This window comes from Rhodococcus sp. LB1, assembly GCF_001583455.1.
GTDB lineage: Bacteria > Actinomycetota > Actinomycetes > Mycobacteriales > Mycobacteriaceae > Rhodococcus_F > Rhodococcus_F opacus.
Window position 1 is genome coordinate 1 of the sequence record NZ_LTCZ01000436.1, and the last position, 57,671, is coordinate 57,671.

General features: G+C 67.1%; 55 protein-coding genes and 3 tRNA genes. 25 read left to right on the forward strand and 33 right to left on the reverse strand.

All coding sequences use genetic code 11. The annotated features are described in order from the left end of the window. Positions 1–3,207, reverse strand: a 3,207-nt coding sequence (gene gltB, locus AZG88_RS46135) for a glutamate synthase large subunit (protein ID WP_061701394.1), incomplete at its 3' end; no start/stop codon positions are given. A gap of 306 nt (positions 3,208–3,513) precedes the next feature. Further along, complete coding sequence (locus AZG88_RS46140; protein ID WP_005249058.1) at positions 3,514–4,062, reverse strand: TetR/AcrR family transcriptional regulator; 549 nt, start codon at positions 4,060–4,062, stop codon at positions 3,514–3,516. Between the two features lie 54 nt (positions 4,063–4,116). Between AZG88_RS46140 and AZG88_RS46145 the strand changes: the two genes are divergently transcribed. From AZG88_RS46145 to AZG88_RS46170, 7 genes are all read left to right on the forward strand, one after another. Beyond that, a complete protein-coding gene (locus AZG88_RS46145) occupies positions 4,117–5,139 on the forward strand; it encodes an FAD-dependent oxidoreductase (RefSeq protein ID WP_061701404.1) in 1,023 nt (340 codons plus the stop codon). Positions 5,140–5,439: 300 nt separating this feature from the next. Next, complete coding sequence (locus AZG88_RS46150; RefSeq protein ID WP_061701395.1) at positions 5,440–6,300, forward strand: hypothetical protein; 861 nt, start codon at positions 5,440–5,442, stop codon at positions 6,298–6,300. A 70-nt stretch (positions 6,301–6,370) separates the two neighbouring features. After that, positions 6,371–7,039, forward strand: coding sequence for a hypothetical protein (locus tag AZG88_RS46155; protein WP_025431553.1), 669 nt, complete (start codon positions 6,371–6,373; stop codon positions 7,037–7,039). Continuing rightward, positions 7,036–7,803 (forward strand): hypothetical protein, encoded by a 768-nt coding sequence (locus AZG88_RS46160; RefSeq protein WP_005249062.1) that lies wholly within the window; start codon positions 7,036–7,038, stop codon positions 7,801–7,803. The genes AZG88_RS46155 and AZG88_RS46160 overlap by 4 nt, the downstream gene beginning before the upstream one ends. Positions 7,804–7,920: 117 nt before the next feature. Further along, complete coding sequence (locus AZG88_RS52355) at positions 7,921–8,082, forward strand: hypothetical protein (protein WP_156517773.1); 162 nt, start codon at positions 7,921–7,923, stop codon at positions 8,080–8,082. A 72-nt stretch (positions 8,083–8,154) separates the two neighbouring features. Continuing rightward, positions 8,155–8,379 (forward strand): hypothetical protein, encoded by a 225-nt coding sequence (locus AZG88_RS46165; protein WP_231914441.1) that lies wholly within the window; start codon positions 8,155–8,157, stop codon positions 8,377–8,379. A 21-nt stretch (positions 8,380–8,400) separates the two neighbouring features. Continuing rightward, positions 8,401–9,210: a DDE-type integrase/transposase/recombinase gene (locus tag AZG88_RS46170; RefSeq protein ID WP_231914442.1), complete on the forward strand. Its 810-nt coding sequence runs from the start codon at positions 8,401–8,403 to the stop codon at positions 9,208–9,210. Between the two features lie 245 nt (positions 9,211–9,455). Here AZG88_RS46170 and AZG88_RS46175 read toward each other — a convergent pair whose 3' ends face one another. After that, positions 9,456–9,851 (reverse strand): SRPBCC family protein, encoded by a 396-nt coding sequence (locus AZG88_RS46175; protein WP_037182051.1) that lies wholly within the window; start codon positions 9,849–9,851, stop codon positions 9,456–9,458. A 111-nt stretch (positions 9,852–9,962) separates the two neighbouring features. Here AZG88_RS46175 and AZG88_RS46180 point away from each other — a divergent pair, with 111 nt between their 5' ends. After that, a complete protein-coding gene (locus tag AZG88_RS46180) occupies positions 9,963–10,358 on the forward strand; it encodes a VOC family protein (protein WP_179443259.1) in 396 nt (131 codons plus the stop codon). On the opposite strand, the gene AZG88_RS46185 is transcribed toward AZG88_RS46180, so the two are convergent. The 5 genes from AZG88_RS46185 to AZG88_RS46210 all read right to left on the reverse strand — a co-directional run bounded on the left by AZG88_RS46185 (position 10,348) and on the right by AZG88_RS46210 (position 12,998). Beyond that, positions 10,348–11,031, reverse strand: coding sequence for a helix-turn-helix domain-containing protein (locus tag AZG88_RS46185; protein WP_061701397.1), 684 nt, complete (start codon positions 11,029–11,031; stop codon positions 10,348–10,350). The two genes, AZG88_RS46180 and AZG88_RS46185, sit on opposite strands and share 11 nt — an antisense overlap. Positions 11,032–11,071: 40 nt before the next feature. Next, positions 11,072–11,533, reverse strand: coding sequence for an RDD family protein (locus AZG88_RS46190; protein WP_005249069.1), 462 nt, complete (start codon positions 11,531–11,533; stop codon positions 11,072–11,074). Then, on the reverse strand, positions 11,530–12,183 hold the full coding sequence (locus AZG88_RS46195; protein ID WP_005249070.1) for a hypothetical protein: 654 nt from the start codon (positions 12,181–12,183) through the stop codon (positions 11,530–11,532). Before AZG88_RS46195 ends, AZG88_RS46190 begins: the two co-directional genes overlap by 4 nt. Before the next feature lie 54 nt (positions 12,184–12,237). Then, positions 12,238–12,633 (reverse strand): DUF6292 family protein, encoded by a 396-nt coding sequence (locus AZG88_RS46200; protein ID WP_005249071.1) that lies wholly within the window; start codon positions 12,631–12,633, stop codon positions 12,238–12,240. A 279-nt stretch (positions 12,634–12,912) separates the two neighbouring features. Next, positions 12,913–12,998 (reverse strand) — tRNA-Leu (locus tag AZG88_RS46210). Between the two features lie 256 nt (positions 12,999–13,254). On the opposite strand from AZG88_RS46210, the gene AZG88_RS46215 reads away from it, so the two are divergent. From AZG88_RS46215 to pknB, 7 genes are all read left to right on the forward strand, one after another. Beyond that, on the forward strand, positions 13,255–14,559 hold the full coding sequence (locus AZG88_RS46215; RefSeq protein WP_005263441.1) for a DUF3662 and FHA domain-containing protein: 1,305 nt from the start codon (positions 13,255–13,257) through the stop codon (positions 14,557–14,559). Positions 14,560–14,815: 256 nt separating this feature from the next. After that, on the forward strand, positions 14,816–15,280 hold the full coding sequence (locus tag AZG88_RS46220) for an FHA domain-containing protein FhaB/FipA (protein WP_005249074.1): 465 nt from the start codon (positions 14,816–14,818) through the stop codon (positions 15,278–15,280). Continuing rightward, positions 15,277–16,749: a PP2C family protein-serine/threonine phosphatase gene (locus tag AZG88_RS46225; RefSeq protein WP_061701399.1), complete on the forward strand. Its 1,473-nt coding sequence runs from the start codon at positions 15,277–15,279 to the stop codon at positions 16,747–16,749. Before AZG88_RS46220 ends, AZG88_RS46225 begins: the two co-directional genes overlap by 4 nt. Then, a complete protein-coding gene (locus AZG88_RS46230; RefSeq protein WP_005249076.1) occupies positions 16,749–18,203 on the forward strand; it encodes an FtsW/RodA/SpoVE family cell cycle protein in 1,455 nt (484 codons plus the stop codon). Before AZG88_RS46225 ends, AZG88_RS46230 begins: the two co-directional genes overlap by 1 nt. Further along, on the forward strand, positions 18,200–19,687 hold the full coding sequence (locus AZG88_RS46235; RefSeq protein ID WP_061044806.1) for a penicillin-binding transpeptidase domain-containing protein: 1,488 nt from the start codon (positions 18,200–18,202) through the stop codon (positions 19,685–19,687). The genes AZG88_RS46230 and AZG88_RS46235 overlap by 4 nt, the downstream gene beginning before the upstream one ends. Before the next feature lie 2 nt (positions 19,688–19,689). Then, positions 19,690–21,075, forward strand: coding sequence for a protein kinase domain-containing protein (locus AZG88_RS46240; RefSeq protein WP_025431551.1), 1,386 nt, complete (start codon positions 19,690–19,692; stop codon positions 21,073–21,075). Further along, positions 21,072–22,991: a Stk1 family PASTA domain-containing Ser/Thr kinase gene (pknB, locus tag AZG88_RS46245; RefSeq protein WP_005249079.1), complete on the forward strand. Its 1,920-nt coding sequence runs from the start codon at positions 21,072–21,074 to the stop codon at positions 22,989–22,991. The genes AZG88_RS46240 and pknB overlap by 4 nt, the downstream gene beginning before the upstream one ends. Positions 22,992–23,051: 60 nt before the next feature. Here pknB and AZG88_RS46250 read toward each other — a convergent pair whose 3' ends face one another. Then, on the reverse strand, positions 23,052–23,705 hold the full coding sequence (locus AZG88_RS46250) for an aminodeoxychorismate/anthranilate synthase component II (RefSeq protein WP_005263451.1): 654 nt from the start codon (positions 23,703–23,705) through the stop codon (positions 23,052–23,054). Positions 23,706–23,759: 54 nt separating this feature from the next. After that, positions 23,760–24,461 (reverse strand): DUF881 domain-containing protein, encoded by a 702-nt coding sequence (locus AZG88_RS46255; RefSeq protein WP_061701400.1) that lies wholly within the window; start codon positions 24,459–24,461, stop codon positions 23,760–23,762. Positions 24,462–24,580: 119 nt separating this feature from the next. On the opposite strand from AZG88_RS46255, the gene crgA reads away from it, so the two are divergent. Both crgA and AZG88_RS46265 read left to right on the forward strand, forming a co-directional pair. Further along, complete coding sequence (crgA, locus tag AZG88_RS46260) at positions 24,581–24,844, forward strand: cell division protein CrgA (RefSeq protein WP_005249082.1); 264 nt, start codon at positions 24,581–24,583, stop codon at positions 24,842–24,844. A 67-nt stretch (positions 24,845–24,911) separates the two neighbouring features. Further along, positions 24,912–25,370: a PH domain-containing protein gene (locus tag AZG88_RS46265; RefSeq protein WP_005249083.1), complete on the forward strand. Its 459-nt coding sequence runs from the start codon at positions 24,912–24,914 to the stop codon at positions 25,368–25,370. On the opposite strand, the gene AZG88_RS46270 is transcribed toward AZG88_RS46265, so the two are convergent. Both AZG88_RS46270 and AZG88_RS46275 read right to left on the reverse strand, forming a co-directional pair. Continuing rightward, a complete protein-coding gene (locus AZG88_RS46270; RefSeq protein ID WP_061701401.1) occupies positions 25,364–26,281 on the reverse strand; it encodes a rhomboid family intramembrane serine protease in 918 nt (305 codons plus the stop codon). The two genes, AZG88_RS46265 and AZG88_RS46270, sit on opposite strands and share 7 nt — an antisense overlap. Before the next feature lie 13 nt (positions 26,282–26,294). Beyond that, a complete protein-coding gene (locus AZG88_RS46275) occupies positions 26,295–26,822 on the reverse strand; it encodes a peptidylprolyl isomerase (RefSeq protein ID WP_025431550.1) in 528 nt (175 codons plus the stop codon). A 100-nt stretch (positions 26,823–26,922) separates the two neighbouring features. On the opposite strand from AZG88_RS46275, the gene AZG88_RS46280 reads away from it, so the two are divergent. Next, entirely contained in the window at positions 26,923–27,483 is a 561-nt protein-coding gene (locus AZG88_RS46280) for a hypothetical protein (protein ID WP_005249086.1), read from the forward strand. A gap of 161 nt (positions 27,484–27,644) precedes the next feature. Then, the gene (locus AZG88_RS46285; RefSeq protein ID WP_005249087.1) at positions 27,645–28,109 is read left to right on the forward strand and encodes a hypothetical protein; all 465 of its coding nucleotides are present in this window, start codon (positions 27,645–27,647) and stop codon (positions 28,107–28,109) included. Here the strand turns inward: AZG88_RS46285 and AZG88_RS46290 are convergent. The 21 genes from AZG88_RS46290 to dnaA all read right to left on the reverse strand — a co-directional run bounded on the left by AZG88_RS46290 (position 28,099) and on the right by dnaA (position 52,159). Next, positions 28,099–29,070, reverse strand: coding sequence for a helix-turn-helix domain-containing protein (locus AZG88_RS46290; protein WP_005249088.1), 972 nt, complete (start codon positions 29,068–29,070; stop codon positions 28,099–28,101). The two genes, AZG88_RS46285 and AZG88_RS46290, sit on opposite strands and share 11 nt — an antisense overlap. 50 nt (positions 29,071–29,120) lie before the next feature. Beyond that, the gene (locus AZG88_RS46295; RefSeq protein WP_061044804.1) at positions 29,121–29,711 is read right to left on the reverse strand and encodes a chorismate mutase; all 591 of its coding nucleotides are present in this window, start codon (positions 29,709–29,711) and stop codon (positions 29,121–29,123) included. 19 nt (positions 29,712–29,730) lie between these two features. Next, on the reverse strand, positions 29,731–30,564 hold the full coding sequence (locus tag AZG88_RS46300; protein WP_061044803.1) for a siderophore-interacting protein: 834 nt from the start codon (positions 30,562–30,564) through the stop codon (positions 29,731–29,733). A 94-nt stretch (positions 30,565–30,658) separates the two neighbouring features. Beyond that, a tRNA-Ala gene (locus tag AZG88_RS46305) sits at positions 30,659–30,731 on the reverse strand. A gap of 120 nt (positions 30,732–30,851) precedes the next feature. Beyond that, positions 30,852–30,925: transfer RNA gene (locus AZG88_RS46310), tRNA-Ile, on the reverse strand. Between the two features lie 131 nt (positions 30,926–31,056). Further along, complete coding sequence (locus AZG88_RS46315) at positions 31,057–32,463, reverse strand: DUF3566 domain-containing protein (RefSeq protein ID WP_231914443.1); 1,407 nt, start codon at positions 32,461–32,463, stop codon at positions 31,057–31,059. Beyond that, positions 32,463–34,985: a DNA gyrase subunit A gene (gene gyrA, locus AZG88_RS46320; RefSeq protein ID WP_061044802.1), complete on the reverse strand. Its 2,523-nt coding sequence runs from the start codon at positions 34,983–34,985 to the stop codon at positions 32,463–32,465. The genes AZG88_RS46315 and gyrA overlap by 1 nt, the downstream gene beginning before the upstream one ends. A 151-nt stretch (positions 34,986–35,136) precedes the next feature. Continuing rightward, positions 35,137–35,979: an MHYT domain-containing protein gene (locus AZG88_RS46325; RefSeq protein ID WP_061044801.1), complete on the reverse strand. Its 843-nt coding sequence runs from the start codon at positions 35,977–35,979 to the stop codon at positions 35,137–35,139. 11 nt (positions 35,980–35,990) lie between these two features. Beyond that, entirely contained in the window at positions 35,991–36,542 is a 552-nt protein-coding gene (locus AZG88_RS46330; protein ID WP_005249094.1) for a GTP-binding protein, read from the reverse strand. A gap of 13 nt (positions 36,543–36,555) precedes the next feature. Continuing rightward, positions 36,556–36,930 (reverse strand): DUF742 domain-containing protein, encoded by a 375-nt coding sequence (locus AZG88_RS46335; RefSeq protein ID WP_005249095.1) that lies wholly within the window; start codon positions 36,928–36,930, stop codon positions 36,556–36,558. A 7-nt stretch (positions 36,931–36,937) separates the two neighbouring features. After that, positions 36,938–37,354 (reverse strand): roadblock/LC7 domain-containing protein, encoded by a 417-nt coding sequence (locus AZG88_RS46340; RefSeq protein ID WP_005249096.1) that lies wholly within the window; start codon positions 37,352–37,354, stop codon positions 36,938–36,940. Further along, on the reverse strand, positions 37,351–40,185 hold the full coding sequence (locus AZG88_RS46345; protein WP_061044800.1) for a sensor histidine kinase: 2,835 nt from the start codon (positions 40,183–40,185) through the stop codon (positions 37,351–37,353). Before AZG88_RS46345 ends, AZG88_RS46340 begins: the two co-directional genes overlap by 4 nt. A gap of 424 nt (positions 40,186–40,609) precedes the next feature. Then, positions 40,610–42,652 carry a DNA topoisomerase (ATP-hydrolyzing) subunit B gene (gyrB, locus tag AZG88_RS46350; protein ID WP_005263473.1) on the reverse strand — a complete coding sequence of 681 codons (2,043 nt, stop codon included), beginning with the start codon at positions 42,650–42,652 and terminating at the stop codon, positions 40,610–40,612. A 197-nt stretch (positions 42,653–42,849) separates the two neighbouring features. Next, on the reverse strand, positions 42,850–43,788 hold the full coding sequence (locus AZG88_RS46355) for an alpha/beta fold hydrolase (protein WP_061044799.1): 939 nt from the start codon (positions 43,786–43,788) through the stop codon (positions 42,850–42,852). Between the two features lie 46 nt (positions 43,789–43,834). Then, entirely contained in the window at positions 43,835–44,953 is a 1,119-nt protein-coding gene (locus AZG88_RS46360) for a PDR/VanB family oxidoreductase (RefSeq protein ID WP_061044798.1), read from the reverse strand. Beyond that, positions 44,950–45,858 carry a metal-dependent hydrolase gene (locus AZG88_RS46365; RefSeq protein ID WP_005249103.1) on the reverse strand — a complete coding sequence of 303 codons (909 nt, stop codon included), beginning with the start codon at positions 45,856–45,858 and terminating at the stop codon, positions 44,950–44,952. Before AZG88_RS46365 ends, AZG88_RS46360 begins: the two co-directional genes overlap by 4 nt. A 124-nt stretch (positions 45,859–45,982) precedes the next feature. Then, positions 45,983–46,546, reverse strand: a complete 564-nt coding sequence (locus AZG88_RS46370) for a DUF721 family protein (RefSeq protein WP_005249104.1) — start codon at positions 46,544–46,546, stop codon at positions 45,983–45,985. Next, positions 46,536–47,765: a DNA replication/repair protein RecF gene (gene recF / locus AZG88_RS46375; RefSeq protein ID WP_061044797.1), complete on the reverse strand. Its 1,230-nt coding sequence runs from the start codon at positions 47,763–47,765 to the stop codon at positions 46,536–46,538. Before recF ends, AZG88_RS46370 begins: the two co-directional genes overlap by 11 nt. Beyond that, on the reverse strand, positions 47,766–48,677 hold the full coding sequence (gene gnd / locus AZG88_RS46380; RefSeq protein ID WP_005249106.1) for a phosphogluconate dehydrogenase (NAD(+)-dependent, decarboxylating): 912 nt from the start codon (positions 48,675–48,677) through the stop codon (positions 47,766–47,768). 62 nt (positions 48,678–48,739) lie between these two features. After that, on the reverse strand, positions 48,740–49,924 hold the full coding sequence (dnaN, locus tag AZG88_RS46385) for a DNA polymerase III subunit beta (protein ID WP_005249107.1): 1,185 nt from the start codon (positions 49,922–49,924) through the stop codon (positions 48,740–48,742). Between the two features lie 648 nt (positions 49,925–50,572). After that, positions 50,573–52,159, reverse strand: a complete 1,587-nt coding sequence (gene dnaA, locus AZG88_RS46390; RefSeq protein WP_005263480.1) for a chromosomal replication initiator protein DnaA — start codon at positions 52,157–52,159, stop codon at positions 50,573–50,575. A gap of 737 nt (positions 52,160–52,896) precedes the next feature. Between dnaA and rpmH the strand changes: the two genes are divergently transcribed. The 6 genes from rpmH (at position 52,897) to AZG88_RS46415 (ending at position 57,329) form a co-directional block, all read left to right on the forward strand. Further along, positions 52,897–53,040 carry a 50S ribosomal protein L34 gene (rpmH, locus tag AZG88_RS51280; RefSeq protein ID WP_005263481.1) on the forward strand — a complete coding sequence of 48 codons (144 nt, stop codon included), beginning with the start codon at positions 52,897–52,899 and terminating at the stop codon, positions 53,038–53,040. 27 nt (positions 53,041–53,067) lie between these two features. After that, positions 53,068–53,445 (forward strand): ribonuclease P protein component, encoded by a 378-nt coding sequence (rnpA, locus tag AZG88_RS51285; RefSeq protein ID WP_005249110.1) that lies wholly within the window; start codon positions 53,068–53,070, stop codon positions 53,443–53,445. Continuing rightward, positions 53,442–53,804: a membrane protein insertion efficiency factor YidD gene (yidD, locus tag AZG88_RS46400; protein ID WP_061044795.1), complete on the forward strand. Its 363-nt coding sequence runs from the start codon at positions 53,442–53,444 to the stop codon at positions 53,802–53,804. The genes rnpA and yidD overlap by 4 nt, the downstream gene beginning before the upstream one ends. 4 nt (positions 53,805–53,808) lie before the next feature. Continuing rightward, entirely contained in the window at positions 53,809–54,921 is a 1,113-nt protein-coding gene (yidC, locus tag AZG88_RS46405; protein ID WP_005249112.1) for a membrane protein insertase YidC, read from the forward strand. A 19-nt stretch (positions 54,922–54,940) separates the two neighbouring features. Continuing rightward, positions 54,941–55,495 (forward strand): Jag family protein, encoded by a 555-nt coding sequence (locus AZG88_RS46410; RefSeq protein WP_005249113.1) that lies wholly within the window; start codon positions 54,941–54,943, stop codon positions 55,493–55,495. Positions 55,496–56,075: 580 nt separating this feature from the next. Further along, on the forward strand, positions 56,076–57,329 hold the full coding sequence (locus tag AZG88_RS46415) for an IS256 family transposase (protein ID WP_061044794.1): 1,254 nt from the start codon (positions 56,076–56,078) through the stop codon (positions 57,327–57,329). The last annotated feature ends 342 nt before the right edge of the window (positions 57,330–57,671 follow it).

A 57,671-nucleotide genomic window follows, 5' to 3' on the forward strand; every position in this document is an offset into this window, starting at 1 on the left:
GGTGGCACCGGTGCCACCGTCGTGACCGGAGATCAGCACGACGTCCGCGTGCGCCTTGGACACACCGGCGGCGACGGTGCCGACACCGACCTCGGACACCAGCTTCACGTGGATCCGGGCCTGCGGGTTGGCGTTCTTCAGGTCGTGGATCAGCTGCGCGAGATCCTCGATCGAGTAGATGTCGTGGTGCGGCGGCGGTGAGATCAGCCCGACGCCGGGCGTGGAGTGCCGGACCTCGGCCACCCACGGGTACACCTTGTGCGCCGGCAGCTGGCCGCCCTCACCGGGCTTCGCTCCCTGCGCCATCTTGATCTGGATGTCGGTGCAGTTGGTCAGGTAGTGCGACGTGACACCGAAGCGTCCCGACGCGACCTGCTTGATCGCGGACCGCCGCCAGTCGCCGTTCTCGTCCGGGGTGAAGCGGGCCGGGCTCTCGCCGCCCTCACCGGAGTTGGACCGGCCGCCGAGGCGGTTCATGGCGATGGCGAGGGTCTCGTGCGCCTCGGCGGAGATGGAGCCGTAGCTCATCGCACCCGTCGAGAAGCGCTTGACGATCTCGGTGGCGGGCTCGACCTCGTCCAGCGGGACGGGCTCGCGGACGCCCTTCTTGAACTCGAAGAGGCCGCGCAACGCTGCGAGGCGCTCGGACTGGTCGTCGACCAGCTTCGTGTACTCCTTGAACACCTCGTACTGCCCGGTGCGCGTGGAGTGCTGCAGCTTGAACACCGTGTCCGGGTTGAACAGGTGGTACTCGCCCTCACGACGCCACTGGTACTCGCCGCCCACCTCGAGCTCGCGGTGCGCGCGCTCCTCGGGACGGTCCAGGTACGCGTTGGAGTGGCGAACCGCGACGTCGGCGGCGATCTCGTCGAGACCGATGCCGCCGAGGCTGGACTGCAAGCCGGTGAAGTACTCGTCGACCAGTTCCTGCGACAGGCCGATGACCTGGAACAGCTGGGCGCCGGTGTAGGACGCCAGGGTGGAGATGCCCATCTTGGACATCACCTTGAGCACACCCTTGCCCGCGGCCTTGATGTAGTTCTGGATGGCCTTGTCGAGGCTGACGCCCTGCAGTTCGTTGTTCTGCACAGCCTCGTCGACGGTCTCGAACGCCATGTACGGGTTGACCGCTGCCGCACCGAAGCCGATGAGGAGCGCCATGTGGTGCACCTCGCGGGCGTCGCCGGCCTCGACGATGAGGCCGACCTTCGTGCGGGTCTTCTCACGCACCAGATGGTGGTGCACGGCCGACGTCAGCAGCAACGACGGGATGGGCGCGTACGTCTCGTTCGACTCACGGTCGGACAGGACGACGAGGCGTGCACCGCCGGCGATGGCCTCCGACACCTGGTAGCGGACGTCGTCGAGGGCCTTGCGCAGACCCGCTCCGCCCTCGGCCACCGGGTACAGACCGCGGACGATGACGCTGCGGAAGTTCGGGAATTCACCGTCGTCGTTGACGTGAATGAGCTTCGACAGGTCGTCGTTGTGCAGGATCGGCTGCGGCAGGAAGATCTGCCGGCAGGACTCCGCGGTGGGGTGCAGCAGATCGTGCTCGGGGCCGATGGTGCCGCCGAGGCTGGTGACGACTTCCTCGCGGATGGCGTCGAGCGGCGGGTTCGTGACCTGCGCGAACAGCTGCGAGAAGTAGTCGAACAGCATCCGCGACCGCGCGGACAGCACGGCGATCGGGGTGTCGGTACCCATGGAGCCGAGAGCCTCGGCGCCGGAGAGCGCCATCGGCTTGACGAGGAGGTTGACCTCTTCGTTGGTGTACCCGAACATCTGCTGACGCAGCACGACGCGCTCGTGCGACATGTAGGTGTACGGGCGGTCCGGCAGGTCGTCCATGTGGGTCAGACCCTGGTCGAGCCACTCCTGGTAGGGGTGCTCGGCGGCCAGTTCCGACTTGATCTCGTCGTCGCTGATGATGCGACCCTCGGCGGTGTCGACGAGGAACATGCGGCCGGGCTGCAGCCGGATCTTCTTCACGACGGTGGCGGGGTCGATCGGCAGGACGCCGACCTCGGAGGCCATGACGACGAGGCCGTCGTCGGTCACCCAGAGACGCGAAGGGCGCAGGCCGTTGCGGTCCAGGACGGCGCCGATGACGGTGCCGTCGGTGAAGCACACCGACGCCGGTCCGTCCCACGGCTCCATGAGCGACGAGTGGTACTGGTAGAACGCCCGGCGTGCGGGGTCCATGCTCTCGTGCCGCTCCCAGGCCTCCGGGATCATCATCAGCACGGCGTGCGGCAGGCTGCGGCCACCGAGGTGCAACATCTCGAGCACCTCGTCGAAGCGCGCGGTGTCGCTGGCGCCCTTCGTGCAGACCGGAAAAATCTTCTCCAACTGTTCGCGGCCACCGAAGATGTCGCTGTCGATGAGCGCCTCACGGGCACGCATCCAGTTCTCGTTGCCGGTGACGGTGTTGATCTCACCGTTGTGGGCCACGCGCCGGAACGGGTGGGCCAGCGGCCACGACGGGAAGGTGTTGGTCGAGAAGCGCGAGTGCACGAGGCCGAGGGCCGACTCGACGCGCTCGTCCTGCAGGTCCAGGTAGAAACCCTTGAGCTGCGGAGTGGTCAGCATGCCCTTGTAGACGAACGTCTGGCTCGACAGGCTCGGGAAGTACACGGTCTCGCGACCGGGGCCGTCCTTGCCTGCGCCTTCACTGCCCAGCTCGTGCTCGGTGCGCTTACGGACCACGTAGGCGCGGCGCTCGAGGTCGAGTCCGGTGAGGGCGTCGTTCTCGCTGCCGATGAAGATCTGCCGGAACGTCGGCATGGCGTCGCGGGCCAGGGCGCCGAGCGACGAGTCGTCGGTCGCGACCTCACGCCAGCCGAGGACCTTCAGGCCCTCGCTCTCGACGATCTTCTCGACGGCGTCGGCTGCGCGCTGCGCGTCGGCCTTGCTCTGCGGCAGGAACGCGATGCCGGTGGCGTACGTGCCTTCCGCGGGCAGCGGGAAGTCGACCACGGCGCGGAAGAACTTGTCCGGGACCTGGAGGAGGATGCCGGCGCCGTCACCCGTGTTGGGTTCGGAGCCCGCGGCACCACGGTGCTCGAGGTTCACCAGCGCGGTGATCGCCTTCTCGACGATGTCCCTGCTGCGGCGGCCCTTCATGTCCACGACGAACGCGACACCACAGGAATCGTGCTCGTTCGACGGGTGATACAGCCCCTGGGGGCCTGGAAGTTGCTTCATACCTAGCCTTCGTATGCCAAAAGATGCACCGACGACCAGCAGCGCTGATGGCCATCAACTTGCAATGCAGGTGCCGTCACGACGTGATCGGCACCACCGATCGGCTATCGCCCTTTTGCAGCACGCTGGGTGTGGTCCTCGCACCGGGCGACGTGGCTTTTCGGTCGGGTCGGACTTTCGTGGGTCCAACGTGTAACGAAAACGATAATTCAGAACCCCCGACGAAACACAACTTAGGTTGGCCTATTTACCCTCTGAACTGGGCATTGTCGAGGGCGGACCTCGTCCGACTGCACTGAGTACATGTTAAGTGAGAGCGCCGAGCACCGCTGTAATTCCCGCAGTCGGATCGAAATCGAGATCCGGGACGGTGAGTTGGTGAAGGATTACACCGTCCAGGTAGTCGGTGACCACCACTGCGTCGGAAGCCGGGTTCCTCGATCCCACGAGTTCCAGCATCTCCGCTCCCCATTCTACGAGTGCGCGGCGTGCAGATCCGATCTTCGCGTCCAGTCCCGGTGTCACGGAGGCCTCGACGAAGAGCGCGTAGCGGGCACTCGTGCGCACGCGGTCCGGACCAGTGGAGAATCTCACGAACGCAACCAGCGCCTCGACCAGCGCATCCGTGCCGGCCGGCCGGAGGTGCGCGAAGTTCTGCCAGTCCTCCCGGTCACGTTCGACGAGCCGTGTGACGATCCCCTCGAGCAGCGCGCCCCGGCTGCGGAAGTAGTTGGACGTGGACCCCTGGGGCATCCCGACCAGCTCGTCGACGCCCCGGTGCGTGAGGGCCCGGACCCCTTTCGTGCCGAGAAGCGTGATGGCGGCGTCGAGCACCTGCTCCCGTTTGTCTGCCATACCCCGACACTACAACGGTAGTAAATTCACTACACCCGTAGTAGCGTGATGGTCATGACGCACTCCGCAGCAGTCCTCGGCGGCGGCATCGGCGGACTCGCCGTCGCCCGCCACCTGTCCCGCGCCGGCTGGCACGTCGAGGTCTTCGAGCGTGCCGACACCCTGCCCACGTCGGGCACCGCGCTCGGCATGTGGCCCCAGGCGCTCGACGCGCTGGACGCGATCGGCGCAGGTGACCGAGTGCGCACGCTGGGATCACCCCAGCACCGCGGTTCGCTCCTGCGCCCCGACGGATCCGTGATCGGCACCATCGACAACCGCGACCGCACCGCCTACCTGCTGTCGCGGCCCGCCCTCCTGGCCACACTGGCCGAGACCCTGCCCGACGGAACGATCTCGTTCGGCACACCCGCCCCCACCCTCGACGCGCTGACGGACCACGACGTGGTGATCGGCGCGGACGGTCTGCGCAGCCCCACCCGCCGACAACTGTTCGGCGAGAAGTTCGAGCCACGGTACGTAGGAGCGACCGCCTGGCGCGGGTGGGTACCCGGACATCGCGACACCGTCAGCGAAACCTGGGACACGGACGCGCTTTTCGGCATCACCCCGCGCGACGGCGATCTCGTCAACTGGTTCGCGTGCGTCCGCACCGACGCCGGACACCCCGGCGGCCTCGACTACCTCCGCTCGCGGTTCGGGAACTGGCACGCCGACGTCCGGGCAGTACTGGATGCCGCCACCCCCGACGCGATGCTCCACCACGACCTGTACGAATCCCCTGCACTGCCGTCGTACGTGTCGGGCAACACGGCCCTGCTCGGCGACGCAGCCCACGCGATGGCGCCGAACCTCGGCCGGGGCGCCTGCGAGGCCCTCGTCGACGCCGTCGCGCTCGGCCGATTCCTCACCGCCGACACCGACATTCACACCGCGCTGCACCGTTACGACCGCACGCGGCGGCCCGCGACGCGGCGGCTCGTGCGTGGATCGCGCGCCATGTCCTCCCTCGCGATGACCGGCCGTCTCCGTCCGCTGCGCGATCTGACGGTGAAGCTGGCCGCGGGCCTGGCCTGACCGGAACGCGGGGGCGCGGGAACGCTTGCCCGTCTGGTACTTTGCCGCGGTAGGGGGACGAGAAAGAACCGGGGGCGGTCATGGGGGCGGTGGACGACGGCTGCGGCAGTGCGCCGGCAGCACGGACGTATCTCATCGGGGAAACAACACATCCACCTCGTCGGTGGAGGCATTCTGCTGTGCTCGCTTCCCTCTTTCGGTGCCTCTGAACTGCACCACTCTTGCGTTTGCTTCGTCAGCACCAGTCCGTTCGATCACCATGTCCGTTCGACTTCAGGAGTCCAAGACTTGAGAATCCGCATGCGCGCTCTGGCAGCCGCGATTTCGGTGTCCGCCGCCGCACTGCTCGGTGCCGCGACGGCACACGCCGCTCCGACCACCCCGCCGTCCACGTCGCAGCCGGGCGTCACCGACCCCCAGGCCGCGCCCACCACGTCGCAGCCCGGCGTGACGGACCCGACGACGCCGCCCACCACGTCGCAGCCGGGCGTCACCGACCCGGCGGCTGCGGCCGCGACGACGCCCGCTCCCCCGCAGGCTCCGCTGGCGGTGCCGGGTGCCGAGACGGTTGCGCCTGCTGCTCCGGACCTGGCAGCGCCCACCGCCGAGGGAGTCGTCGACGAGGCAGTGGTCGACGAGGCACCGGCCGCCCAGCCCGCGACCGTGTGGATCGACCCCGACGACATGCCGAGGGCGCACCAGGCACCCGTCGCCCCCGCCCTGCCCGTGCCGACGCCGGTGGTCGAGGTGAACGCGGCCGCCGACACACTGGTCGGCGCGGTTCCGGTGGCCGTCAACGGTCGCCAGTACGGCAACCCCGAGGGATACGTCGGCACCATCGGCTGGCGCGTCGGTGACGCCACCGGCACCGCGGGCATCGCCGTCGACCCGTCCTCGCCGACCGCGGCCACCGTCTCCGCGTTCTCGGCCGATTCCAATGCCGAGCACCCCACCAACTGGTCTGCACCCGTCGACGTCACACCCGTCGCCGCCGCGATCGCGGATGCGGCCCACCGGTACCCCGCCTTCGGGGAACTGGTCCAGACGATCGCATCCCTGCCCGCACCGCAACTGCCGCAGCTGCAGTCCACCGACAGCGGTCCGGCGACCACCACGATCGGCGGCGTGAACGTGCGCAGCCAGGCGACGCTGCACGTGTGACCGATTCCCTCGCGTGGAGCCCGCCAGGGGTCGGCTCCGCGCGAGGGAATGAGGTGTGGAGGATTCAACTGTGACAGAACCGCCGAACAGGGCACCCCTCGACCGCTTCTCACACTGGTTCCCGCCCTTCGCGTCGGCCCCGGCACCGCGGTCGACGGCTCCTGCCGCGGAAACCGAGCAGCAACCCCCCGCTCCGACGTGGCTGACCCCGGGCGACGAGCCCGATCCCACCCCACCTGTTCGCGGTAATCAGAGGCTAGTTGTCGCCGGCGCCGCCGCCGCGGTGATCGCCGTGCTCGCCGGTGTGGTCGCCGTGATCGCCTCGACGTCCGGTGATGCGAGTGGAACCCCCGTCGCCGCTGCCGATTCGGGCTGGTGCGTCGAATCCCGCGACGGCTCGACGGTGACCGGCAACGGTCCAGGCGGGACGTCCGACGGCGTCGCCGCGATCCTGGGCTTCGACCACGCGTACTACGTCGCACGGAGCGGCGCGAAGGCCCGCGAGGTGGTCGCCCCCGACGCGCCGGTGGGGTCCGCCGAGACCATCCAGGGCGGCATCGATTCGGTGCCCGAGGGCACCGAGCACTGTCTCGCCATCACCGAAACCGAACCCGGCCGCTACGCCGTGACGCTGTCGGAACTGCGACCGGACGGGTCGGCGAAGAAGTACGAGCAGGTCGTGACCACCGCGGACCGCGACGGTCGTACGTACATCACATCCATTGGAGACGCGAAGTGACCGACCAACTGCTGCAGGCACTTCCGGTGTCGACGCTCGTCCTCGGGGCGTGTGGAGGAGCCGGCGCCACCACGACGACGCTCGGGCTCGCCAACACCGCGGCAGCTCGCGGCGGCGCGGTCGTGGCCGTCGACGCGACACCCGCGGGCGGCGATGTCGCCGAACGCGGCGCCGACGCCGTGCTCTCCGTGAGCGGCCTCGAGCAACTGGTGGCCGCCGGCCCCGTCGCGGACGACGTGTTCGACGGGTACTGCTCCCGCACGAGCGTCGGGACCCGCATCCTGAACCGGATCGGGAATCAGACCGCGTCGGAACGTGAATTCCACACTCTCACAGGGTCACTACGCGCTCGCGGAGTAAGTGCCGTCCACGACCTCGGCCACCGGTTGCGTGCCGCGTACCTTGCGCCGCTGCTGGCCACTCCGTCGCCCATCGTCCTCGTCGTGCCGTGCCGGGCGGACGCGTTCAACCGTCTCCGCTCCGCGTTGCAGTCGATCGGTGACACGCTCGGCGAACCCGGGCTCGCCCGCACCGTCGTCACCGTGTCGAATCAGGACGCCACCGGCTGGCAGGTCGACATCGACCTCCTCCGCGAGTACCTGGGCGGACAGGTGTGGGGCATCGAGACCATCCCCTACGACGAACATCTGGGCATGGGGATCGTCATCGATCACAGCAAGCTGGCACCGGACACCCGGGCCGCGTACGAGCGGGTGTCCGCGGCAGCGTCGGCCATAGCCGAAGGTCGTCCGGAACGGGTCTGAGACATCGCGACCTCTACCTACATCCGCACACCTTTTGGCCAGCTTCACACGCAATTCGTTCGTTGCCAGGATGGTCGTGAGACACCGGGCAACGAACGCGGGGAAGTGGAGCCCGACATGATCGAGGCAGAGTTCGGACTAACCCCCACCGGCAGGCGCTCGTACCCGTTGGCCTACCGGATCGAGTTCCTGCGGCGCTGGGACGAGTGCATCGAACGAGGCGCCAAGGCTCGGCTGATGAGGGAGAACAACATGGACCGTGCCACGGTCCAGGCGTAGCTGAAGGCCCGCGATCGGGGAGAATTCACTGCAGCAATGGTGACCGCAGCAGAGAAGTCGAGGAGCCGTCGGATGAACAGTCGTGAACGGGCGGAGGTGGCCAAGCTCCGCGCGGAGAATGAACGACTCAAGGAGAAAGTCGTTCAGGCGGAGGCCGCGCAACAGATCTTGGGAAAAGCATTCGAGCTCTTGCAGGGGATCACCGAGCGCTCGACGGAAGACACGACGGAGATCCCGCCGGCCCTGATGAGCGCGAGCGAGTACGCGCAGTGGCTCGCGCGCAGAAAGCTGTCCTGATCGACGCTGTCACCGCCCTCCATGCAGGCCGGTATCCACGTCGCCCGGGCGAGTGCCCTGCTCGGTCTGGCCCGGTCGAGTTACAACCGGCTGGCCCATAACTACCAGCACTACCAGCCGGTCGAGCGGCCGATCCCGCACACCGATCGCTCTCAACCGGCGGCGTTGTCGGAGACCGAACGGCGGGTGATCATCGACCTGATACTTGCCGAAGAGAATTCGGATCGGTCTGTGGTGCAAACATATTGGCGTTCGTTCGATGAGGGGCTGGTGGCCTGCTCCGAGCGGACGTTCTACCGGGTCGCCCGGTCGCAGAATCTGACCGGGGATCGTCGGCGTACTCGCCGCGGCGGAAGCAACGCGCGACCGAAGCCGGTCGTGGCGACCGCGCAAGTGGGTCAGTTGTGGTCCTGGGACATCACGATGCTCCAGGGGCCGCGCAAGCAGGACCGGTACTTGCTGTATTTGGCGATCGACGTTTTCTCTCGTTACCCGGTGGCCTGGCGAATCGAGTACGCCGAGACGACACAGATGGCGGTGCAGATGTTCCTTGCCGCGTTCGAGAAGTACGGGGTGCCGCTGGTGTTGCATGCCGACAACGGGGCGTCGATGCGCTCGACCGGACTCCTCGATGCCCTGGAGTCGGCGGGGGTATCGGCGTCGTACTCGCGGCCGCGGGTCAGTGACGACAACCCGTTCTCCGAATCGCTGTTCAAAACACTCAAGTACGACTCGAGTTGCCCAGAACGGTTCGACGATATCGGTCACGCGCGGGATGGACCGGGCAGTTCTTGCACCGGTATGCGAACGAGCACCGGCACGGCGGTCTGAGTCGGCACACACCGGCTGCGGTGTTCTTCGGCACCGCCGCCGCGATCCGTCGGTACCGTCAGGACCGGCTCGACCGGATCTGGACCGAACATCCCGAACGGTTCCGTCGCCGCCCCCAAGCACCGGAACTACCCCAATTGACAGGAATCAATATCAAGCACGACCTGTCTCAGGCAGGTTGACAACTTCCGAATTGCATGCGCCTGTGACCAATCGGTGTGCAAACGCGAAGGCCTGCGACCCCTTCACGCCTCCAGCAACCCCTTCAACCTCTGCAGGTCGGCGTTGACGGCCGCTGCGTCCTGCGCGAATTCGTCGGCGGTGACGCCGTCGCGTCGCCGGATGGTGAAGACGACTTCGCTGTGGTCGCCGTCGGGGATGACGCGCACGGGGTTGTAGACGGTGTCGCCGCTGGGGAGGGTGACGTCGTGGTCGAGGACGCCGTAGTCGTTGGCGGGTGCGAAGGTCACGGCGACCTGTCCCATCGGGGAGTCGGCGAGCCAGCGGTCGCCGTCCCGGGTGATATTGGTGCTCAGGCCCGAAGCCCAGGCGGGGAGGTTGGCGGGGTCGCTCGCGTAGGCGTACACGTCGGCGGCGGTCCGAGCGATGAACACACTGACATGGGTTGATTCGGTGGTCATGACACCCAGCATCCCCGCTACACGGCACGGGTGATTGAAGAAATCGGACTCCGGTGCTCGATGTCCGAAACCTTCAATGCGGGTCCGCCTGAGATCGTTAGCGTTCTCGATATGACCGCAACATTCAGTGCCATCGAACTGGTCGTCCACGACCTGCCCACGTCGCTCGCGTTTTATCGGCGGCTCGGACTCGACATCCCCGCCGACGCCGATCAGGCACCGCACGTCGAATTCGAGTTTCCCGGTGGGGTCCGCCTGCTGTGGGACACGGTCGAGACCATCCGCTCGTTCACACCCGACTGGACCGAACCGACCGGCGGGCATCGCATCGGACTCGCCTTCGACTGCGGAACCGCCGCCGACGTCGACACGCTCTTCGACGAGTTCACGGGCGACGGCTACACCGGCCGGAAGAAGCCGTGGGATGCACCGTGGGGCCAGCGTTACGCCACCGTCGACGATCCCGACGGCAACCCCGTCGACCTGTTCGCCGCGCTCACACCGTGACCAGCTGACCGAACGTGCGGCCGGTCAACTCGTGCGCCTCGCGGATCAGGTGGGCCTGATCGGCGAACCCCGCCATGCCGGCGGCCTGAGCTGCGGGAATGGATGAATCCGCCAGCCCCAGTGCCGACTGCAACCGAAGGATCCGGGCCAGCATCTTCGGCCCGTAACCGAATTGCCGTCGGCACAGGCGGTGCAGTTGGCGCTCGCCGACACCGATCCGGTCCGCGACCTCACGGACGGACGTCTGCTGCTCCAGAAGACGCGCGATCGCGGGGATCCTGCTGTCCGGCGGCGGCCCCAGGAGCCGGCGAGATCTCGCGAACTCCTCGAGCGCCCGGCCGGGTTCGGCGTCGTCGGCGATCCTGCCGAGGAACTCCCTGGTGGCGGGGTCTGTCAGCAGTTCGGCGAGTGGCACCCGCAGATTGGTCAGCTCCTCTGCCGGCACCCCCAGGAGATCCGGCAATATTCCTGGGGAACAACGTAATCCGACGTAACGGTCGCCCTCGCGGCTGCGGGTGAGATACGGCCGGGAGTCGGGGCCGGCCACGACGACGTCGCCGTTCATCCAGATGAGGTCCATGCAGCCGTCGGGCAAGATGGCGGCCTCACCCCCGGCCGCGGTCTTCTGCCACACCACAGCGCCGGGAAACACCGACCGCCGCTCCGTGTACATGTCTCCATGCTAGGCAGCTGCTACGACACTCTGCGTGGCGTCAGATCTCCGGCTCGCCGGGATGTAGATCCGGCTCCCAGTCATAGACGACGGCGGTCCGCAGCAGAATGTCCTGCAGCGACCGGCGCCGGCCGTCGACTGCCGCCCACAACAATCCGAAGCCGAACATCACGCACAGCACCGCCCGGACGAAGGCGCGCAGCCAGCCGATCAGTTCGCCGTTGCGACTGACCACCCGCAGCCCCATCGTCACGGCACCGACGGTACGGCCGCTCACCGACCAGCATGCCGTCAGGTACAGCACCGCCACGCCGACGAACAAGGTCGCGGAGAGCACGGCGTTGGCGTCGGGAAACGAGAATTCCTGCGGTGAGAACAACAAGCGCAGGAACAGCGCGCCCACGTAGATGCCGCCCATGACGGCGAGGACGACCCCCAGATCGATGCCGCAGGCCAGCCCCCTGGTGACGATTCCGGCGGAGCGATGGGCCGGCGCGCTCATGCATCGCCCGGTTCGTGCGCGCGCCCGAACAACTTGCCCACGAATCCTGCGACGGCGTCGTCGGCCTGCATGCCCTGGGTCCGCACCCCCCGGACCGCCTCGTTGGACATCGAGTCGGTCGACTCGCGGATGATGCGCGGCAGGTCGACGCCCTCGATCACCGTGTCCGCCAGAACCACCAGGTCGACGCGTCCGATGACGGAATCCACGTCGACGCGGTCGACGATCGCGCCCACGTCCACCCGCGCGGCGACGGCGTCGATGTCGACGCGATCGAGAATCTGCGGGATGTCGATGCGGGCGGCGATGGCGTCCACGTCGACCCGGTCGATGATGCGCTGGATGTCGATGCCCTCGGCGACGACGTCCAGGTCGACGTGATCACGCACGATCGCGGTGAGGTCCACCTCCTGAAGAGCGACCTGCACGATTCTCCGGAGCACCGCGTGCAGCAACCGATCCGCGAGTTCGTCCGCGTTGCGGAGCGTCTGGGTGCCGCGTTCCTCGAGGGCGACCAGCAGCGGGTCGACGCCCGGCAGGACTCGCGCCGTGTCGACGCCGAATCCGATCACACGTTGCAACGCACCGCCGGCAGTCGCGGCTACGCCGGCCGCGAGGCGCAGCGGATCGGGGGCTTTCCTGCCGTCCATACTCGTAATCCAAGCCGGTCCACGCCGAGGATGCAGGGGTTCCCGGAATCTGATTCACCCGCGGGGTGCGCCGGGGCCGTGCACGATACGTGGGGCGGGCTGTCCGGACGCCGGCCGAGGGGCCCAGTCGGCGAGTTCGGCGATCAACTCGGCGACCCGATCCGAGCAGCGCGCGGGATCCGGTGCCGGTCCCAATCCGAGTCCCTCGACCACCAGCACGTTCCCCTGGGTGAGTCCGTGGACCCCGAGCGACCACCCGAAATGGCGGTTCCAGGCCAGAACAGCCTTCCGGCCGCGGTAGTAGGGGATCTCGCAGGACAGGGTCACGACCGCGTCGAAAGCGGGGGTGCACCACCAGTCGACCGACAGGGCGCCCACCGTCGTCGCGACGGAACCGACGTACTCACCGACGTTTGCCGAGCTGGTGGCCCGGACCTGGCTGATGCTCATACACAACCCACTCTCGACGTTCGCAGAAACCCAGCGGAAGGAGCCGGACGGCAGGTTCACACTCGAGTCATTCGTCACGGACCGCCGAGAGGACGGGTTCAGGTCCGGAAGGGCCGGAGGTTCGCGACGAGGCTTCTACTCCATCGTCGGGCTGCGACGGGGCGCCCGGTAGCCACCCTGGGGTGGGGATACACCACCCCCGCTCCGTGCGGGCAAACACAAAGGCCACGAACTCGTGGAGTTCGTGGCCTCGATGTCGCGATTCCGGAGAATCGCTTGTGGTGGGCGAAGGGGGACTTGAACCCCCACGTCCCGAAGGACACTGGCACCTGAAGCCAGCGCGTCTGCCATTCCGCCACTCGCCCGAGCGACCCGGAAACATTAACACGAGGTCGCCAGAAATTACGATTCGTACAGGTCAGGACCCGAAAAGGCCACAAAAACACCCGTCCAGGCAAAGACCGATATCATGCAATGGCGTAGACCCGTGTCGTGGCCCGAGGCAATGACAGTACCGTGGGATACACGCACGGCAGTGGCGCGACACGGACATGTCTCGTCACAGCCACCGCGCACCGAGGACAGTAAGGCCCGACAGCCAGGCACCGTGAGGAGGTTCCGATGGGGATAGTTCAACGTTTCGAGCGGAAGCTCCAGGGAGCCGTGGGTGACGCGTTCGCCCGGGTCTTCGGCGGCGGCGTGGTGCCACAGGAGGTGGAGGCCGCGCTTCAGCAGGAAGCCTCCGACCGAATCCAGCAGTTGGACGGTGGGCACCTGCTCGCGCCGAACAGCTATGTCATCGCCATCAACAATTCGGACCACGAAGAACTTGCCGCCGACAGGGACTTGACGGTCAAGGCCTTCGCCCGACACCTCGAAGACTTCATTCGCGACCAGGGCTGGCAGACGTATGGTCCCATTCATGTCGCGTTCGAACCGTCGCCTTCACTGCACACCGGGCAGTTCCGCACCCGGGGTTCGGTGGATCCGGATGCCGGCCGCCCAGGGGCGGCCACGCCGGGGCGACCCGAACCGCCAGGCGGTCCCGCACCGCGACCACAGGCACCGTTTGTACCCGTCACGTCGAATCCAGGAGCTGGCCCCATGACGCAGAACTCAGGCTACGACCCCAGCCGCGAACCAGCGGGCAACCGCAATCCCGACCCTCAGTACGCGCGCAACGGTCATGCCCATGCAGGTCAGGACCAGCGGTACCCGCAGGGCTACCAGAACGGTTACGACCGCGGCAGCTACCAGCAGGGCGGCTACGACCAGCAGCAGTACCCCGACGACCAGCGCGGCGGGTACCCCCAGGATGCGGCGTACGGCCAGGCGTACGACCAGGGCGCGCAGGCTCCCGGCTACGACCAGCCCGCGGACGCCGGCTACGACTACCAGCAGGGCGGCTACCAGCAGGGCTACGACCCGCAGGCATACGACCAGCAGGCTGCTCCGGCCCGCTACCCGGACGGTTCCTACGCCGACGCCGGCTACCAGCAGCCGCAGGGCTACGACCAGGGTTACGACCGCGGTGGCTACCAGCAGGGCGGTTACGACCAGCAGGCGTACGACCAGCAGGGCTACGCCGACTACGACCAGGGCGGTTACGGCCAGCAGGCCTACGCGACCGACGGCCACACGTTCACGGCAACGCTGCAGCTCGAGGACGGCAGCGGACGCCACTTCCAGCTGCGTGAGGGCAACAACATCATCGGCCGCGGCCAGGAGGCACAGTTCCGCCTGCCCGACACCGGTGTGTCGCGCCGCCACATCGACATTCGCTGGGACGGACAGGTCGCGATGCTGTCCGACCTCGGCTCCACCAACGGAACCACCGTCAACGGTGCCCCCGTGCAGGATTGGCAGCTGGCCGACGGAGACATCATCCGGGCAGGTCATTCGGAGATCCTGGTCCGAATCCTCTGAGGCTCCACCGAATCAGGACCCCCAGTAGGAACCGCCGATACCCGATCCCGAACTCCCTCACCGAGACACAACCGAGACGGCTTCGATACTGGACCGACACCGCGTCGGAGCCCGTGTCGGACGTAACACGGTGGGGACTCCGTATCGTTGTGGGCTGTCCGTATCCTGATCGCAGGGTGCGGGTTGCCCCTATGATGCTGCCAGAAAAAGACGCCGGAACCTCGAACGTTCCGGCCACAGAAGGAGGTGGACTGCCGTGCAAGGTTTGATTCTGCAACTCACACGAGCAGGGTTCCTGCTCCTGCTGTGGCTGTTCGTCTGGACCGTTCTGCGGGCGTTGCGCGGCGACATCTACGCCGGCTCCGGCGTCCGTGTGCCGCCCCGATATTCGCGCAGCGGCAATGTGCTGCCATCGCTGGGGAAGACCAAGACGGCCAAGTATCTGGTGGTGACGCAGGGCGGCCTCGCCGGCACGCGCATCACCCTCGGCACCCAGCCCGTCCTCATCGGCCGGGCCGACGACTCCACCCTCGTTCTCACCGATGACTACGCCTCCACCCGCCACGCTCGGCTCTCCCCGCGAGGCGCCGACTGGTACGTCGAAGACCTCGGCTCGACCAACGGCACGTATCTGGATCGCGCCAAGGTCACCACATCTGTCCGCGTGCCGCTCGGTACCCCCGTACGGGTCGGCAAAACGGTAATCGAGTTGCGCCCGTGACCCTCGTACTCCGCTATGCCGCCCGCAGCGACCGTGGCCTTGTCCGTTCCAACAACGAAGATTCCGTGTACGCCGGGGCCCGCCTGCTGGCGCTCGCGGACGGCATGGGCGGGCACGCGGCCGGTGAGGTCGCGTCGCAGTTGATGATCGCGGCCCTCGCGCATCTCGACGACGACGAGCCCGGCGAAGACCTTCTCGGCAAGCTCGAGGCCGCCACCCGGGAGGGCAACGACTCCATCGCCGACCACGTCGAGGAGGACCCCGAACTCGACGGCATGGGCACCACCCTCACCGCAATCCTGTTCTCCGGCAACAAGCTCGGGCTGGTCCACATCGGTGACTCCCGCGCCTACCTGCTCCGCGACGATTCGCTCGCGCAGATCACCCGGGACGACACGTTCGTGCAGTCCCTCGTCGACGAGGGACGGATCACCGCCGAGCAGGCTCATACCCACCCGCAGCGGTCGCTCATCATGCGTGCCCTCACCGGCAACGAGATCGAGCCGACGCTGACGGTCCGCGAGGCGCGCGCAGGCGACCGTTACCTGCTGTGCTCCGACGGACTGTCGGACGTGGTCAGCGACGAGACGATCGAGAACACGATGCGGGAGGGCTCGCAGGACGAGTGCGCCGACCGGCTCATCGAACTCGCCCTGCGCAGCGGCGGCCCGGACAACGTGACGGTCGTCGTCGCGGATGTCATCGACCTCGACTACGGGCAGAGCCACCCCATCGTCGCCGGTGCCGCCTCCGCCGACGACGAAGAGGACACACCGCCGCCCAACACGGCCGCCGGGCGTGCCGCCGCGATGCGTCCGCCGCGGGCCACCCCGAAGCGAGTCGTCCCGCAGGTCGAGGAACCGCCGACGAAGAAGAAGCGTCACCGCATGTGGTGGGCTGCACTCGCGCTCGGTCTGATCGTCGTGGTCGCCGTCGCTGCCTTCGTGGGGCGGGCTCTGGTCCGCGACAACTACTACGTCGGCGCCGACGGCGAACGCGTCACGGTGCTGCGCGGAGTTCCCGGCTCGGTGCTGGGTTACTCGCTGCAGGAAGCGAATCTCGTCGGCTGTGTCAGCGATGCCGGCGAGCTGACGTTGATGTCGCCGACCGAATCACCGAAGGGGTGCACCATCCTCGAGGTCGACGACCTCCAGCCGTCCGCCCGCGAGCAGGTGCGTGCCGGGCTGCCCTCGGGCAAGCTCGACGACGTCCGCAACCAGATGACGCGGCTTGCCCAGAACGATCTGCTTCCGGTCTGCGAGTCGGAGTCGTCCACCACCACCACGACGACCACTCCGGCACCGACGCCGGCTCCCGTCCCGGAGACCACGCCGCCGCCCGCGCCTGCACCTGTTCCCCCGGCCGAGGTACCGCCCGCTCCGGGGCCGACCACACCCCCGACTCCGACCGCCACCCCGGCGCCGACCGTGACCCAGATCCCCGGTCAGAACTGCAGGACGGCTAGCTGATGTCGGTCGCAAGTGCATCACCGGGGGCGCAGTTTCCCAGTCCCCCCGGCGGGTTCGCGCCAGCCCCCGTCCAGTCGACGCGTCGGGGCACCGAGCTGATCCTGATCGGTTTCGCGATCCTGATCACGACGATCTCGCTGGTGCTGGTCGAGGCCAGCCAGGAACAGAGCATCACCTGGGACCTCGCCAAGTACGCCGCCGCCTATTCGGCGCTGTTCCTGATCGCGCATCTCGCGGTGCGCCGGTTCGCGCCGTACGCCGACCCGCTGATCCTGCCGATCGTCGCGCTGCTCAACGGCCTCGGACTGGTGCTGATCCACCGACTCGACCTCGCCGACGCACAGTCCGCCGCCTACTTCGGGTTGCCCGTGCCGTCGCCGGACGCCAACCAGCAGGTGCTGTGGACGACGCTGGCGATCGCCGGTTTCGTGGCCGTGCTGGTGCTGCTCAAGGACTACCGCCTCCTGGCCCGCTACAGCTACACGCTGGGCCTGGCCGGACTGGTGTTCCTCGCCATTCCGGCGATCCTGCCGTCCAGCTTCTCCGAGGTGAACGGTGCGAAGATCTGGATCCGCCTCCCCGGCTTCAGCATTCAGCCCGGCGAGTTCGCGAAGATCCTCCTGATCATCTTCTTCGCGTCGGTGCTGGTCGCGAAGCGCGACCTGTTCACCACCGCAGGCAAGCACGTGTTCGGCATCGACCTCCCCCGCGCCCGCGACCTCGGACCCATCCTCCTCGCGTGGATGGTGTCGGTGGGCGTGCTCGTACTGGAGAAGGACCTCGGCACGTCGCTGCTGCTGTTCAGCACCGTGCTCGTGATGCTGTACATCGCCACCGAGCGCGTCGGATGGCTGCTCATCGGCGCCGGACTGCTCGGAATCGGCTTCTTCTTCGCCTACCAGCTGTTCGGCCACGTCCGGGTCCGCGTCAGCACCTGGCTCGACCCGCTGGCCGACTACAACAACACCGGCTACCAGATCTCGCAATCGCTGTTCGGGCTCGCCACGGGCGGCGTCGCCGGAACGGGGCTCGGCAGCGGACGACCCGCCCAGGTCCCGTTCGCGAAGACCGACTTCATCGTCGCCACGATCGGTGAGGAGCTCGGTCTCATCGGTCTCGCCGCCGTCCTGATGCTGTTCCTGATCCTGGTCATCCGCGGTCTGCGCACCGCGCTGGCCGTCCGGGACAGTTTCGGCAAGCTGCTCGCGGCCGGTCTGTCGTTCACGATCGCGGTGCAGGTGTTCGTGGTGGTCGGCGGAGTCACCAAGCTGATCCCGCTCACCGGCCTGACAACGCCGTTCATGTCGTACGGTGGGTCGTCGCTGCTCGCCAACTATCTCCTCCTCGCGATCCTGATCAAGATCTCCGACGCCGCCCGTGAGCCGGCCGTCCCGAAGAAGAAGGGCCCCGCACCCATCGCCGACGCCCCGACCGAGATGGTGCCGCGCTCATGAACACACCTCTGCGTCGCGTCGCGATCGCCGTCATGGTGATGGTGGTCGCCCTCCTCGCCAACGCCACCTACGTCCAGGTCATCAAGGCGGACAACCTGCGGGCCGATCCGCGGAACTCGCGCGTGCTGCTCGACGAGTACTCGCGCCAGCGCGGCCAGATCTCGGCGGCCGGCCAGGTGCTCGCGGCGTCCGTCCCGACCGACGACCGCTACAAGTACCTGCGCACCTACCCGCCCAACCCGGCGGCACCGTCCAGCCCGCTGGCCAACGCACCGGTCACCGGGTTCTACTCGATGCAGTACGGCAGCACCGGTCTCGAGCGGACCGAGGACCCGGTCCTCAACGGTTCCGACAACCGGCTGTTCGGACGACGCTTCTTCGACCTCGTGTCCGGGCGCGACCCCCGCGGCGGCAACGTGGTGACCACCATCAACCCGGTCATGCAGCAGGTGGCGTACGACGAGCTGACGGCGAAGGGCTACACCGGTTCGGTCGTGGCGATCGAGCCGAGCACCGGACGCATCCTCACGATGGTCAGCACCCCCAGCTACGACCCCAACTCGCTCGCCAGCCACGACGGCACCGAAACCACCCAGGCGTGGGAAGCCCTGAACGCCGACCCGGAGAAGCCGCTGATCAACCGTGCGGTGTCGCAGACGTACCCGCCCGGTTCCACGTTCAAGGTGGTGGTGACCGCCGCCGCGCTCGCCGCCGGAACCACCCCCGACACCCAGCTCACCGCGGCCCCGCAGATCACCCTTCCCGGCACGTCGACGACGCTCGAGAACTACAACGGCTCCACGTGTGGCGGCGCACCCACCGCGTCGTTGCGTGAGGCGTTCGCGCGGTCCTGCAACACGGCGTTCGTCGAACTCGGTGTGAAGACCGGCACCGACGCCGTCAGCGACGAGTCCAGCGCGCTCGGCATCGGTGGGCAGATGCCCGGCGTCCCGTTCCCCGTCGCGGACAGCACGATCGGATCGATCCCCGACGACGCCGCACTCGGCCAGAGCAGCATCGGCCAGCGGGACGTCGCACTCACTCCGCTGCAGAACGCGATGATCGCGGCTACCGTCGCCAACGGTGGCATGCGGATGCAACCGCAGCTGGTGTCCGAACTGCAGGGGCCGGATCTCTCCAACCTCGCGACCACCAACCCGGTGTCCGAAGGCCAGGCGATGTCGTCCCAGGTGGCGGCCACCCTGACCGACCTGATGATCGGTTCCGAGAACAACACCAGCGGCGAAGGCAAGATCCCGGGCGTCCAGATCGCGTCCAAGACGGGCACCGCCGAGCACGGGACCGACCCTCGGAACACCCCGCCCCACGCCTGGTACATCGGATTCGCACCCGCCCAGAACCCGACCGTGGCCATCGCGGTCATCGTCGAGGACGGCGGAGATCGTGCACTGGCCGCAACCGGCGGCTCGGTGGCTGCACCTATCGGCCGTGCCGTCATCGCAGCCGGACTACAAGGGGGCTGATTGTGGCACTGAACAACGGCGCGCTGATCGCCAATCGATACCGTCTGATCCGGCTCATCGCCACGGGCGGAATGGGACAGGTCTGGGAAGCGACGGACAACCGGCTCAACCGTCGTGTCGCGGTGAAGGTGCTGAAGTCCGAGTTCTCGTCCGACCCGGAGTTCGTCGAACGATTCCGCTTCGAGGCGCGCACCACCGCGCAGCTGAACCATTCCGGCATCGCCGGAATCTACGACTACGGCGAGGTCCGCGACGCCACCGGCGATTCCACCGCCTACCTGGTGATGGAACTCGTCAACGGTGAGCCGCTCAACGCCGTCCTGGCACGGGTGGGCCGCCTCGCGGTGCCGCACGCACTGGACATGCTCGAGCAGACCGGCCGGGCGCTGCAGGTGGCGCACGATGCCGGAGTCGTGCACCGCGACGTGAAACCGGGCAACATCCTGATCACCCCCACCGGCCAGGTGAAGATCACCGACTTCGGCATCGCGAAGGCCGTGGAGAACTCGCCGGTCACGCGCACCGGCATGGTGATGGGCACCGCGCAGTACATCGCCCCCGAGCAGGCGCTCGGGCAGGACGCGACCGCGGCGAGCGACGTGTACTCTCTCGGCATCGTCGGCTACGAGGCGCTGTCGGGACGTCGCCCGTTCGTCGGCGACGGCGCGATCACCGTCGCGATGAAGCACGTGCAGGAGGCACCGGCACCGTTGCCGAGCGACCTGCCGCCGAACATCCGCGAACTCATCGACATCACGATCACGAAGGATCCGAGCACCCGCTACGCCAGTGGCGGAGAGTTCGCCGACGCGGTCGCGGCGGTCCGGGCAGGCAGGCGTCCCCCGCCGCCCGGCATGTCGGGTACCGGGTCGGGGCGGGTGCTGCCCCCGCCGATGACCGGTGCAACCCAGATGATGCCGCCCTCGCAGACCGCGTACGCGGGACCGGTCACGGGGCAGGTGCCACCGGACGACTCGAACGGTAACGGCAAGAAGGGCGGGCTGACCAGCGGCCAGAAGGCCGTGGCCTGGGGTGCGGGTGGTCTGCTCGTGCTGGCGGCGATCATCGCGCTCGCGCTCGTCCTGTTCGACGGTGGTGACACGAAGGAACCGACGTCGCCGGCGATTACATCCTCGCTGAGGACGATCACGACGACACCGCGGCCGACGACCACCACCACGACCGAGGAACCGACGACCACCACCGAGCCGCCGTACACGACGACCACCACCCAGCCGTACACGACGACCACCACCCAGCCGCCGACCACGACGACGACAGAGCCGACGACGACTACCACCACCACGACCACCACTGCACCCACGACGACGACCACGACGACCACGTCGGAGGAGTCAACTACTCCGACCCCACAAGGACTGCCATGACGACACCGCGCAACCTCTCCTCACGCTACGAGCTGGGTGAGATTCTCGGCTTCGGTGGCATGTCCGAGGTCCACCTCGCCCGCGACGTCCGGCTCAGCCGTGACGTCGCGATCAAGGTCCTGCGCGCCGACCTCGCCCGCGACCCCACGTTCTACCTCCGGTTCCGCCGCGAGGCGCAGAACGCCGCGGCGCTGAATCATCCGGCGATCGTGGCCGTCTACGACACCGGCGAGGCGGAAACCGACGCGGGACCGCTGCCGTACATCGTGATGGAGTACGTCGACGGCGACACGTTGCGGGACATCGTGCGCAGCGAGGGCCCGATGGCGCCCCGCCGCGCGATGGAGGTCATCTCCGACGTGTGCGCGGCGCTCGACTTCAGCCACCGCAACGGCATCGTCCACCGCGACGTGAAGCCCGCCAACGTGATGATCAACCGTGCCGGCGCGGTGAAGGTGATGGACTTCGGCATCGCGCGAGCGATCTCCGACGCGTCCAGCCCCATGACGCAGACCGCTGCCGTCATCGGCACCGCCCAGTACCTGTCGCCCGAGCAGGCCCGCGGCGAGCAGGTCGACGCCCGCTCGGACGTGTACTCGCTCGGGTGCGTGCTGTTCGAGATCCTCACCGGAGAACCCCCGTTCAAGGGTGACTCCCCGGTCGCGGTCGCGTACCAGCACGTGCGGGAGGACCCGCAGACACCGTCCGTGGTCAACCCGGACATTCCGCGTGAGCTCGACTCGGTGATCCTCAAGGCGATGAGCAAGAACCCCGCCAACCGCTACCAGACCGCCGCGGACATGCGCAGCGACCTGGTCCGGGTGCTCGGCGGGCAACGCCCCAGCGCGCCGATGGTGATGAGCGACGAGGACCGCACCACGATCCTCGGTGCCGTCGACTCCGGCGCGGGGAACTACCGGCGTCCGCAGTCACCCACCCCGGCCACCGCGTCGAAGACGGACGGCGGCGAGCCCGACAAGAAGAAGAACCCGATGCGGGTGGCGTTGATGGCGCTGGGCGCCCTCATCGTCGTCGGCATCGTCGGCGCGTTCCTCTGGTCCGTGGGACCGGGTTCGAAGGCCGATCAGGTGACCATGCCGGACGTCACGAACCAGGCCGCGGACGACGCCGAGACGACACTGCAGAACCTCGGTTTCCGCGTCGCCCGGCAGCAGAAACCGGACGCCGTCGTGGCGACCGGCAACGTCATCACCACCCGGCCCGTCGGCGGGGTGCAGGTGGACGAGGGCAGCACGATCACCCTCGAGGTGTCGTCGGGCCCCGAACAGGTGAAGGTCCCGCGGCTCGCCGGCCTCACCCAGCAGGAAGCGCAGCAAGAGCTGAACGCGGTGGGTCTGCGACTCGACACCGCCGTCGCCCGCGCACCGTCGGACGTGTCCGACATCGACAAGGTGATCGAGCAGAACCCGTCCTCGGGGGCGAGCATCTCCCTCGATTCCGAGGTCGCCGTCACGCTGGGCACCGGGCCGGAGCAGATCCGCATTCCCGACGTGACCGGCCAGAAGGTCGAGGTCGCGCAGGCGAACATCGAGGGCGCCGGCTTCAAGGTGCAGATCCAGAATATCGATTCCGGTGTGCCGAAGGGACAGGTCGTCTCCACCGACCCCGTCGGCGGCTCCACCGCCGCCAAGGGCGACACGATCCAGATCCGGGTGTCGAACGGCAACAACATCGAGATGCCGGACCTGACGGGCAAGACGGTGTCGCAGGCGCTCGCCGAGCTGCGCAGCGCCGGCTGGAGCGGGTCGTCGAGTTCGATCAATCAGACGCAGACGTCCACCCTGGACCCAGAGATGGTCGGCAAGATCATCAGCCAGGAACAGCCGCCGGGATCGGAGATCACCAAGAACGGTGTCGTCTCGGTCGGTGTCGGCGCGCTGGGCATCCCGCGGTAGGCGGCTCCGCCGCCTGTGAGTGGTTGAGGAGTCTCAGGACTCGTCCACCACTCACAGGCGCTACGCGCCCAGCGCTTGCGCGACCTCGGTCTCGAGGGTGGCGACGAGGGATTCCTTCGGGGCTTCGCCGCAGACCGTGAGCCAGTTGGCGAGCATGCGGTGCCCGCCCTCCGTGAGCACGGACTCCGGGTGGAACTGGACGCCGTGGATCGGCAGTTCCCGGTGCCGCATCGCCATGACGATGCCGCTGTCGGTGTGGGCGGTGACCTCGAGTTCGTCCGGGATGGTGTCTTCCAGGACGGTCAGAGAGTGGTAGCGCGTGGCCGTGAACGGGTCGGGCAGACCGGCGAGAACGCCCTCACCGGTGTGGTGGACGACGCTGGTCTTGCCGTGCAGGAGTTCGGGTGCCCGGTCGACGGTGGCGCCGAACGCGGCCCCGATAGCCTGGTGTCCGAGGCACACCCCGAGAAGCGGTGTCTCGGCCGCGGCGCATGCCGTGACCAGGTCCATCGTCGCGCCTGCCCGCTGCGGTGTGCCGGGGCCGGGGCTCAGCAGAATGCCGTCGAACTCGGCCGCTGCCGCCGCGACGGCGTCGGGCCCGGTGAGGTTCGGATCGTCGTTGCGCCAGACCACGGCCCGTGTTCCCAGCTGTCCGAGGTACTGGACCAGGTTGAACACGAAGCTGTCGTAGTTGTCGACGACGAGAATCCTCATGGAAGCAGGGTATTCTGCCCGCCTCGTGCTCTGCACGGCCGGGGACCGTTCAGGTCAGTGCCCCGCGTAACCGGGCACGGTGAGTTGGCCGGACGCCGCCTCCGAATAGCCGAGGCCGAACCGCGACGCGTACTGCTTGAACACCCGGATTCCGGGCTCGTTCGCGAGCGCCGCCTCCAGTCGCGCGGGGTCCCCGATCGCCGACATCACATACGGCGGGCTATAGGTGCGGCCGTGCAGCAACAGAGTGTTGCCGATGCAGCGCGGCGCCGACGTGTTCACGATCCGCTGGTCCTGCATGCTGATCGCCTCGGCGCCACCCACCCACAGCGCGTTCAGCACGCTCTGGACGTCCTGCTGGTGGACGACGAGATCGTCCGGCGACGCGTCGACGGGGTACTTGCCGTCCGCGTCGCGGGGGGCGTCGGTGAGCGTGACGGTGACTCCGGGCCCGGTCATCGGGGTGAGTCCGGCGTCCGTGGCGAGTGCCTTGGTGTCGGTGAGCGCCTGCGCGACGCCACTGTCGGAGGCCGCGGCCTCCTGCTGCAACGATTCGACTTGCGCCGCCAGCTGGTCGCGGGTGTCGGCCACCTGATCGGTCTCGGACTGTGCGTTGCGCACGAGGTCGGACAGTCGGGTGGAATCGCCGGCGCGGATTTCGTTGCCGTGCGACACCTGACGGGTGGTGGCCACCAGCAGACCGGCCACGAGACACACCACCAGCACCGCGATCCGCCAGAAGATCGACCTGGTCACCGGTGTTTCCGTCCCCTCGTCCTCGCCGCGCGAATCGCGGCTACGTTAGCGTGTACACACGCAGGTATTTCCGAATCTACCTGCCCACATTCCCGTAGAGCCGCACGAACGAGGACGTCATGCCGAAGTCGAAGGTCCGAAAGAAGACCGATTACACGATCAATCCTGCGAGCCGCACCCCGGTGAAGGTGAAGGCAGGCCCCTCGAGCACCCTGTACGTCTCGGTGATGCTCGGGTTCATGCTGGTCGGGCTGGTGTGGCTGCTCGTCTACTACCTGGCCGCCGACCAGCTCGAGTGGATGAACAACCTGGGTGCCTACAACTTCCTCATCGGATTCGGTTTCATGGTGGTCGGTCTGATCATGACGATGCGCTGGCGTTGACGATCACAATTACACCGATGTCATTCATCCCCAATGTGGACAACCCCTGTGGATAGCCGCAGGTCGAGTGCTGATGTCTGCTGACGAGGCGCCGTTGGAGTGGTCGACGCCCCTCGGCGCGGTGATCGCGCTCGCTGCGGGCGGAGTCGCTTTGGGGGTCGCGGGACTTGCCGTGTCGACCGAGCCGGCGGGCCGTGTTCTCGTGTGCGTCGCCGCCCTCGGGCTGCTGCTGACCGCCGCGTCGGCTCTCCGGCAACGCCCGCGTCTCGCCGTCGACAAGGAGGGCGGCGGGATCGTGGTGAACCGGCTGAGAGGCCGCCACGGGTATGCCCGCTCGGAGATCGACCGCGCGCGGCTCGTGCGCTATCCCCGGCTGGGTCGCCGGGTGCCGATGCTCGAGATCGACGTTCGCACCGAGGACGGCACCGAACGCCTCCTGATTTTCGGCCGCTGGGATCTCGGCACCAATCCGGAGGACGTGTTCGATGCCCTCGCGGTGCATCGTCTGGTGGGCCGGGGTCAGTAGCCGAAGCTCGCGCGGAGCTGCAGGGTGCGGACCGCGATGACGGCCAGTGGCACCAGCACCACGACGCCGAGGCAGATCCAGCCGATGGTGATTGCCTTCTCCCGGTTGTTCCCGGCACCCAGCAGCTGGGGTCCGTAGAGGATTCCCGCGGTGGCCGCGGCTCCGGCGACCAGGCCGCCGAGATGTCCCCACAGTGAGATGCCGGGGATCGTGATGCTGATGATCACGTTGACGGCGATCACCGAGATCACCGGTGCGGGGCTGCGTCGCAGCCGCAGGAGGATGACGGCCTGAGCGCCCATCAGTCCGAAGACGGCGCCCGACGCACCCGCGGTGACCGCGCCGAGCTGGAACAGCATCACTGCGGCGGAACCGCCGAGCAGGGACACGAAGTACACGCAGGCGTAGCGGGCACGCCCGAGCACCAGTTCGGTGTCGCGGCCGATCACCCACAACGCGAACATGTTGACGGCCAGGTGAATGATGCCGAAGTGGAGGAATCCGCTGCCGAGCACGCGGACGATCTGCCCGTCCACGACAGCGGGTGGGAACAGCGCCCAGTCCGCGAAGAGCTTCGATCCCGCCTGGTTCTGCATGATGCTGCGGGACTGCGCCGCGGTGATCAGGAAGATGCCGACGTTCACGGCCATCAGGATGTACGTCACGAGCGGCACCGCACGCTGCGTGGTCACGGCGCCGGCGACGTTGCGAACCTGACGGACATCACGCTGCCCGGCGGCCACACAGTCGACACACTGGTAGCCGACGGCTGCTTCGCGCAGGCATTCGGGGCACGCGGGACGACCGCACCGATTGCACGACAGTGCAGTGGGACGATCGGGGTGGCGGACGCACCGCGGCTGGGGCGGAGTGCCCTCGTTCGCGGCACCGCCCCAGCCGGGGTTGGTCATGTGCTGCGAATCCCTACGCGATGGTGACGCTGTTGATCACGACCGGCTCGAGCGGACGGTCCGCGCGATCCGTGGCGGTGGTCGAGATGGCGTCGACGACCTTCTTCGACTCCTCGTCGACGACCTCACCGAAGATGGTGTGGCGACGGTTGAGGTGCGGCGTCGGGCCGGTGGTGATGAAGAACTGCGAACCGTTGGTTCCCGGGCCTGCGTTCGCCATGGCCAGGATGTACGCGCGGTCGAACTGCAGTTCCGGGTGGAACTCGTCGCCGAACTTGTAGCCCGGGCCACCGGCGCCGGTACCCGTGGGGTCGCCGCCCTGGATCATGAATCCGTCGATGACGCGGTGGAAGACGGCGCCGTCGTAGAACGGTCCGGAGTCGGTGCCACCGGCGTTGGCGGTGCTGTAGTCCTTCGAACCGTCGGCCAGGCCGACGAAGTTCTCGACGGTCTTGGGCGCATGGTTGCCGAACAGCGCGATCTTGATGTCGCCGCGGTTGGTGTGCAGCGTTGCGGTTGCGGTCTGATGAGGTGAAGTCACACCACCATGTTGCCATTGTGGGGTTCCGTGTGGTTCCGCCGCGGTGACTCGAGTACTTCGGATCGGTTCGTGCTCCCGGTTCTTGTGACAAAGTGGGGACATGACACGAGCGACGGAGTCCCTCACGAATCTGCTTCCGACCGAACGCGCCGAGACCCTGCAGGAGCAGGTCTCCGAACGAGTCGAGACCGCTCTGGCCCACGTCGAGGATTCAGCTTCCCGCGTCAAGGAATCCGAGGCTGTCGATCAGGCGCGGCGCTACGCACGCTCGGCGGCACTCGCCACGGCTCGCGGCGCCGGCCAGCTCAGTCTGTTCCTCGGCCGTCAGGGGGCCTCGCTGGCCAAGAAGGGCTACGAACGCGCCCGGACCGTGCCGGTGAAGAAGGTCGCCCAGGATGTCGTTCGTCCCTTGACCTCGGCCGTGGCGCCGGTCGAGGAGAAGAAGTCGCGGAAGGGCCGTCGCATCGCGATCGTCGTCCTCGTGGGTGCCGCTGTGGCCGGGGGCGCGGTGTTCTTCAAGAGCCGCCGCCGCGAGCAGCCGCGGGTCGCGTCCGCTCCCCCGAACCTGCGCGACCTCGACAGCGCGAACACGCAGGAACCCACGCCGCCCACGGCGACGAAGCCCCTCACCGCAACTGACCCGTCACTCCCGGGCCAGTAGGGCGCGCGCTCGCTCGGTGTCGCCCGGCGTCCAGCCGGGCGGCTGAACGATCGGAAGGCACGGCCTCCGGCATCAGCGAATCCTTTCGTTTCACGGCTTGTACCAGGGGTATCCCGCAGGCAGATGCGCACCAGCGCGAGGATCCGTTCCGAGGAGCAGACATGACCGCCAGACGTATCGTCCACCGCATCGCCGCCGTCACGTTTCCGATCGCCGCCACCGCGGCTGTGCTGACGGCCGGCCCCGCCGGCGCCGATCCACCCCACCCCTTCGGCGGACCGGCTCTGACCATCGGATGTCCGAACCAGGGCAGCCTGATGTCGTTGACGGCGCTCACCGGACAGTCCGGGCCGGAGGCGTCACCGCCCATCGCCGACGGCGACATCCGCTTCGAGTCACGGCCCGCCGCACCACCGATCCCGGCAGCCGCGCAGGTCACCGTGGCCTGGGTCAACACCGACAGCGGACGGTCGGGGATCGTGAACCTCGGCGGTGTCTACCCCTTCCTGTCCGCGACGGTGAACACCGGCGTCGGGAACGTGGTGGCGACGGCGTTCGGATCGATCAATTTCGGCAGCAGCCCGATCTGCCAGGCGAACCCGGCCATCGGCACGTTCATTGCGTGAGTTCGGCCGCGTTGCAGCCGAACCGGCGCCGATAGTCGGCCGGTGCGACGCCGACCACTCGGTTGAAATGGTGACGCAGGAGCGCACCGGACCCGAATCCGCTGCGTCTCGAGATCGCCTCGAGACCGAGGTCGGTGCCCTCGAGTAGCTGCTGCGCATAGAGGACCCGCTGCGTCGTCAGCCACTTCACGGGGGTGGTGCCCGTCTCGGCCGCGAACTTGCGTGCGAAGGTGCGCGTCGACATGGACGAGCGGGCGGCGAGCTCGTCGACCGTGTGCGGCAGCTCGAGATTTTCGCTCATCCACGCCATGGTCTCGCTCAGGCTGTCCGACGTGCACGCGACCACCGGCTGCTCGATGAACTGCCGCTGTCCCCCGTCGCGTTGCGGCGGCACGACCATCCTGCGGGCGATCGTGTTGGCGACGGTGGAACCGAGCTCCCGGCGTACCACGTGCAGGCAGGCGTCGATGCCGGCCGCGGTACCCGCACTGGTGACGAGGTTGCCCTCGTCTACGAACAGGACGTCGGGGTCGACGGTCGCCGTCGGGAACCGGGTGGCCAGTTCGTCGACGTACTCCCAGTGGGTGGTGCACTTGCGCCCGTCCAGCAGTCCCGCCTCGCCGAGCAGGAATACGCCCGAGCACAGGCTGAGGACGATGGCACCGGCATTCGCGGCCGCACGCACCGCGTCGAGCGCCTCCACCGGGAAGTCGGACTGCGCCCCCGGCGGCGGGACGACGACGAGATCTGCGTCGCGCAGGGAGTCCAGCCCGTAGTCGGCGGACAGCGTCAGTCCCGGCGTGATCGACGCGAGCGGTTCGCCGGGACGGATCCCGCAGATCCGGAAGTCGAACGGCGGAACCCCGTGTTCGGTGCGGTCGATTCCGAACACTTCACAGACCACCCCGAACTCGAACATCGAGACACGATCGAGGAGGAGCGTCGCGACCTTGGAGATCATGACCCCAGTCTAAGTGGCGACATCTTGTCGGACCATGTCGAAACGGCCAGTCATTCGCGGACCGGCCCACAGATCGACACGAGCGCACGCGCCAGCGTGGCCTGATGCAGCGGGTCGAGGCGTTGTTCGGCCGCCACCGCGACCGTGGCGTCGACGAGAGCGGGCACGCAACCCGGACCGGCGAGCACGGCCTCCTGTTCGCGCAGTTGCAGGAGTATGTCCGAGTTCTGGCGGTCGATCACCGGACGGACCTGCGTCAGGTCGGGCCGGACCGTCGGCGCCGCACCCGGCGCAACGCTCCACCAGGCGAAGAGGGCCCGCTGCACCTCCTTGTTGGCCTCGATCTGGTCGCGGAAGATCTGCTGAACCCGCCCCGCACTCAGGCCCTCGTCGTCCGCCTGCGTGGCGACCGCACCCAGGACCTGCGCCTCGCGCGCGGGATCGTCGATCGGTGACGGGGTGCCCCACTTGGCTGCCGCCACCGCGTCGGCCGTGGCGAGGCGCAGCGAGACCGCCCGGGCGATCGGTTCCAGTGGTCGGGTCTGCGCGCTCGCGGGCGCGGTACCGCCTGCCGTCAGCATCCCGAGCATCACCGCGGCGACGGCCGCGCGGCGGGCGAGTGCTGGCCGGACCGTGGTCATGGTGCGAGTGTAGGGCCGGTCAGTCGTCCAGCCCGGCGACTCCGCGTTTCCAGTAGCCGGTGAACAGCGAATCCATCCGGTCCCGACTCCACGCGCGCAGAGGCTTGATGTCATTCGCCTCGCCGGCCGCGAACAGGAAGGAGCGGCCGTCGGGCAGATCGAGCGACTGCACCGTCGACGCCAGGACGGACTCGCTGCCGTCGCGAACGAGCCACGTCACGTCCACGTTCTCGCGCACGGCCAGCGGGTAGCCGTGCTCGACGTCGTCGTCGGTCTCGATCACGACGTGCGCCGAGACGTTTGCCGGGGACTCGTCGAGCCACCGCGCGACCGCCGGAAGAGCGGTGGAATCGACCGCGAAGACGTAGTGGTCGAAGTTGTGGGCGAATGCCTTCGCGCCGGGCGGTCCGGCGATGGTCACCTCGTCGCCGATCGCGACCGTCGTCGCCCAGGAGGACGCGAGCCCACCTTCGTGCAGCACGAAGTCGAGGTCGAGTTCGCCGGCGTCGGCGTCGTAGCGGCGGACGGTGTACTTCCGCGTGGTGGGGAGCGGTCGCGGCCAGTCGAGCATCATCGCGTCGTTCACCACCGGGACACGGCGGGTGCCGTCCGGATCGGGGAACACGACCTTGACGTGATCGTCGGCCTGATAGGTGTGGAAGCCGTCGAGTCCGGGGCCTCCGATCGTCAGACGCACCATGCGGGGTGTGACGTACTCGCGTGCGCGGACCGTGACCGTGCGGACTCCGATCGGGTAACCGATTCGTGCGGTTCCCTCACCGGTCCGGTGGTGGGATGCGACGCGGCTGCGCGGGTCGAGGCGGTCACGGGATCCGGGATCGAGTGCAGTCATGAAGTAAGGGTAACCTCACCCAACTCCGGTCCGCACAGCAGCGTGCCCCGAACTCTTCCGAATCCGGGGCACGCTGCTTCTGTATTTGTACTTGTGGAGCCTAGGAGATTCGAACTCCTGACATCTGCCTTGCAAAGGCAGCGCTCTACCAACTGAGCTAAGGCCCCGTTACCTCGTGCCACACCTCGTTGCCGCGGAGCAACTTGGACAATCCGATCGCCACCAGCACTCCGGCTCCCACAAACAGGAGGACCTTCATGCGAATGACCTTTCACCGGCACCAGGAGTGGGCCTAGGAGGACTTGAACCTCCGACCTCTTCGTTATCAGCGAAGCGCTCTAACCGCCTGAGCTATAGGCCCCTGAAGTCTGGAAACTCATCTTGCGCAGTTCCCTGAACCGAGTCGGAAGATTACCCCACCGGACCGGCAACTACCAAAACCGGTCCGGCGAGACGCTCTTTTCCCAGCTCAGCCCTCGTCGTTTTCCGCGTTCAGTCCCGGTCGGCGAGCGTCACTTCGACGCCCCCGACGAGGTCGGAACACAGGTTGTAGATGAAGGCTCCGATCGTCGCCAATGCGGTGAACAACACCATGTTCGCGAGACCGATGACGGCGGCGTATCCGAAGACCTGCCCGGCCGTCACGAGCCCGTCAGAGCTCGACTCCGCGACGATATCCGTGAACGCGTTGTTCAGCCGGTCCCACACGCCCATCCCGTCCAGGACGACGTACAGCAGACCGACGGCCACCATCCACACGAAGAACAGCGACACCGAAATGACGGACGAGATCTTCAGCGTCGACCACGGATCGATCTTGCGGACCTGCACCGTCGCCCGGAGAGCCTCGCCCTCCTCGACCCGCTGCGGGGCCACGGCGATCTTCGGCTGCTGACCCGTGGCCGCCGCCCCGGGCAAGGGGTGCTTGGCCTCGGACAGATCCGGCATGTCCTTGGGGAGTACGTCCCGGTTGATGTGCCGGGTGGGTCCGTCGATCGCGGACGCCTTGGCCTTCGCGGCCTCCCGCTGAGTCACGGCACCGGCCGCGGCTGCACCGGACACCGCACCGACCGCTGCCGTGGCAGCGGTCGAGGACGGTGTGCGATCGGGCCCCTGCTTGGGCGCGGGCTGACCCTTCGCCGGCGCCGACGGGTTCTGTGCGGGCGCCTTCTGGGTGGGCACCGCTTGGGTGGGAGCACCCGCGTTCTGCGCGCCCTGAGGTCGCTGACCCTGCGCCTGGGGCTGCTGCGTCTTCTGGGTCGGCGTGGTCTGCGCCTTCTGGACGTCCTGGCCGGCGGGAGCCTTCGCTGCCGCGGCACCCGCCGCAGCCGCTGTTGCCGAGCCGTTGGCCGGGTTCGGCTGACCCTCCGGGCGCGAGGCCTGCTTGGCACCGGCCCCGCCCTGCACGGGACGCTTCAGGTTGGTCTGCGGCTCACGCTGCATTCCTCGCTGCCACGGCGGAGCCTGATTTCCCCGGATGGACTCGGTGGGAGCACCGCCCGTGGGAGCCCGGTTGCCGGACGCCTGCTGCGGCGGGCCCTGATGCCCGGGAGCCTGCTGATTTTGAGCGTGACCCTGCTGCGACGGCGGCACGGGCCTGCCCTGCGGGGTCTGCGTGCGCGGACCCTGATGCTGGGGCGTCGACGGCGACCGGGCCGGATCGGCCGGAGCCTGCCGATCCGGTCGCCCGTCGGGAGCACCACCCGGCCGGGCAGCCGGCCCCGCCTGAGCGGGGCCACGACCGGCTGACGCCTGCGGCCCCTGCGGCGCGGAACCCTGCTGCGGGTTCGGTCGCGCCGACCCGTTCTGGGGAGTGCGGGAGGCCTGCTGCTCGGATGGCGCCTGATTGGCGGAACCCGGGTTCTGCCGGTCACTGCCTGGCTGGTTGGGAGTGCTCACTAGGACTCCTTAGCTCCTTTGCCGCTGCTCTCGGCGTTGTCGTCGGGTTCGTCCGGTTCGTCGGCATTGCGCGCGATCGCGAGCAGGGTGTCGCCTTCCCCGAGGTTCATCAAACGAACCCCCTTGGTCTGCCGACCGGCCTTGCGGACCTGCTTGGCGGCGGTGCGGATGACGCCACCGCCCGACGTGATCGCGTAGAGCTCGTCGTCGTCGTTCACGATGAGCGCTCCGACCAGGGTGCCACGTTTCCGGTCGTACTGGATCGTGAGTACACCCTTTCCGCCGCGTCCCTGGACCGGGTAGTCCTCCATGCCGGTGCGCTTCGAGTAGCCACCCGACGTCGCCACCAGCAGATAGGTGCCTTCACGCACCACGTTCAGCGACAGCAGTTCGTCGTCGCCGTTGAATCGCATGCCCTGGACACCGGACGTGGCGCGGCCCATCGGACGCAGCGCCTCGTCGGTGGCGGAGAAGCGGATCGACTGTCCCTGCGCGGAGACGAGCAGCAGGTCGTCGTCGGAGGAGCAGAGGACCGCGCCGACCAGTTCGTCCTCGCCGCGCAGGTTGATGGCCACGATGCCGCCGCTGCGGTTCGAGTCGAAGTCGGTGAGCTTGGACTTCTTCACCAGACCGTTGCGGGTGGCGAGAACCAGGTAGGGGGCGTCCTCGTACGTCTTGATCTGGATGACGCTCTGGATGCGCTCGTCGGGCTGGAACGCGAGCAGGTTGGCCACGTGCTGTCCGCGAGCCGTGCGGCTCGCCTCCGGCAGCTCGTATGCCTTGGCCCGGTACACGCGGCCCTTCGTGGTGAAGAACAGCAGCCAGTCGTGCGTGGAGCTGACGAAGAAGTGCGAGACGATGTCGTCCTGCTTCAGCCCGGCACCCTGCACACCCTTGCCGCCGCGCTTCTGCGAGCGGTACAGGTCGGTCTTGGTGCGCTTGGCGTAGCCGGTCTCGGTGATCGTGACGACGACGTCCTCGCGGGCGATCAGATCCTCGTCGGCCACGTCACCGTCGGCCGCGATGATGCGGGTCCGGCGGTCGTCGCCGTGCTTGTCGACGATCTCCTGGAGCTCGTCGCGGACGATCCGACGCTGACGCTCGGGCTTCTCGAGGATGTCCTTGAGGTCGGCGATCTCCCGCTCGATCTCGGCGAGTTCGTCGATGATCTTCTGACGCTCGAGGGCGGCGAGGCGGCGCAGCTGCATCGCGAGGATCGCGTCGGCCTGGATCTCGTCGACGGTGAGCAGCTCGATCAGGCCGGCCCGCGCGATGTCGACGGTCTGCGACGCCCGGATCAGCGCGATGACCTCGTCGAGGGCGTCGAGCGCTTTCACCAGTCCGCGCAGGATGTGAGCGCGTTCCTCGGCCTTGCGGAGCAGGTACTCGGTGCGCCTGCGGATGACCTCGACCTGGTGGGCGACGTAGAGCCGGATCATCTGGTCGAGCCGCAGGGTGCGCGGCACGCCGTCGACGATGGACAGCATGTTGCAGCCGAAGCTGGTCTGCAGCTGGGTGTGCTTGTACAGGTTGTTGAGCACGACCTTCGCGACCGCGTCACGCTTGACGGTGACGACGATGCGCATACCCGCGCGGTCCGAGGACTCGTCGTGGATGTCGGAGATGCCGGCGATCTTTGCGTCGCGCACCTGCTCGGCGATCGACGTGATCAGGTTGTCCGGGTTCACCTGGTACGGCAGTTCGGTGATGACGATCGTGGTGCGTCCCTTGGCGTCCTCCTCGATCTCCACCACACCGCGCATGCGGACCGAACCGCGTCCGGTGGTGTAGGCGTCGTGGATGCCCTGGCCGCCGACTATCAGGCCGTGCGTCGGGAAGTCGGGTCCCTTCACGCGTTCCATGACCGCGGTGAGGGTGGATTCCTCGTCGGCTTCCCAGTTCTCGAGCGCCCAGTAGATGGCCTCGGCGACCTCACGCAGGTTGTGCGGCGGGATGTTGGTGGCCATACCGACGGCGATGCCGCCGGAACCATTGATCAACAGGTTGGGGATACGGCTGGGGAGAACTGACGGTTCCTGTGTACGACCGTCGTAGTTCGGGGTGAAATCGACCGTCTCGTGGTCGATCTCACGCAGCATTTCCATGGCCAGCGGAGTGAGGCGGCACTCGGTGTATCGCATCGCGGCGGCGCCGTCGTTGCCGCGGGAACCGAAGTTGCCCTGGCCGTCGACGAGCGGGTACCGCAGCGACCACGGCTGGGCCATGCGGACGAGCGTGTCGTAGATCGAGGCGTCGCCGTGGGGGTGGTAGTTACCCATCGTCTCGGCGACCGGTCGCGCAGACTTCACATAACCGCGATCGGGCCGGTAACCGTTGTCGTACATCGCGTACAGAACGCGGCGGTGCACCGGCTTGAGGCCGTCTCGCACGTCGGGCAGCGCACGACCCACGATCACGCTCATCGCGTAATCGATGTAGCTGCTCTGCATCTCCTGCTGAATGTCGACGGGCTCGATGCGGTCGTGCCCCGGTCCCTCCGGCGGCAACGTTGTGTCAGTCATGAGCTCCTTCTTCTACTCGGCTTGACGTCTCCTCGCGGACTCGCGGTCCTGCACGACGTCGCGCAACCACCCGAGTCTATAGGTGCAGGTCAGCTGTGAGGGTGAAGGACTCGGGTGCACTCGTGAATCGGTGCCGCAGGAGTCGTCCGATCTACTGGAGTTCGAGCTCCCGGCCCTGGGTTTCGGCGGCGAGGGATTCGGCGGCGAGCATGTCGGCCTCGAGTTCGAGCTCGGCGGCGACGCGGTCGGGCGCCATCAGCAGGGCGGTGATCGGGATCGTGACCACGAGCATGCCCAGCACGAAGACGGGGAACAGGATCGAGAACACCTCGAGTCCGTCCGGGCGCGCCACGGCCTGGTCGACGGTGACGCTCAGCCCGAACACGCCGGTGTAGTGCATGGCCACCAGTCCGGCCGCCACGACCACCGACGCCACGAGTCGCAGCGTGCGGGATTCGAGGGCCGAGATCGACCACATGATTCCGACGCCGACGACCAGGCCGATCACGGCCGACGCTGCCGTCAGCAGGATGTCGGATTCCACCGAACCCTGGATCTCGAGGGAGGCGACGATCGCGAGGTCCATTCCGGTGAGGCCGACGCCGAGGAGCACCGCACCGCCGGCGAGGCGGCCGATCTCCACCGACGCGCTCGGCCGCCGGTGTTTCGTCGGCGGCGGGCTGATGATCAGCAACGCCACCGCGGCGGCCGCGACGGGCACCACGAAAGAAACCGCGATCCACAGGACGTCGTAGCGCACCACGCTGCCGTAGACCTCGAACCCGACCATCGCGATGTAGTGCGGCAGCCAGGCGCCGATGCCGCCGATGGACAGCGCACCCCAGGCCAGCCAGAGGTACCGTTGCCTCGGGTTCGGCGCGGTCACCGCTTTGCGGGCGCTGGCGATCCCGACGAAGACGCCGATGAACGCCGTGACCGCGGCGAGGGCGACGATCCACGTGCCCATGGAGAAGTGCTGCAAGTCGTCCGACATGTTTCGAATCCTCAGTACGCGGCAGTGTGGAGCTTGGTCAGTGCGTATTCGGTGATCGCGACCAGGGCGCGTTTCGCCGATTCCCGGTCACGCGCGTCGATCGGGATGATCGGCACGTCCTCGGAGATCGCGAGCGCCGCACGGATGTCCTCGATCGGGTACCGCGGGGCGTCGTCGAATTCGTTGATCGCGACGAGGAACGGCAGTTGCCGGGCCTCGAAGAAGTCGACGGCCGCGAAACTCTCGTCCAGCCGGCGGGTGTCGATCAGGACGATCGCACCGATCGCACCGCGGATCAGGTCGTCCCACATGAACCAGAACCGGTGCTGACCGGGGGTACCGAACAGGTACAGCACCAGGTCGTCGGCCAGGCTGATGCGACCGAAGTCCATGGCGACGGTGGTCGTGCCCTTCTGCGGTGTCGCAGCCAGGTTGTCGACGCCGTCGCTGGCGTTGGTCACGAGCGCCTCGGTGCGCAGCGGGACGATCTCGGAGACAGCCCCGACCAGCGTGGTCTTGCCGACGCCGAACCCGCCGGCGATCACGATCTTGGTCGAGGTCACCCGATTGCGGGGATCAGATTTCGCGAAGTCCACTGAGGACCCTTTCGATGAGTTCACGACGTTCGGAGTCGGTCGAGTCTTCCTTCAGGGTGGCCAGGATCTGCAGATGACCGGCCTCGACCAGGTCGGCGACCAGGACGCGTGCCACTCCGAGGGGTACGCCCACCCGGGCGGCGATCTCGGCGACCGAAGGCGACTGCTGACACAACGCGACGATCGCGGCGTTGACGTCGTCGAGTTCCCACTGCCGGTCCACCGACTGCGGCAGTGCCTGAATCAACGCTTCGAGTGCGAGCTCGACCGCAGGCCGGGTCCGGCCCGACGTCAGCGAGTACGGGCGCACGATGTTCGGGCCCGGCTGCTCCGAGTGGTGGTCGTTCATGGGCATGGGCTGGTCAGAGACCCTGCGGGGTGCGGGCCGTGGCCTGCACCGATGCGCCGACGCGGTCGACCAGGATCGCCATCTCGTAGCCGACCTGTCCGATGTCGCACTCGGCGTCCGTGAGGGTCGCGAGGTGCGAGCCGTCGCCGACGCTCATGAGCAGCAGGTACCCGTGCTGCATCTCGACCACCGACTGCAGCACTCCGCCGCCTTCGAACAACCGGGACACACCGGCGGACAGGCTGGCCAGCCCCGAGGTGACCGCGGCCAGCTGCTCGGCCCGGTCGATCGGGAGATGGGCGCTGGCTGCCATCAGGAGACCGTCCGCGGACACGAGCACGGCGTGCGAGACACCGGGCACGTCACTGGCGAAGTTCGACACCAACCAGTCGAGCGGTCGCGTGACGTCGGATCCATGAGCGGTGTTCATCGGTCTCCTTCAATGCTGTTACGTTCCGCGAGCCTCGTGGCCCTGCCGTTTCGGACGCCCTGCTGGTGACGACTGAGATTGGCGCGAATTGTCTCAGGGTCACGCACCCGGCGCAGTGTCCCCGTATTGTGCGCGCCTTCGACCGTGCCGGGAACCAGCCGGTCGCCGGGACGCCGCTTCGGCAGTCCGATCTCCGGGTCGACCTCGACGGGAGTCTCGCTGATCCGTTCGGCGGCGGACCATCCGGCGTCGCCGGCGGAATGCCAGACGCCGGGTGCGCCTTCGGCGCCGGTCGGATCGGTCAGCCAGTCGGACACCATGTCGGAGAAGATCGGGGTGCCGCCGCCGGGCCGGGGTGTGGCCTCGGCCGATGGCGGATCGATCCGCGACTGGAAGAACGACGCGGTCTTCGCCGAGTTGGTGCGGTAGCGGTGCCGGACCGGTGCCTGATCGTCGCCGTTCGACGACGGGGGCGCCGGCTGTTCCGCGGTCCGCGCCTCGATGCGGTTCTCGCTACGTGGTGCGTGCGGTGCGTGCTGCGGCTGCGATTCCGCCGGTGCCGTCTCCGGGGTCGCCGCCTGCGGCCGCCGCACGGGCAGCTTCGGCATCGCCCCGGTTCCGCGGACGTTGACGGTGTCCTGGGACTGCGCGGTCGGGGCACCGGCCGACGATCCCGCGCCGGCCGCGATGCCACTGGCACCGGGCTGACGTCGGGGCAGGCTCGTGCCCGACGCCGTCGTCACCGCGCTCGCGGGTGCCGGGGTCGGCGCGGACGGGGGCGTGGACGGGGTGCGGGTCGGCAGTCCGTTGCGGGTTGCCGGCTGCTGTCCGTTGTCCTTGCCCTGTGCCGGGGCCGGGGGTGCCGGAATGGCGGTCCGGACCGGCGCCGCGGGAATCCTCCGCTGCGGTCCGGTGTCCTGCCGGGCGGCCTGCGACACGATCAGCGCATTCGGGATGTGGATGCTCACGGTCACACCCGGGTTGCGGGCGGTGTCGAACGTCGACCGTAGGCGCACGGTCAGGCCGTGACGCTTCGCGAGCCGGCTCACGACGAACAGACCCATGTGACGGGCGGTCTCGGGACCGACCTCACCACCCGACGCCAGACGCTCGTTGACGGCGCGCATGTCGTCGGCCGGGATACCGATACCGCGGTCCGCGATCTCGAGCAGCACCCCGCCGTCCACGGCGCGGGCGAAGCTGAACGTCACCACCGTGTCGGGCGGCGAGGCGCGCAGCGAGTTGTCGACGAGTTCGGCGAGCAGGTGCACGACGTCCGTGACGACGGTGCCGCTGAGCGCGCCTTCGGGGGTCGCACCCATCTGCACACGCTGGTAGTCCTCGACCTCGGAGATCGCGGCACGCAGCACGTCGCCGAGCGGGATCGGCGCAGCCTGCGAACGACGCACGCGGGTGCCGGCCAGAATCAGCAGGTTCTCACCGTTCCGGCGCATACGTGCGGCCAGGTGGTCGAGCCGGAACAGACTCTCGAGTCGCTTCGGATCCTTCTCCTCGAACTCGAGATTCTCGATCAGGCCGAGCTGCTGGTCGACGAGCGACTTGCTTCGGCGCGCGAGGGTTTCGAACATGTCGTTGATCTGCAGGCGCAGTTGCGCCTGCTCACCGGCGAGCTTGAGTGCCTGCCCGTGGATGTCGTCGACGGCGCGGGCGAGCTGGCCGATCTCCTCGGAGGAGTGCACGGCCACCGGCTCGAACGACAGTGCCCGTGGATCGTCGCTGGCCTTGATCTGCTCGATCGCCTCAGGAAGGTCGCGGCGGGCGGCCTTCAGCGCGCCGTACCGCAGGCGGCGGATCGGACCGATGAGCGACCGCGACACGAGGAGCGCGAGGACGAGGGCGGCGAGCAGGGTGCCGAGGACGATCGCCGTGTCACGCAGCGCGGCGGACCGGGTCTCGGCCGCGCGGACCTGCACGGTGGACGCGATGTCCTTCGCCGCCTCGCTGGTCAGCTCCTGGTAGACGTCACGGCTCGCGATGAGCGAGGAGCGCAGCTGCAGGATGGGCAGCATCCCGCCGCGCGCCGCGTCCGCCAGGCCCTGGTCGATGAGGGCGTTGCGGTCGTTGATGTTGTTTCGCAGCGTCTCGAGACGGGCATCCCCCTTGGGGTAGTACCGGTCGAGGACGTCGAGGAGGCTCGATTCGGCGCCGGCGGCCGCGACGACGGCCGACGTGGGAATGTCGCCCGTGCGGGCCTTCTCCCGTCCGTCGGGACCGGCGTAGACGTCCTTCACGATCACGAGACCCATGGCCTGTTCGAACAGACGACGCTGCGCCTGCCACGCGTTGGTCAGCTGGTAGCCCTTGTCGACGACTTCGCTGTCTTCGATGGGACGCACGATGTCGTCCACTTCGCGGATGAAGTCCGCGGCGAACGCGCGCTGGCGTTCCGCGAGCAGGTCGGTGGCGACGCCCGGGGAATCCATGAGATTCAGGAGCGCGCGGCCGTCCGAGACGGTCTGGTTGATGGAACTCGCGACGGCGGGATCCAGCTCGGGGTTCCGGGCCTGCTCGGACACGTCGTTCATCAGGGCTTCCGCGTCCTCGCGGTCCTGCTTGGTGAGGGTGCCCGAGGCGTAACCACTGGTCACGGTACCCATCGAGGCCTCGAGGGCCACGATGTCCGGGACGACGACGATCTGGTCGGCCGCCTCGGTGAAGTGGACGGCGTTACTCAGCTCGCCCTGCACACGGAGTCCGCCGAGCACCATGGCGACGGTGACGGGAACTGCGAGAACCGCGGTGACCTTCCACCGCAGGCCCCAACCCTCGATATCCCAGAACTTTGCCCGGGGCGGCGAATCGTCGCTCATCCCACGCTTCCTTTCCAACCACTCATAGCTTGTCGCTCTGTGCTCGTGACCGCGCCTGCGGCAGGACAGTCGTACCGGCCCGGACGACACGCGTCGACAGAGGAAAGTGATCGATCAGTTGCGCTGTGCGCAGCGCTGCCCGACGCACCGATTTCCGAATGTAACGAGTTCATCACATCCCCATGGGGAACGTTCTTACCACAGAAATTCCCCGATCCTTACTTCCAAGTAACATGCGCACCACCGATCCCAGACGTTGCCGTCGCGGGGGGATCAGCGGACCAGGCTACACAGAATCGCGGTTCACAGTCGAGGACGGATTTCCGCGTCACCCGGTCCCGCAACCGGCCCAGACGGGTGCAGCCACCGGGGTCTTCCGACCGCCGGTGGCTGCACGATATCCGTAATCTCTTGTGCCGGATACCTAGACGTCGAGGAAGCGGACGTCCTTGGCGTTACGGGTGATGAAGCTACGCCGGGCCTCGACGTCCTCACCCATGAGAACGCTGAACAGCTCGTCGGCTGCGGCCGCGTCGTCGAGCGTCACCAGACGCAGGACGCGCACCGTCGGATCCATCGTGGTCTCCCACAGTTCCTTGGCGTTCATCTCGCCGAGACCTTTGTAACGCTGGATGCCGTCGTCCTTGTTGATCTTCTTGCCGGACTCGAGGCCGGCCTTGACCAGGACGTCGCGCTCGCGGTCGGAGTACGCGAACTCCGGGTCGCTGCGCTGCCACTTCAGTTTGTACAGCGGGGGCTGTGCCAGGTAGACGTGGCCGTGCTCGACGAGCGGGCGCATGAAGCGGAACAGCAGCGTGAGCAGCAGCGTTGCGATGTGCTGGCCGTCGACGTCGGCGTCGGCCATCAGCACGATCTTGTGGTACCGCAGCTTCGCGATGTCGAATTCGTCGTGGATGCCCGTGCCGAACGCGGTGATGATCGACTGGACTTCCGTGTTCTTCAGCACACGGTCGATACGTGCCTTCTCGACGTTGATGATCTTTCCGCGCAGCGGCAGGATCGCCTGATACATCGAGTCGCGGCCGGACTTGGCCGAGCCGCCTGCGGAGTCACCCTCCACGATGTAGATCTCGGACTTGCTCGGATCGTTGGACCGGCAGTCGGCGAGCTTGCCCGGCAGGCCGCCGAGATCGGTCGCGCTCTTGCGGCGCACCAGTTCGCGGGCCTTGCGGGCGGCGACGCGGGCCTGCGCCGACGACACCGCCTTGTTCACGATGGTCTTCGCGTCGGCCGGATTCGCCTCGAACCAGTGCGACAGGTGCTCGTTGCTCGCCTTCTGGACGAACGACCGGACCTCGGTGTTACCGAGCTTCGTCTTCGTCTGACCCTCGAACTGCGGTTCACCGACCTTCACGGAAATGATCGCCGCGAGGCCCTCACGGATGTCGTCACCGGTGAGCTTCGGGTCCTTCTCCTTGAGGAGCTTCTTGTCGAGCGCGTACTTGTTGACCGTCGCCGTCAGAGCGGAACGGAAGCCCTCTTCGTGGGTGCCGCCCTCGTGGGTGTTGATGGTGTTCGCGAACGTGTGGACCGACTCCGAGTAACCGGAGTTCCACTGCATCGCGATCTCGAGTTCGTGGCCGGTGCCCTTCGCGGTGAAACCGACGACGGAGTTGTGGATCGGCTGCTTCGTGCGGTTGATGTGCCGCACGTAGTCCTCGAGGCCGCCCGGGTAGTGGTAGACGCGGGTCTTCACCTTGTGCACGGCAGGCGCACCCGCCTCGGCGGACTCGTCCTCGGCGGTCTTCGGCGCGTCCGCGACCTGGCTGACGACCTCTTCGGTGACCTCGGCGTCGCTGACGCGCTCGTCGGTGAGGGTGATCGTGAGGCCCTTGTTGAGGAAGGCCATCTCCTGGAGGCGGCGCGCGACCGTCTCGAAGCTGTAGACCGTGGTCTCGAAGATGTTCGGGTCGGCCCAGAACGTGACCGTGGTGCCCGTTTCCTTGGTGGCCTCGCCCTTGACGAGTTCACCCGGCTTCGAGTCGGTGTAGGTCTGGTTCCATTGGAAGCCGTCGCGCTTGATGTCGACGTCGAGCCTGGTGGACAGCGCGTTGACGACGGAGATACCGACACCGTGCAGACCGCCGGACACGGCGTAGGAGTCGGAGTCGAACTTGCCGCCGGCGTGGAGCTGGGTGAGGACGACCTCGACGGTGGGGACACCGGAGGCGTGCATCCCGACGGGGATGCCTCGACCGTCGTCGACGACCTGGACGCCACCGTCTTCGAGGAGGGTGATCTCGACCTTGCTGGCGTGGCCGGCCATGGCCTCGTCGACGGAGTTGTCGACGACTTCCCAGATCAAATGGTGGAGACCACGTTCACCGGTGGAACCGATGTACATACCCGGTCGCTTACGAACGGCTTCGAGTCCCTCGAGGACGGTGATGGAAGAAGCGCCGTAGTCCTTGCTGGAGGTGCTTTTGTCTGACTTCTGGGCAGCCACGGGTGGGTAGCTCTCCTTCTCCGTCCAATGCCCGACGCAGGCGCCCACCGCCCTGGTCGGGCACGCGGGAGACGAGAATCGGGAATCTTGCCGCTAGTTACCTCGGCCATCTTACTGGTACGTCAGCGCCAGGAGCGTGCTATGACACCCCTGAGCGCCCCGTAGACGAATTTTCAGGGCGTCTCGGGAGTGAAAACCTAGGCCGAAGAGCTCTCGGACGGGCCGTCCGAGAGATCCGTCCACTGCCGGTCCTCGACGGCCAGCACGAACTCCGCGGCGAGTTGCGCGATGTCCTCGGCGTGGGAGATGGGCGACCAGTGCCCGGCGTCGACCTCTCGACGGCGCAGGTCGGGTGCCCATTTCTCGGTGTCCTCGTAGCCGACGGGCCGCACCGCCTTGTCGTTCTTGTTGAGGATCAGCTGGACGGGGACGTCGGTGTACCGCTCGCGCGGCCTCAGCAGACTCGTCCGGATGTTGGCGCGGTACAGCTTGAGACCGTTGACCATGTCGTCCGCCAGCGTCGGCGCCGGACGCACCAGCGCGGGATCGAGGCGGTCGAAGAACTTCAGGAACGCCGGCCAGTGCCGGGAGAACCAGAGTCGCAGCGGCAGCGTCGCCAGGCCCGGAATCTGGAACAGCACGGTGTAGCCGGACGCGACGGCCTGCGCGAGCGGCCCGCCGAAGCTGCGATCCGAGATGCGACGGCGCATCCACTTGCCGAGGTGATCGAGGTTGGGCCCGGAGACCGAGGTGAACGACGCGATCCGCGCGCGGGCCCCCGGTTCACAGACGGCCTCCCATGCCTCCACCGATCCCCAGTCGTGGGCCAGCACGTGCACCGGCCGTCCCGGGCTCACGGCCTCGATCACCGCGAACAGGTCGCCGGCGAGGGTGGGCAGCCGGTAGTCCTCGACCCGGGTGGGCACGGTGCTCCGGCCTGCGCCGCGGCTGTCGTAACTGACCACCCGGAACCGCTCCGTCAGAAACGGCACCACCCGGCTCCACAGGTCGTGGGTGTCGGGCCAGCCGTGCACCAGCACGATCGTCTCGCCGTCGGGGTTGCCCTCCTCGAACACGGCGAGTTCGACGGAACCGTTGGTGATCCGCCGGGCGGTACCGGATGGGGATGGAGTCATGGTGGGTCCTCTGATCGTCGTGCGGGTTCGGGTTTGACGGTGGGAACTACAGATCGAGGACGAGACGGCCACTGTCTGCGCGGGACACGCAGATCAGCATCTCGTTCTCCTGCTCGGCGTCGGTGAGCCGCGTCTCGCGGTGATCCGGGGTGCCGGAGAGTACCTTCACCCTGCAGGTGCCACAGAATCCCTGCTGGCACGAATACCCCACTCCGGGCATCGTCTTCTTGATCACCGTCAGTGCGGATTCGTCGGCGGGCACGGTGAGCACCTCGCCCGTGCTGACGAGCTGCACTTCGAATTCGGTGCCGCCCTGTACCGGCGGCGCCCCGAACCGCTCGAAATGCAATGCGGTGGCCGGGCTTCCGGGGAATGCACGGCGTACCGACTCCAGCATCGGCGTCGGCCCGCAACAGTAGACGGCGCCGCCCGGCGCTGCACGCTCCAGCAATTCCTCGGCGGTCGGCAGTCCGAATTCGTCGTCGGGACGGATGAAAACCCGTGACCGATCGAACGTTTCGATCTCGTCGAGGAACGGCATCGACTCCCGTGACCGGCCGGAGTACACGAACTGCCAATCCATTCCGAGTTCGCGCGCCGCCCGGACCATCGCGAGGATCGGCGTGATGCCGATGCCGCCGGCGACGAAGAGCGCACTCCCTTCGCCGACGAAGGGAAACCCGTTGCGGGGGCCGCGAACCGTCACCTGGGCGCCCGGTTCGAGCGCGTGCATCTCGAGGGATCCGCCACCGCCGTCGGGGATCCGGCGAACGGCGATACTGTAGCCCGTGCGATCGGCCGGGTCCCCGCACAGCGAGTACTGGCGTCGCAGTCCGGACGGCAGGTGGAAGTCGAGATGCGAACCCGGCTGCCACGCAGGGAGTTCTGCGCCGCCCTCGGCTTCGAACCGTAATTGGACGACGTTCTCGTCTCGCGCGACGACATCACGTTGGGAAACAACCATTTTCATCGCCACGTCCGGATTGTGACCAGCGACGCCCGGGTTGTATTCGTACGCGGTGAGAACACGGAGGTACTTGGCGGCCACAGCCTCGGTGATCCGCATCGCGCGGTCGGGGCGCGGTCGCCCCTTGATGTCCGGGGGAGCGTCGTAGCGGGGCAGGCCCTGCCCGGTGAGCACGTGCCGCACCTGCGACAGCTTCATCGCTCGGCCGCCTGAGCCGCGGGCGAGGACGCCAGGTACTTCACAGCCTGCGCCGTCGAACCCTCGTTGCTCGGGTGATACGAACGCCTGAAGTACGTAGACATCCGCTTGCCGAGTTCCCGGGCCGTCGGGAGGGTGCCGCGCTTGCCTGCTGCGAAGAAATCGGTCAGGTGCGGCTTGCGCCGGTGCGCCGACCACTGGGCGAGCTCCGGATCGTTCCGCATGAGGAAGCGGGTGCCGCGCACCCACAGCCACACGATGACCGGGGTGACGATCACCTGGGTGCGGATCCGCCGGGACTCGCGCTTGTCGAAGTACCGCATGACGTCGTAGGCCACGGAGCGGTGCTCCACCTCCTCGGCGCCGTGCCAGCGCAGCAGGTCGAGCATCGTCGGATGCATGCCGGCGCGGTCCAGTCCCTCGGCGTTGAGGACCCAGTCGCCGAGGAACGCGGTGATGTGCTCGATGGCGGCGATGACCGCCAGCCGCTCGATCAGGTAGTTCTTCTCCCGCAGACCGGTCAGCGGTCGCGGTCCGAGGATCTTGGAGAAGGTCCATTCCATCTGCTCGGTGAAGGGCGACGGGTCGAGACCCTTCTCCTTCAGGTGCGCCAGCACGCCGGTGTGAGCGTTGGCGTGCATCGCCTCCTGGCCGATGAACCCGACGACGTCGTCGCGGAGCTGCTCGTCCTCGATCAGCGGCAGTGCCTCTTTGAACGTCTCGACGAACCACTCCTCACCCGCGGGCAGGAGTAGGTGCAGGACGTTGAGGACGTGCGTGCTGAACGGGTCCCCCGGGATCCAGTGCATGGGGAGGTTCGACCAGTCGAACTCCACGTTCCTGGCCTGCAACAGGATGTGGTCCGGTTCGGGGATCGCGTTCCGGGGTGCAGTCGGGGCGGACATCTCACTACTCCTTCGTGCCGGCGGCTGCGCCACGACGAAGGCTTGTGGCGCAGTTCACTCGAAAACTTGGAGTAACTGTAACACCGGGTAATAGACAAAACTAGGACCGAACGTCCGCTCCGGCCTATCCGTAGGTGTCCCGAGGGCCGCGCCCCCGGATGTGCCGTTCCCCTTTTCGCCAGCTCGGGGCCGTCGGACCGGTGATCCGCAACGACTTCACGACGCCGTCGCCGACGGCCGCGGCGATCTTCGCGAGAATCTGTGACTGCATCATCCGAAGCTGCGTCGCCCAGGCCGTCGACTCCGCGGAGACGCTGAGAATCCCGTCCCGCAGCCCCGTCGGTTCGGCGTGCGCGGCGATGTCCTCACCGACCACCTGCACCCACCGACCGAGAACCGTCCCCTCGGACACCTTGGGCGACCAGCCGCGTTGTTTCGCGATCGCGTTGGTCAGCGCACCGAACGGCTGCGGGTCGCGGTCATCCGGCCCGGGACCCGACCATCCGCGTCGACGCCGGGCGCGCAGGGCCCGGACACCGGTTCCGGACCGGCGGCCCTGCCCGACGGATTTTCCGCTCGCCTTCGCCGCGGCACGCGCCTCCTCGAGGGCCCGCCGGGCGAGGTCGATTCCCTTCACCTCCGGTTCGGGGGCCGCAGCCGGTGCGGTCGGTTCGAGATCATCCGTCACGGCGGTCCTCCGTCTCTTCCACAATGTGCGATATTCGTCCTCGATCGGTGTCGCGGGCCTCCACGCCGAATCGGACGGCGTCGAGCTCCTCCGGAACATCTTCCGGCACGGCCGCCGTGATGAGCACCTGTTCCGCATCCAACGCGACCTTGGCGAGTGCGCGCCGTCGACGTCGATCGAGTTCGGCGAACACGTCGTCGAGCATGAGGACGGGATCGCTGCCCTCCGAACGCAGCAGGGCGAATCCCGCCAGCCGCAACGACAGCGCGAACGACCACGACTCACCGTGACTCGCGAATCCCTTCGCCGGGGTGTCGCCGAGTTGCAGTTCGAGATCGTCACGATGCGGGCCGACGAGACACACACCCCGCTCGATCTCCTTGGAGCGCATCACGGACAGCTCCTGAAGGAACCGCTCCTCGAGAAACGCGATATCGCCCGCATCGGGCACTCGAGCCGGTTCGGTGAACTCCGGCGGCAGCGACGAGCCCAGACTCGAGCGGTAGCGGATGCTCGCGGGCCTCGACTCCGGCGCCAGCGATTGGTATGACTCGGCCAGATGCGGAGCGAGATCGTGGACGAGGTGAAGCCGTCCGGCGAGCAGCTGCGCGCCGTGTGCGGCGAGATGTCCGTCCCAGACCTCCAGCGTGGCAAGGGCACTCGCGCCGTCCTCGCTCGGCTGGCCGCCGCGCGACACCCGTCGCAATGCGCCGCCTGCGGTCTTGAGCAGCGCCGACCGCTGCCGCAGCACCCGGTCGTAATCGGCGCGCACCGCCGCCATCCGCGGGATACGGGACGTGAGGAGCTCGTCGAGGTAGCGCCGCCGATCACCCGGATCGCCGCGGACCAGCGACAGATCCTCCGGCGCGAACAGCACCGTCTGCAGAATCCCGAGAATCTCCCGCGGCCGCCGGGTGGGCGACTGGTTGATCCGTGCCCGGTTGGACTTGCCCTCGTTCAACTCGAGATCGACGGTCAGTTCCCGGCCGGCGTTGACGACGGTGGCCCCGGCGAATGCCTGACCGGTGCCCGTCCTGATCAGCGGGGCGTCCGAGCTGACCCGATGAGACGAGAGGGTCGACAGGTAGCCGAGCGCCTCGAGCACGTTCGTCTTGCCGTGACCGTTGGGTCCGACGAAGACGGTGCAGCCCGGACGCAGGGTGAGACCGAGGGCGTCCCAGGAACGGAAGTCTCTGAGCGAGAGTGCGCGAACGAACACCTACGTTCCAGAACCGGCTTCTGCCTCGCCTGCCGCCTTCTTCACGGCGTGACCACCGAACTGGTTGCGCAGCGCCGAGACGGCCTTCATCGCGGGGGAATCATCCTGACGGGACGCGAAGCGCGCGAACAACGCGGCCGAGATCACCGGTGCGGGCACGGCATGATCGATCGCCTCGAGCACCGTCCAGCGGCCCTCACCGGAATCGTCTGTGTAACCGGAGATCTCGGCGAAATCGGGATCCTCACCCAACGCCTTGACGAGCAGATCCAGCAGCCACGAACGAACGACCGTGCCCTTGGTCCACGCGCGCAGCACACCGTGGACGTCGGTGACGAGGTCTTCCGCCTCGAGCAGTTCGTAGCCCTCGGCGTACGCCTGCATCAGCCCGTATTCGATGCCGTTGTGGATCATCTTCGCGTAGTGGCCGGCGCCGATCGGGCCGGCGTGGACGAAACCGTCCGCACGCTCACCCTCGGGACGGAGGGCGTCGAAGACCGGCAGCGCCCGCTCGACATCCGCGTCCGATCCTCCGACCATCAGCCCGTAGCCGTTCTCGAGTCCCCAGACCCCACCGGACACACCGCAGTCGAGGTAGCCGATGCCGCGGGAACCCAGCAGCTCGCCGTGGATTTTGTCGTCGGTGTATCTCGAGTTGCCGCCGTCGATCACCAGGTCGCCGGTCTCGAGCACCGACGACAGTTCGGTCACCGTGTCCTGGGTGATCCTTCCCGCCGGAACCATCACCCACACGACTCGCGGAGACTCGAGTCGTTGCGCGAGTTCCGCCAGCGACGCCACATCCGTGACCTCGGGGCGGGGGTCGTAGCCGACCACCTCGTGCCCGTGCGCGCGCAACCGCTCGCGCATGTTGAATCCCATCTTTCCGAGCCCGACCAACCCGATCTGCATCGTGATCTCCGTCCACTCGTGAGATTTCGTTCGGCAGTGCTGGTTTCGCTTCCGCGAATCCGTCAGCCCGGGAGACGCACCGGCATCAGCAGGTACGTGTACGCGCTCTCCGGCGCCGCGAAGTTGCCGGAATCGTCGGGTTCGATCTCGTCCTCGGTGGCCGGACGCAGCACCGCGGGGCGGCTGGGGGTCGTGAAACCGAACAGCACCTGCTCGCTGTGCAGCGAAGACAGTCCGTCGATCAGGTAGCCGGGATTGAAGGCGATGGTGAGCGGCTCACCCTGGAACACCGCGTTCAAGCCTTCCTCGGCGCGACCTGCGTCGTCGCCACCGGCGGAGAGGAGAAGCCCCTCGGTGGAGAACTGCAGGCGGACCTGCGCACCGCGCTCGGCGACGAGGGCCACACGCTTGATGGCCTCGACGAGCGGAGCGATCTCGACGGTGGCCAGCGCGGTGTGCTCGGACGGCAGCAGCTGCCGGAACTTCGGGAACTCGGCGTCCAGCAGCCGGGTGGTGGTGCGGCGGCCGTCGTTGACGATGCCGAGGAGGCCGTCGTTGCCGACCGCGGAGCCCGAACCGAGCGCGAGCTCCACCGGCGAAGTGGCATCTCCTGCAAGCGTTTTCGCCGACTCGGAGAGCGTCTTGGCGGGGATGAGGACGGCCGCGGTGGTGTCGGGGTTCGCCGGCGACCACTCGAGTTCACGGACCGCGAGACGGAACCGGTCGGTGGCGGCGAGCACGATCGCGTTGCGTTCGATCTCGACCCGGATGCCGGTGAGCATCGGCAGGGTGTCGTCCTTGCCCGCCGCGACAGCCACCTGACTGATCGCTTCGGAGAAGACGTCGGCGGGAATCGAGCCGGTCTGCTGCGGCAGCTGCGGAAGCTGGGGATAGTCCTCGACCGGCATGGTGGGCAGGGAGAACTTGGCGCTTCCGCACGTGATCAGCACGCGGGTGCCTTCGAGGGTCACATCGACCGGCTTGTTGGGGAGCGACTTCGTGATGTCGGCGAGAAGCTTGCCGGAGACGAGGACCTGACCGGCGCTACCGACCTCGGCTGCGACCCTGACCTGGGCCGATACCTCGTAGTCGAATCCGGAAACCGTCAACCCTTGCTCGGTCGCGTCCAGGAGAACACCGCCGAGAACGGGGACAGGAGGCCGCGACGGCAGACTGCGAGCGACCCATGCCACTGAATCAGCGAATTCTTCCCGGGAGACACGAAACTTCAGGCTTCCAAGCTCCATCGCCGGGTTGTTCCTCTCGGTAGGCACGGTTGTTCGCCACGGTCGGCCCGTGACCACAGCACTGCAGTCTTTCACAGAGCGGCGATGCATAACCGTATGCCCTCGAGGACGAACTTGAAAGCGGAACGGTCGCGTCCTCGAGTCTCCGCCAGAGGCCTGTGAACCGACGCTGTCCCCAACCCTGTTTTCAAAGAGGTTTTTATAAGAATTAATGAGAAGTACTATTAGGTCCTGTGGAATCTGTGGACGAAGGCGTGTAGACGCTGGTCCGTCCGCGTCGTCGTATGGGGAATTCTCGAGGACAAACTCGAGGACCGATCCGGCACCCATGTGGACTACTCGAGGTTGTTCAAAGTTCTGCACGTTCTGTCCACAGAGATTCCACCTCATCCCCACACTTATCCACAGGTGTGCATGCTTTATCCCAGGTCCCGGCGTCGGCGTGTTGCACCGGCGTGTCGTGTCGGCGAGGGTTCGCGCGAGCCTCGAGTAGGCCCTCGAGCGGTACCTCGAGGACCCGCTCGAGCGAACCCTCGAGGACCGGCTCGAGGGGCCCTCGAGTTACCCGCGGGAGAGTGTTTCCCCCGAAACGACCTGTGCCCCCGGTAGGCGAGCTACCAGGGGCACAGGAGAGGCAGGTGTCGGCGACTACCTCTTGGAACGCTGTTTGATCCGGGCGGTCAGCTCCTGGACCTGGTCGTAGACCTTCCGACGCTCCGTCATCTCCTTGCGAATCTTCTTGTCCGCGTACATGACGGTGGTGTGGTCGCGGCCGAACGTCTGCCCGATCTTCGGCAGGGACAGATCGGTGAGCTCGCGGCACAGGTACATGGAGATCTGCCGGGCGGACGCCAGCGGACGTGCCTTGCCGGGGCCGCAGAGGTCGTCGATGGACATGTTGAAGTACTCCGCGGTGACCGCCATGATCGTCGCCGCATTGATCTCGAGACTCGACGAGTCCGGCATCAGGTCACGCAGCACCACCTCGGCGAGCGTGAGGTCCAGGGGTTGCCTGTTCAGGGACGCGAACGCCGTCACACGGATGAGGGCACCCTCGAGTTCCCGGATGTTGCGTTCGATCCGGGAGGCGATCAACTCGAGGACGTCGTCGGGCACCTCGAGCCGGTCCATTCGGGCCTTCTTGCTGAGGATCGCGATGCGGGTCTCGAGTTCGGGCGGCTGAACGTCGGTGATCAGGCCCCATTCGAACCTGGTGCGCAGTCGTTCCTCGAGTGTCGCCAACTGCTTCGGCGGCCGGTCGGACGAGACGACGATCTGCTTGTTCGCGTTGTGCAGGGTGTTGAAGGTGTGGAAGAACTCCTCCTGGATACCTTCCTTACCCTCGATGAACTGGATGTCGTCCACCAACAGCACGTCGGTCTCGCGGTAGCGGCGCTTGAACGCCACCTTGCGGTCGTCGCGGAGGCTGTTGATGAAGTCGTTGGTGAACTCCTCCGTGGAGACGTACTTCACCCGCATCCCCGGAAACAGCCGCTGGGCGTAGTGGCCGGCGGCGTGCAGGAGGTGCGTCTTGCCGAGGCCGGACGCTCCCCACACGAACAACGGGTTGTACGCGCGCGCCGGCGCCTCGGCGATGGCCACCGCCGCGGCGTGGGCGAACCGGTTGGACGAGCCGATCACGAACGTGTCGAACGTGTACTTCGCGTTGAGGCTGTTACCCCCGGTCGCCGACGGTGCCGGGCCCGAGGGCGGCTTCGTGAAGTACGACGGCCAGGATTCGTGGACGCTGGCGAGGGCCTCGCGGTCGTCGTCGACTTCCTCGAAGTCCGTCGTGTCCGAGTAGGGCTGATCCTCACCGGAGCCGAACCGGCGCCTGCGGAACGAACCGGAACTGGTGACGGAAGGCTCGAGGTGGCGAGGAGTGTGGATAGGTTCCGGCTCCGGCCGGTGGTCCCGGCTCGGGGGCTCGGATTCGGGTTCGTCGTCGACCGGGGCCGCGATACGCACACCGAGGCCTTCGACCTGCTCCCCGAGATGCCGGCCGAGGGCGTGGAGGATCGGCTCACGGAGATCCCGCTCGATCGCCTCCTGCGCGAAGGGCGACGGAACGGACAGGAGCGCGAAGCCCTGTGCGAGCGTCAGCGGTTTGACGAGCGCCAACCACGCCTTCTGTCCCCTCGTCAACGGCGGCAGATCGCCGCCGGGCGAATCGGATGTGAGGTCTGCGACGACGTCGATCCAGATCCGTGCGAGCGCATTCGGATCGTCGTTCACGTGGTTCCTCCCCAGTGTGTTCACGGACTCGGCGCCAGCGGTGCCGAGTCGAGTGTCGGTGCCGTCGTCGAGGTGGAATTGGGAGCTTCCCCGACCTGAGGATGGACCCCGTACGGACCTACGAATATGCCATCTGAACTGTGTTTCCACACAATTATCCACAGATGTGGACAAACCGCAGACGCCCCCTGTCGAGACGCCGTTACGTGGCAAGGAGTCCAGATTGAGCGCGCTGACCTGCGCTTATGCATGCGAAACCTGGATGAGCGGGTTCGAGGACCCGGGAAGTGAAGGGTGTCAACAACCCTCGTGGCGATCCGAAGCGGCACACCATCTGTGCCCTGTGGATGAATTGTGGTGAATATGCAGATGAGAACGGTGAAGTCGAGAGCTGGGCACTCGATCAGGGTTCATCGGCGAGACCATGCATAGACGCTAGCAACAGTGTCGGCAACCTCACAGCGGTTTGGCACATTGGAAGTTGGGGTGCAAGCATTTGTCGATCCTCGGCGTGTCGGTCAACCGATTCGCGGGGGAATCGCAGGTGAGCGAGTTTGACCTGACCGTGAGTGGTAAGTACTCTCGAACAGTCACCCTGTGGTGAGGTGGCGGTTTCATGCTGGCTCGAGTCCAGACGAAGTCGTTCCATCCCCACCCTGTGGATGAACACCTGAGTTTTCGCCAATGTTAGATCCATGACGCCGGGAGGCGTCGATGAACTTCGAGGAGTGTTGACCGTGGCCAAGGGCAAGCGGACGTTCCAGCCGAACAACCGACGCCGCGCGCGCGTTCACGGCTTCCGTCTTCGTATGCGGACCCGTGCGGGTCGTGCAATCGTTTCGGCGCGTCGCCGTAAGGGCCGCGAATCTCTCACCGCCTGATCCCGACACTGGGTTCGGGAGCTCGGGGTGTTGCCTGAGCCGCACCGATTGCGTCGTCATTCAGATTTTTCGTTGACTGTGCGACGTGGTCGTCGGATGGGAAGACGCGACCTGGTTGTGCACGCCTTCGACCGTGCGCAGGCAGATGAGCTGGTGAGTAGCGGCGGTCCGCGATTCGGACTGGTTGTGAGTAAGGCTGTCGGGCCGGCGGTGATTCGACATCGAGTCGCACGCCGGCTTCGTCATATCTGCATCGACCTCGTGGACGTGGTTCCACGGGGTACCGATGTGGTGATTCGGGCTCTTCCGGGAGCTGCGACTGCAAGTAGCCGGGACCTGGAGAAGCAACTCCGTGCAGGTCTCCTTCGATTGGACCTTCTTGCGCCCGTGAGTAACTCCGCATGAAAAGCGCACTCCACGAGTCGCGCACCGACACGGCCGAGGGCACCTCCTCGGCCGCCTCCGCATGGAAGTCGGTCCGTGCGTTACCGGCGCGCACTCTCATATTCTTCATCGAGCTCTACCGGACGTATGTGTCGCCCCTGAGGTTGCCGACCTGCCGGTTCATGCCGACCTGTAGCGAGTACGCGGTGGAATCCCTGCGTACCCACGGGGCGATCAAAGGCCTTTTCTTGACGGTGGTTCGGTTGGCGAAGTGTGCCCCCTGGCACCCTGGTGGGTGGGACCCGGTCCCTGCCCGTCACGACCGTCATGCGGGTGGCCGTTGCTGTCCGGCGAACGTGGACGAACAGAGGAGTACATAGAGCCGTGCTCGACTTCATTTACTATCCGGTGTCCGGGATCCTGTGGGTCTGGCACAAGATATTCGGTGCCATTCCCTTCCTCGGGCCGGACAGCGGTGTCACGTGGGCGCTCTCCGTGGTGTTCCTCGTGTTCACCCTGCGTGCCGTGCTGTACAAGCCGTTCGTCAAGCAGGTTCGCACGACCCGCCAGATGCAGGAACTTCAGCCGCAGATCAAGGCTCTGCAGAAGAAGTACTCGGGTGACCGCCAGCGTCAGGCCACCGAGATGCAGAAGCTCCAGAAGGAGCACGGGTTCAACCCCATCATGGGCTGCCTGCCGGTTCTCGCACAGGCTCCGGTCTTCATCGGCCTGTTTCACGTGCTTCGCTCGTTCAACCGCACAGGGACCGGCTTCGGGCAGCTCGGCATGTCGGTCGAGGCGAACGCGAACACGCCGAACTACTTCTTCAGCGTCGAGGACGTGCAGTCCTTCCTGAGTGCCCGACTGTTCGGCGCACCCATCTCGGCCTGGATCACCATGCCGAAGGAGCAGCTCGACGCGTTCGCTGCCTACGGCCCGATCCCCACGGTGTTGAACATCGCCGTTGTCGCGGTTCCGCTGATGGTCATCGCCAGCATCGCGACCCACTTCAACTCGCGCGCCTCCGTCGCGCGGCAGAGTCCCGAGGCTGCCGCCAACCCGCAGTCCGCGATCATGAACAAGCTCGCTCTGTGGGTCTTCCCACTCGGTGTGCTCGTCGGTGGCCCGTTCCTCCCCATCGCGATCCTCTTGTACTGGGTGAGTAACAACATCTGGACCTACGCGCAGCAGCACATCGTCTTCCGTCGCATCGACGAAGAAGAGGAAGAGAAGAAGCAAGCTGCCATCGCACGCCGGGCGGACAACGCTCCGAAGCCCGGTGCACGTCCGGATCTCACCAAGAAAAAGAAGAAGTCCGCGACCGCAACGGACGGTTCTTCCTCGGCGGACGAGCCGGAGATCGTCGAGGGCGTCGTCGAAGACAGCGCCTCCGATCAGGTGAGTGGTGATGGTTCGGCGACGGGTACGTCGAAGCCGAAGCCCGGTGCCCGCCCCCAGTCCAACCGCGGAAAGTCCCCCAAGCGCAAGCGGCGCTGATTCAGAAAAGAGAACGAGCATGGCTAGTGAGCCTGACATCGCAGTGGACGGAGATGAGACAGACGTGACTGCAACGACGCAGAACCCGGACACCGAGGTGGATTCCGATTCTGACGACTACCTGATCGAGGAAGGGGAAATCGCCGGCGACTACCTGGAGCAGCTGCTCGACGTACTCGACTTCGACGGCGATATCGACCTGGACGTCGAGGGCGACCGTGCTGTTGTCAGCATCGACGGTGGAGACGATCTCACCAAGTTGGTCGGACGCAAGGGTGAGGTGCTCGACGCGCTCCAGGAACTGACTCGCCTGGCCGTGCAGCAGGCGACGGGCGAACGTAGTCGCCTGATGCTCGACATCGCCGGATGGCGTGCCGGCCGTCGCGCCGAACTGACCGAGCTGGGTTCCTCGGCTGCCCGCCGCGTACTCGAGAGCGGCGAACGCGAGGAGCTCGCTCCGATGACGCCGTTCGAGCGCAAGATCGTTCACGACGCAGTCGCGAAGGTCGATGGCGTTTCGAGCGAGAGCGAAGGCGCCGAGCCTTCACGTCGCGTGGTCGTCATCAAGGACTGATCCACACACGCATCACCAAGGCGGGGCTCCCGGATAATCTCCGGGAGCCCCGCCTTTTTCTCTTATCCGCGTGTCGCCATCCGTCACTGTGGCTTCGTTTCGTTTCACGTGAAACACCCACCCCTCCCCTCCCCCACCGAGGGTCGGGTGTCCGCAGCGAGATTCGGATGCCTTCTCCGCTCACTGCGCTGTCTCAGGGCTTCGTGGACAGTTCTGATGTTCTGGTGTTCGCAGCAAATCAAGCGGCGTAGTCGATGCTTCAGGACCGGATCTGCACCTCGGCGTCCCCACGGTGGATGGCCAGAGTGATGCTGCGGTGGCTTGGACCTGATCGGGATCCGAGAGAGTGTGATGTTTCGCCCACGCCCGCCGTGGTTCGGCGACCAGGGTATGCGGGTGTTTGACGAGGTGCCACCAGTCCGCCAACAGGTCCACCGCTCCGCGGGCACCAGCATCGCAGTAGGCGTCCCGTGGAGTGGTGGGGTTTGGGACTGAGCGGCGCGGCTCCGACGTAGAGAGGGCCATCGGCGGGATCTTCGGTGTGTACGGCCAAGCACGCATCGAAGAAAGAGGTCCACCGATGGCCCTGTCCCAGTCTGCCCTGTCCGAGCTACTCGACGCATTCCGTGCCGGAGAAGGCGTGGATCTGATCCGTGAATCGGTCCGGATGGTCATGCAAGAACTGATCGAAACCGAAGCCACCGAACAGATCGGCGCGGGCCGCTATGAACGCACCGAGGCCCGCACCGCCGAACGCAACGGGGCCAGGCCCCGGCTGGTGGCCACCCAAGCCGGTGACGTCCAATTGCGGATCCCGAAACTGCGCAAGGGCTCGTTCTACCCCTCGATCCTCGAGCCCCGCCGACGGATCGACCAAGCGCTGTACGCGGTGGTGATGGAGGCCTACGTGCACGGAGTTTCCACGCGCAGCGTGGACGACCTCGTGGCGGCTCTGGGAATCGATTCGGGTATTTCCAAGTCGGAGGTGTCGCGGATCTGCGCGGGCCTCGACGAAGTTGTCGGCGCGTTCCGGACCCGCCCGCTCGACCACACCGCGTTTCCTTACGTCTACCTCGATGCGACCTACCTGCACGTACGCAACTCCTCTTCGCAGGTGACCTCGATGGCGGTCGTGGTCGCCACGGGGATCACCGCCGAGGGTGCGCGTGAGGTCCGCCCCCGCGAGCGGGTGGTACCCCCAGGCCTCGATGTCGGGGACAGTAAGGACGAGGTGTTCTGGCGAGGCTTCCTCGCTTCGCTGAAGAGACGCGGCCTGTCCGGTGTCCGACTGGTCATCAGTGACCAGCATGCCGGGCTGGTCGCGGCACTGCTGCGTTCGTTCCAGGGGTCGGGGCATCAGCGGTGTCGGGTGCATTTCGCGCGAAACCTGTTGGCGCATGTCCCCAAGTCGCACTCCGACATGGTCGCCGCGGTGTTTCGCACGATCTTCGCCCAGCCCGATCCCGCGACCGCGGCCTCGACGTGGGACGAGGTCCGTGATCAGTTGGCTGGCCGGTTCCCCAAGATCAGTCCCTTGATGGGCCAGGCGAAGTCAGAGGTCTTGGCGTTCAGCACATTTCCGCGGGCGCATTGGTCGAAGATTTGGTCGACGAATCCGTTGGAGCGGGTGAACAAGGAGATCAAGCGCAGAGCCCGCGTCGTGGGCATCTTCCCGAACGAGGCGGCCGTGATCCGACTCGTCGGTGCAGTCCTGGCCGACATGCACGACGAGTGGCAGTCCGGCGAGCGCCGCTACCTCTCAGGGGGGTCGATGGCGCTGCTGGGCCCCAGCGGCGATACTGGGACCATCGCCGCGATCAACCGTGGCGAGTAGGCACCGAGGATTCGACCTCAAAGCCCACCACCCCACGGGGCTCTATCGCACCGCACATAACCCAGCGCGGGCATCCACAGTTCATGGTCAAGATTGGGAGCTTCGTTGTCGTTCGGATTTGGCCCTGGTCGATCGGGCGGGTGATCGGTGGGAACCGGAAATCACACTGACGATCCCCGGCGAGGGAGGTGGTGCACGAGGAAGGATTCGGCGGCAGGAAGATCGGGCACAGTTCGGCGCCTCGGATGCTGAGGATCCGGAGTGGTCCCAGCCGATCCGTTCGGCCATCACGCTTACCGGCATCTCGAGATTTCAGTGCGCCCTCGGCGGCTCACACCAAGC

Coding starts and splice junctions, on each gene's coding strand:
- AZG88_RS46280 (WP_005249086.1), top strand. CDS start 26,923: ATGACACGAGCGACGGAGTCCCTCACGAATCTGCTTCCGACCGAACGC.
- AZG88_RS46190 (WP_005249069.1), bottom strand. CDS start 11,533: ATGAGCGCGCCGGCCCATCGCTCCGCCGGAATCGTCACCAGGGGGCTG.
- AZG88_RS46250 (WP_005263451.1), bottom strand. CDS start 23,705: ATGAGGATTCTCGTCGTCGACAACTACGACAGCTTCGTGTTCAACCTG.
- AZG88_RS46185 (WP_061701397.1), bottom strand. CDS start 11,031: ATGTACACGGAGCGGCGGTCGGTGTTTCCCGGCGCTGTGGTGTGGCAG.
- AZG88_RS46335 (WP_005249095.1), bottom strand. CDS start 36,930: ATGCCCATGAACGACCACCACTCGGAGCAGCCGGGCCCGAACATCGTG.
- AZG88_RS46150 (WP_061701395.1), top strand. CDS start 5,440: ATGCGCGCTCTGGCAGCCGCGATTTCGGTGTCCGCCGCCGCACTGCTC.
- AZG88_RS46195 (WP_005249070.1), bottom strand. CDS start 12,183: ATGGACGGCAGGAAAGCCCCCGATCCGCTGCGCCTCGCGGCCGGCGTA.
- AZG88_RS46145 (WP_061701404.1), top strand. CDS start 4,117: ATGACGCACTCCGCAGCAGTCCTCGGCGGCGGCATCGGCGGACTCGCC.
- AZG88_RS46415 (WP_061044794.1), top strand. CDS start 56,076: ATGGCCCTGTCCCAGTCTGCCCTGTCCGAGCTACTCGACGCATTCCGT.
- AZG88_RS46290 (WP_005249088.1), bottom strand. CDS start 29,070: ATGATCTCCAAGGTCGCGACGCTCCTCCTCGATCGTGTCTCGATGTTC.
- AZG88_RS46355 (WP_061044799.1), bottom strand. CDS start 43,788: ATGACTCCATCCCCATCCGGTACCGCCCGGCGGATCACCAACGGTTCC.
- AZG88_RS46140 (WP_005249058.1), bottom strand. CDS start 4,062: ATGGCAGACAAACGGGAGCAGGTGCTCGACGCCGCCATCACGCTTCTC.
- AZG88_RS46200 (WP_005249071.1), bottom strand. CDS start 12,633: ATGAGCATCAGCCAGGTCCGGGCCACCAGCTCGGCAAACGTCGGTGAG.
- AZG88_RS52355 (WP_156517773.1), top strand. CDS start 7,921: ATGATCGAGGCAGAGTTCGGACTAACCCCCACCGGCAGGCGCTCGTAC.
- AZG88_RS46410 (WP_005249113.1), top strand. CDS start 54,941: ATGGCTAGTGAGCCTGACATCGCAGTGGACGGAGATGAGACAGACGTG.
- AZG88_RS46270 (WP_061701401.1), bottom strand. CDS start 26,281: ATGACCAACCCCGGCTGGGGCGGTGCCGCGAACGAGGGCACTCCGCCC.
- AZG88_RS46365 (WP_005249103.1), bottom strand. CDS start 45,858: ATGTCCGCCCCGACTGCACCCCGGAACGCGATCCCCGAACCGGACCAC.
- AZG88_RS46180 (WP_179443259.1), top strand. CDS start 9,963: ATGACCGCAACATTCAGTGCCATCGAACTGGTCGTCCACGACCTGCCC.
- AZG88_RS46285 (WP_005249087.1), top strand. CDS start 27,645: ATGACCGCCAGACGTATCGTCCACCGCATCGCCGCCGTCACGTTTCCG.
- AZG88_RS46360 (WP_061044798.1), bottom strand. CDS start 44,953: ATGAAGCTGTCGCAGGTGCGGCACGTGCTCACCGGGCAGGGCCTGCCC.
- AZG88_RS46345 (WP_061044800.1), bottom strand. CDS start 40,185: ATGAGCGACGATTCGCCGCCCCGGGCAAAGTTCTGGGATATCGAGGGT.
- AZG88_RS46170 (WP_231914442.1), top strand. CDS start 8,401: ATGCAGGCCGGTATCCACGTCGCCCGGGCGAGTGCCCTGCTCGGTCTG.
- gyrA (WP_061044802.1), bottom strand. CDS start 34,985: ATGACTGACACAACGTTGCCGCCGGAGGGACCGGGGCACGACCGCATC.
- AZG88_RS46215 (WP_005263441.1), top strand. CDS start 13,255: ATGGGGATAGTTCAACGTTTCGAGCGGAAGCTCCAGGGAGCCGTGGGT.
- dnaN (WP_005249107.1), bottom strand. CDS start 49,924: ATGGAGCTTGGAAGCCTGAAGTTTCGTGTCTCCCGGGAAGAATTCGCT.
- crgA (WP_005249082.1), top strand. CDS start 24,581: ATGCCGAAGTCGAAGGTCCGAAAGAAGACCGATTACACGATCAATCCT.
- AZG88_RS46165 (WP_231914441.1), top strand. CDS start 8,155: ATGAACAGTCGTGAACGGGCGGAGGTGGCCAAGCTCCGCGCGGAGAAT.
- AZG88_RS46175 (WP_037182051.1), bottom strand. CDS start 9,851: ATGACCACCGAATCAACCCATGTCAGTGTGTTCATCGCTCGGACCGCC.
- AZG88_RS46300 (WP_061044803.1), bottom strand. CDS start 30,564: ATGACTGCACTCGATCCCGGATCCCGTGACCGCCTCGACCCGCGCAGC.
- AZG88_RS46325 (WP_061044801.1), bottom strand. CDS start 35,979: ATGTCGGACGACTTGCAGCACTTCTCCATGGGCACGTGGATCGTCGCC.
- gnd (WP_005249106.1), bottom strand. CDS start 48,677: ATGCAGATCGGGTTGGTCGGGCTCGGAAAGATGGGATTCAACATGCGC.
- AZG88_RS46340 (WP_005249096.1), bottom strand. CDS start 37,354: ATGAACACCGCTCATGGATCCGACGTCACGCGACCGCTCGACTGGTTG.
- AZG88_RS46235 (WP_061044806.1), top strand. CDS start 18,200: ATGAACACACCTCTGCGTCGCGTCGCGATCGCCGTCATGGTGATGGTG.
- AZG88_RS46295 (WP_061044804.1), bottom strand. CDS start 29,711: ATGACCACGGTCCGGCCAGCACTCGCCCGCCGCGCGGCCGTCGCCGCG.
- AZG88_RS46230 (WP_005249076.1), top strand. CDS start 16,749: ATGTCGGTCGCAAGTGCATCACCGGGGGCGCAGTTTCCCAGTCCCCCC.
- pknB (WP_005249079.1), top strand. CDS start 21,072: ATGACGACACCGCGCAACCTCTCCTCACGCTACGAGCTGGGTGAGATT.
- yidD (WP_061044795.1), top strand. CDS start 53,442: ATGAAAAGCGCACTCCACGAGTCGCGCACCGACACGGCCGAGGGCACC.